Annotated in this window: 59 protein-coding genes (1 of these 59 only partly in view); 23 read left to right on the top strand and 36 right to left on the bottom strand. The window is 68.2% G+C overall.

Going from position 1 to position 55,323, the window contains the following annotated elements:
* The 8 genes from ACFVVI_RS34800 to ACFVVI_RS34765 all read right to left on the bottom strand — a co-directional run.
* Positions 1 to 547: the 5' portion of an MlaD family protein gene (locus ACFVVI_RS34800; protein WP_387449133.1), read on the bottom strand. The gene continues 506 nt to the left of window position 1, outside the view; only the first 547 of its 1,053 coding nucleotides appear in the window; it begins with the start codon at positions 545 to 547; the stop codon falls past the left edge of the window.
* The gene (locus ACFVVI_RS34795; RefSeq protein WP_387449130.1) at positions 544 to 1,641 is read right to left on the bottom strand and encodes an MlaD family protein; all 1,098 of its coding nucleotides are present in this window, start codon (positions 1,639 to 1,641) and stop codon (positions 544 to 546) included. Before ACFVVI_RS34795 ends, ACFVVI_RS34800 begins: the two co-directional genes overlap by 4 nt.
* Positions 1,641 to 2,660 carry an MlaD family protein gene (locus ACFVVI_RS34790; RefSeq protein WP_379312043.1) on the bottom strand — a complete coding sequence of 340 codons (1,020 nt, stop codon included), beginning with the start codon at positions 2,658 to 2,660 and terminating at the stop codon, positions 1,641 to 1,643. Before ACFVVI_RS34790 ends, ACFVVI_RS34795 begins: the two co-directional genes overlap by 1 nt.
* Positions 2,648 to 3,652 (bottom strand): MlaD family protein, encoded by a 1,005-nt coding sequence (locus ACFVVI_RS34785; protein ID WP_387449127.1) that lies wholly within the window; start codon positions 3,650 to 3,652, stop codon positions 2,648 to 2,650. The genes ACFVVI_RS34790 and ACFVVI_RS34785 overlap by 13 nt, the downstream gene beginning before the upstream one ends.
* On the bottom strand, positions 3,649 to 4,683 hold the full coding sequence (locus tag ACFVVI_RS34780; protein ID WP_378996633.1) for an MlaD family protein: 1,035 nt from the start codon (positions 4,681 to 4,683) through the stop codon (positions 3,649 to 3,651). The genes ACFVVI_RS34785 and ACFVVI_RS34780 overlap by 4 nt, the downstream gene beginning before the upstream one ends.
* A 5-nt stretch (positions 4,684 to 4,688) precedes the next feature.
* On the bottom strand, positions 4,689 to 5,555 hold the full coding sequence (locus tag ACFVVI_RS34775) for an ABC transporter permease (RefSeq protein ID WP_328659724.1): 867 nt from the start codon (positions 5,553 to 5,555) through the stop codon (positions 4,689 to 4,691).
* Entirely contained in the window at positions 5,555 to 6,400 is an 846-nt protein-coding gene (locus ACFVVI_RS34770; RefSeq protein ID WP_378996636.1) for an MlaE family ABC transporter permease, read from the bottom strand. Before ACFVVI_RS34770 ends, ACFVVI_RS34775 begins: the two co-directional genes overlap by 1 nt.
* Before the next feature lie 198 nt (positions 6,401 to 6,598).
* The gene (locus ACFVVI_RS34765; RefSeq protein ID WP_378996637.1) at positions 6,599 to 7,690 is read right to left on the bottom strand and encodes a calcium:proton antiporter; all 1,092 of its coding nucleotides are present in this window, start codon (positions 7,688 to 7,690) and stop codon (positions 6,599 to 6,601) included.
* Positions 7,691 to 7,794: 104 nt separating this feature from the next.
* Between ACFVVI_RS34765 and ACFVVI_RS34760 the strand changes: the two genes are divergently transcribed.
* From ACFVVI_RS34760 to ACFVVI_RS34745, 4 genes are all read left to right on the top strand, one after another.
* Positions 7,795 to 8,445, top strand: coding sequence for a phosphate uptake regulator PhoU (locus ACFVVI_RS34760; RefSeq protein WP_387449121.1), 651 nt, complete (start codon positions 7,795 to 7,797; stop codon positions 8,443 to 8,445).
* Between the two features lie 198 nt (positions 8,446 to 8,643).
* The gene (locus ACFVVI_RS34755; protein ID WP_378996641.1) at positions 8,644 to 9,429 is read left to right on the top strand and encodes an HNH endonuclease family protein; all 786 of its coding nucleotides are present in this window, start codon (positions 8,644 to 8,646) and stop codon (positions 9,427 to 9,429) included.
* Positions 9,430 to 9,464: 35 nt separating this feature from the next.
* Positions 9,465 to 9,689, top strand: a complete 225-nt coding sequence (locus ACFVVI_RS34750) for a hypothetical protein (RefSeq protein WP_378996643.1) — start codon at positions 9,465 to 9,467, stop codon at positions 9,687 to 9,689.
* Between the two features lie 25 nt (positions 9,690 to 9,714).
* A complete protein-coding gene (locus ACFVVI_RS34745) occupies positions 9,715 to 10,437 on the top strand; it encodes a phosphatase PAP2 family protein (protein ID WP_378996645.1) in 723 nt (240 codons plus the stop codon).
* On the opposite strand, the gene ACFVVI_RS34740 is transcribed toward ACFVVI_RS34745, so the two are convergent.
* Positions 10,386 to 11,414, bottom strand: a complete 1,029-nt coding sequence (locus tag ACFVVI_RS34740; RefSeq protein WP_387449118.1) for an NAD(P)-dependent alcohol dehydrogenase — start codon at positions 11,412 to 11,414, stop codon at positions 10,386 to 10,388. The two genes, ACFVVI_RS34745 and ACFVVI_RS34740, sit on opposite strands and share 52 nt — an antisense overlap.
* 164 nt (positions 11,415 to 11,578) lie before the next feature.
* Here ACFVVI_RS34740 and ACFVVI_RS34735 point away from each other — a divergent pair, with 164 nt between their 5' ends.
* Positions 11,579 to 12,370: a helix-turn-helix domain-containing protein gene (locus ACFVVI_RS34735; protein ID WP_387449115.1), complete on the top strand. Its 792-nt coding sequence runs from the start codon at positions 11,579 to 11,581 to the stop codon at positions 12,368 to 12,370.
* A 67-nt stretch (positions 12,371 to 12,437) separates the two neighbouring features.
* Here the strand turns inward: ACFVVI_RS34735 and ACFVVI_RS34730 are convergent, their stop codons facing one another.
* The 4 genes from ACFVVI_RS34730 to ACFVVI_RS34715 all read right to left on the bottom strand — a co-directional run bounded on the left by ACFVVI_RS34730 (position 12,438) and on the right by ACFVVI_RS34715 (position 17,244).
* Positions 12,438 to 13,649, bottom strand: coding sequence for an FAD-dependent oxidoreductase (locus ACFVVI_RS34730; protein ID WP_378996651.1), 1,212 nt, complete (start codon positions 13,647 to 13,649; stop codon positions 12,438 to 12,440).
* Positions 13,650 to 13,796: 147 nt separating this feature from the next.
* The gene (locus ACFVVI_RS34725; RefSeq protein ID WP_378996653.1) at positions 13,797 to 14,432 is read right to left on the bottom strand and encodes a PadR family transcriptional regulator; all 636 of its coding nucleotides are present in this window, start codon (positions 14,430 to 14,432) and stop codon (positions 13,797 to 13,799) included.
* Positions 14,433 to 14,513: 81 nt separating this feature from the next.
* Complete coding sequence (locus tag ACFVVI_RS34720; RefSeq protein ID WP_387449154.1) at positions 14,514 to 16,505, bottom strand: MDR family MFS transporter; 1,992 nt, start codon at positions 16,503 to 16,505, stop codon at positions 14,514 to 14,516.
* A 106-nt stretch (positions 16,506 to 16,611) separates the two neighbouring features.
* Positions 16,612 to 17,244: a TetR/AcrR family transcriptional regulator gene (locus ACFVVI_RS34715; protein WP_378996655.1), complete on the bottom strand. Its 633-nt coding sequence runs from the start codon at positions 17,242 to 17,244 to the stop codon at positions 16,612 to 16,614.
* A 107-nt stretch (positions 17,245 to 17,351) separates the two neighbouring features.
* On the opposite strand from ACFVVI_RS34715, the gene ACFVVI_RS34710 reads away from it, so the two are divergent.
* The 3 genes from ACFVVI_RS34710 to ACFVVI_RS34700 all read left to right on the top strand — a co-directional run bounded on the left by ACFVVI_RS34710 (position 17,352) and on the right by ACFVVI_RS34700 (position 19,551).
* On the top strand, positions 17,352 to 17,639 hold the full coding sequence (locus tag ACFVVI_RS34710) for a hypothetical protein (RefSeq protein WP_387449111.1): 288 nt from the start codon (positions 17,352 to 17,354) through the stop codon (positions 17,637 to 17,639).
* Between the two features lie 81 nt (positions 17,640 to 17,720).
* Positions 17,721 to 18,638 (top strand): RNA polymerase sigma factor RpoD/SigA, encoded by a 918-nt coding sequence (locus tag ACFVVI_RS34705; protein ID WP_387449109.1) that lies wholly within the window; start codon positions 17,721 to 17,723, stop codon positions 18,636 to 18,638.
* A gap of 37 nt (positions 18,639 to 18,675) precedes the next feature.
* Positions 18,676 to 19,551 carry an oxidoreductase gene (locus ACFVVI_RS34700; protein WP_387449107.1) on the top strand — a complete coding sequence of 292 codons (876 nt, stop codon included), beginning with the start codon at positions 18,676 to 18,678 and terminating at the stop codon, positions 19,549 to 19,551.
* On the opposite strand, the gene ACFVVI_RS34695 is transcribed toward ACFVVI_RS34700, so the two are convergent.
* Complete coding sequence (locus tag ACFVVI_RS34695) at positions 19,552 to 20,490, bottom strand: NADP-dependent oxidoreductase (RefSeq protein WP_378996665.1); 939 nt, start codon at positions 20,488 to 20,490, stop codon at positions 19,552 to 19,554.
* A 121-nt stretch (positions 20,491 to 20,611) separates the two neighbouring features.
* Here ACFVVI_RS34695 and ACFVVI_RS34690 point away from each other — a divergent pair, with 121 nt between their 5' ends.
* The 3 genes from ACFVVI_RS34690 to ACFVVI_RS34680 all read left to right on the top strand — a co-directional run bounded on the left by ACFVVI_RS34690 (position 20,612) and on the right by ACFVVI_RS34680 (position 22,481).
* Positions 20,612 to 21,604, top strand: coding sequence for a GlxA family transcriptional regulator (locus tag ACFVVI_RS34690; RefSeq protein WP_387449105.1), 993 nt, complete (start codon positions 20,612 to 20,614; stop codon positions 21,602 to 21,604).
* Between the two features lie 74 nt (positions 21,605 to 21,678).
* On the top strand, positions 21,679 to 22,107 hold the full coding sequence (locus ACFVVI_RS34685) for a transcriptional regulator (RefSeq protein WP_378996669.1): 429 nt from the start codon (positions 21,679 to 21,681) through the stop codon (positions 22,105 to 22,107).
* A 38-nt stretch (positions 22,108 to 22,145) separates the two neighbouring features.
* On the top strand, positions 22,146 to 22,481 hold the full coding sequence (locus ACFVVI_RS34680) for a DUF3817 domain-containing protein (protein WP_387449151.1): 336 nt from the start codon (positions 22,146 to 22,148) through the stop codon (positions 22,479 to 22,481).
* Positions 22,482 to 22,544: 63 nt separating this feature from the next.
* Here ACFVVI_RS34680 and rdgB read toward each other — a convergent pair whose 3' ends face one another.
* The 10 genes from rdgB to clpS all read right to left on the bottom strand — a co-directional run bounded on the left by rdgB (position 22,545) and on the right by clpS (position 30,030).
* Positions 22,545 to 23,150, bottom strand: a complete 606-nt coding sequence (gene rdgB, locus ACFVVI_RS34675) for an RdgB/HAM1 family non-canonical purine NTP pyrophosphatase (RefSeq protein WP_378996673.1) — start codon at positions 23,148 to 23,150, stop codon at positions 22,545 to 22,547.
* Between the two features lie 2 nt (positions 23,151 to 23,152).
* Positions 23,153 to 23,917: a ribonuclease PH gene (gene rph / locus ACFVVI_RS34670; RefSeq protein ID WP_378638916.1), complete on the bottom strand. Its 765-nt coding sequence runs from the start codon at positions 23,915 to 23,917 to the stop codon at positions 23,153 to 23,155.
* 552 nt (positions 23,918 to 24,469) lie between these two features.
* Complete coding sequence (locus ACFVVI_RS34665; RefSeq protein ID WP_378996732.1) at positions 24,470 to 25,234, bottom strand: cyclic nucleotide-degrading phosphodiesterase; 765 nt, start codon at positions 25,232 to 25,234, stop codon at positions 24,470 to 24,472.
* A gap of 69 nt (positions 25,235 to 25,303) precedes the next feature.
* Entirely contained in the window at positions 25,304 to 26,017 is a 714-nt protein-coding gene (locus ACFVVI_RS34660) for a rhomboid family intramembrane serine protease (RefSeq protein WP_378996729.1), read from the bottom strand.
* Between the two features lie 71 nt (positions 26,018 to 26,088).
* Positions 26,089 to 27,051 (bottom strand): PLP-dependent cysteine synthase family protein, encoded by a 963-nt coding sequence (locus ACFVVI_RS34655; RefSeq protein WP_378996727.1) that lies wholly within the window; start codon positions 27,049 to 27,051, stop codon positions 26,089 to 26,091.
* 4 nt (positions 27,052 to 27,055) lie between these two features.
* A complete protein-coding gene (locus tag ACFVVI_RS34650; RefSeq protein ID WP_101464168.1) occupies positions 27,056 to 27,331 on the bottom strand; it encodes a MoaD/ThiS family protein in 276 nt (91 codons plus the stop codon).
* Between the two features lie 37 nt (positions 27,332 to 27,368).
* A complete protein-coding gene (locus ACFVVI_RS34645; protein ID WP_358071628.1) occupies positions 27,369 to 27,782 on the bottom strand; it encodes a M67 family metallopeptidase in 414 nt (137 codons plus the stop codon).
* Between the two features lie 214 nt (positions 27,783 to 27,996).
* Positions 27,997 to 29,058 (bottom strand): P1 family peptidase, encoded by a 1,062-nt coding sequence (locus ACFVVI_RS34640; RefSeq protein ID WP_387449099.1) that lies wholly within the window; start codon positions 29,056 to 29,058, stop codon positions 27,997 to 27,999.
* Between the two features lie 33 nt (positions 29,059 to 29,091).
* Positions 29,092 to 29,661: a DUF2017 domain-containing protein gene (locus ACFVVI_RS34635; RefSeq protein ID WP_378996723.1), complete on the bottom strand. Its 570-nt coding sequence runs from the start codon at positions 29,659 to 29,661 to the stop codon at positions 29,092 to 29,094.
* Positions 29,662 to 29,682: 21 nt separating this feature from the next.
* On the bottom strand, positions 29,683 to 30,030 hold the full coding sequence (gene clpS / locus ACFVVI_RS34630) for an ATP-dependent Clp protease adapter ClpS (RefSeq protein WP_101464172.1): 348 nt from the start codon (positions 30,028 to 30,030) through the stop codon (positions 29,683 to 29,685).
* Between the two features lie 61 nt (positions 30,031 to 30,091).
* On the opposite strand from clpS, the gene ACFVVI_RS34625 reads away from it, so the two are divergent.
* From ACFVVI_RS34625 to ACFVVI_RS34600, 6 genes are all read left to right on the top strand, one after another.
* Positions 30,092 to 31,405, top strand: a complete 1,314-nt coding sequence (locus tag ACFVVI_RS34625) for a nicotinate phosphoribosyltransferase (protein WP_387449096.1) — start codon at positions 30,092 to 30,094, stop codon at positions 31,403 to 31,405.
* A 126-nt stretch (positions 31,406 to 31,531) separates the two neighbouring features.
* Positions 31,532 to 32,086: an isochorismatase family protein gene (locus tag ACFVVI_RS34620; RefSeq protein WP_378996718.1), complete on the top strand. Its 555-nt coding sequence runs from the start codon at positions 31,532 to 31,534 to the stop codon at positions 32,084 to 32,086.
* A gap of 11 nt (positions 32,087 to 32,097) precedes the next feature.
* Positions 32,098 to 32,634 (top strand): DUF4375 domain-containing protein, encoded by a 537-nt coding sequence (locus tag ACFVVI_RS34615; RefSeq protein WP_379314616.1) that lies wholly within the window; start codon positions 32,098 to 32,100, stop codon positions 32,632 to 32,634.
* A 55-nt stretch (positions 32,635 to 32,689) separates the two neighbouring features.
* Positions 32,690 to 34,735 (top strand): ATP-dependent DNA helicase, encoded by a 2,046-nt coding sequence (locus ACFVVI_RS34610; RefSeq protein ID WP_379314615.1) that lies wholly within the window; start codon positions 32,690 to 32,692, stop codon positions 34,733 to 34,735.
* A 95-nt stretch (positions 34,736 to 34,830) separates the two neighbouring features.
* A complete protein-coding gene (locus tag ACFVVI_RS34605; protein WP_378996712.1) occupies positions 34,831 to 35,535 on the top strand; it encodes a hypothetical protein in 705 nt (234 codons plus the stop codon).
* Positions 35,536 to 35,735: 200 nt separating this feature from the next.
* Complete coding sequence (locus tag ACFVVI_RS34600; protein WP_387449094.1) at positions 35,736 to 37,037, top strand: glycosyltransferase 87 family protein; 1,302 nt, start codon at positions 35,736 to 35,738, stop codon at positions 37,035 to 37,037.
* A gap of 1 nt (position 37,038) precedes the next feature.
* On the opposite strand, the gene ACFVVI_RS34595 is transcribed toward ACFVVI_RS34600, so the two are convergent.
* The 6 genes from ACFVVI_RS34595 to ACFVVI_RS34570 form a co-directional block, all read right to left on the bottom strand.
* Positions 37,039 to 37,848 carry a hypothetical protein gene (locus tag ACFVVI_RS34595; protein ID WP_378996708.1) on the bottom strand — a complete coding sequence of 270 codons (810 nt, stop codon included), beginning with the start codon at positions 37,846 to 37,848 and terminating at the stop codon, positions 37,039 to 37,041.
* 218 nt (positions 37,849 to 38,066) lie between these two features.
* The gene (locus tag ACFVVI_RS34590) at positions 38,067 to 38,615 is read right to left on the bottom strand and encodes a DoxX family protein (protein ID WP_387449092.1); all 549 of its coding nucleotides are present in this window, start codon (positions 38,613 to 38,615) and stop codon (positions 38,067 to 38,069) included.
* A 183-nt stretch (positions 38,616 to 38,798) separates the two neighbouring features.
* Positions 38,799 to 39,212, bottom strand: a complete 414-nt coding sequence (locus ACFVVI_RS34585; RefSeq protein ID WP_378638878.1) for a hypothetical protein — start codon at positions 39,210 to 39,212, stop codon at positions 38,799 to 38,801.
* Positions 39,213 to 39,280: 68 nt separating this feature from the next.
* The gene (locus ACFVVI_RS34580) at positions 39,281 to 40,642 is read right to left on the bottom strand and encodes an NCS2 family permease (RefSeq protein WP_378996704.1); all 1,362 of its coding nucleotides are present in this window, start codon (positions 40,640 to 40,642) and stop codon (positions 39,281 to 39,283) included.
* A gap of 83 nt (positions 40,643 to 40,725) precedes the next feature.
* Positions 40,726 to 43,296 (bottom strand): alpha-glucan family phosphorylase, encoded by a 2,571-nt coding sequence (glgP, locus tag ACFVVI_RS34575; protein ID WP_387449089.1) that lies wholly within the window; start codon positions 43,294 to 43,296, stop codon positions 40,726 to 40,728.
* 36 nt (positions 43,297 to 43,332) lie between these two features.
* Positions 43,333 to 43,752 (bottom strand): VOC family protein, encoded by a 420-nt coding sequence (locus ACFVVI_RS34570; protein ID WP_378996700.1) that lies wholly within the window; start codon positions 43,750 to 43,752, stop codon positions 43,333 to 43,335.
* A gap of 79 nt (positions 43,753 to 43,831) precedes the next feature.
* On the opposite strand from ACFVVI_RS34570, the gene ACFVVI_RS34565 reads away from it, so the two are divergent.
* The 4 genes from ACFVVI_RS34565 to glgB all read left to right on the top strand — a co-directional run bounded on the left by ACFVVI_RS34565 (position 43,832) and on the right by glgB (position 49,337).
* On the top strand, positions 43,832 to 44,422 hold the full coding sequence (locus ACFVVI_RS34565; RefSeq protein ID WP_387449086.1) for a TetR/AcrR family transcriptional regulator: 591 nt from the start codon (positions 43,832 to 43,834) through the stop codon (positions 44,420 to 44,422).
* Positions 44,423 to 44,472: 50 nt separating this feature from the next.
* Positions 44,473 to 45,117, top strand: coding sequence for a LysE family translocator (locus tag ACFVVI_RS34560; RefSeq protein ID WP_387449083.1), 645 nt, complete (start codon positions 44,473 to 44,475; stop codon positions 45,115 to 45,117).
* A gap of 63 nt (positions 45,118 to 45,180) precedes the next feature.
* The gene (locus ACFVVI_RS34555) at positions 45,181 to 47,181 is read left to right on the top strand and encodes a maltotransferase domain-containing protein (protein WP_387449080.1); all 2,001 of its coding nucleotides are present in this window, start codon (positions 45,181 to 45,183) and stop codon (positions 47,179 to 47,181) included.
* Positions 47,181 to 49,337 (top strand): 1,4-alpha-glucan branching protein GlgB, encoded by a 2,157-nt coding sequence (glgB, locus tag ACFVVI_RS34550; RefSeq protein ID WP_387449077.1) that lies wholly within the window; start codon positions 47,181 to 47,183, stop codon positions 49,335 to 49,337. Before ACFVVI_RS34555 ends, glgB begins: the two co-directional genes overlap by 1 nt.
* Here the strand turns inward: glgB and ACFVVI_RS34545 are convergent.
* From ACFVVI_RS34545 to ACFVVI_RS34530, 4 genes are all read right to left on the bottom strand, one after another.
* Complete coding sequence (locus ACFVVI_RS34545; protein ID WP_378996688.1) at positions 49,334 to 49,726, bottom strand: nitroreductase/quinone reductase family protein; 393 nt, start codon at positions 49,724 to 49,726, stop codon at positions 49,334 to 49,336. The genes glgB and ACFVVI_RS34545 overlap by 4 nt on opposite strands.
* A 73-nt stretch (positions 49,727 to 49,799) precedes the next feature.
* Positions 49,800 to 50,672, bottom strand: coding sequence for a tetratricopeptide repeat protein (locus ACFVVI_RS34540; protein WP_387449147.1), 873 nt, complete (start codon positions 50,670 to 50,672; stop codon positions 49,800 to 49,802).
* A 61-nt stretch (positions 50,673 to 50,733) separates the two neighbouring features.
* Positions 50,734 to 51,111 carry a DUF3817 domain-containing protein gene (locus ACFVVI_RS34535; RefSeq protein ID WP_378996685.1) on the bottom strand — a complete coding sequence of 126 codons (378 nt, stop codon included), beginning with the start codon at positions 51,109 to 51,111 and terminating at the stop codon, positions 50,734 to 50,736.
* 96 nt (positions 51,112 to 51,207) lie between these two features.
* A complete protein-coding gene (locus tag ACFVVI_RS34530; protein WP_378996683.1) occupies positions 51,208 to 52,392 on the bottom strand; it encodes an acetyl-CoA C-acetyltransferase in 1,185 nt (394 codons plus the stop codon).
* A 130-nt stretch (positions 52,393 to 52,522) separates the two neighbouring features.
* On the opposite strand from ACFVVI_RS34530, the gene mce reads away from it, so the two are divergent.
* Both mce and ACFVVI_RS34520 read left to right on the top strand, forming a co-directional pair.
* The gene (gene mce, locus ACFVVI_RS34525) at positions 52,523 to 52,984 is read left to right on the top strand and encodes a methylmalonyl-CoA epimerase (protein WP_378996681.1); all 462 of its coding nucleotides are present in this window, start codon (positions 52,523 to 52,525) and stop codon (positions 52,982 to 52,984) included.
* Between the two features lie 86 nt (positions 52,985 to 53,070).
* On the top strand, positions 53,071 to 54,066 hold the full coding sequence (locus ACFVVI_RS34520; protein ID WP_084473310.1) for a hypothetical protein: 996 nt from the start codon (positions 53,071 to 53,073) through the stop codon (positions 54,064 to 54,066).
* Between the two features lie 89 nt (positions 54,067 to 54,155).
* On the opposite strand, the gene ACFVVI_RS34515 is transcribed toward ACFVVI_RS34520, so the two are convergent.
* Together ACFVVI_RS34515 and nucS are read right to left on the bottom strand one after the other, a co-directional pair.
* Positions 54,156 to 54,446: an ATP/GTP-binding protein gene (locus tag ACFVVI_RS34515; RefSeq protein ID WP_378996679.1), complete on the bottom strand. Its 291-nt coding sequence runs from the start codon at positions 54,444 to 54,446 to the stop codon at positions 54,156 to 54,158.
* Between the two features lie 11 nt (positions 54,447 to 54,457).
* Positions 54,458 to 55,201 carry an endonuclease NucS gene (gene nucS, locus ACFVVI_RS34510; RefSeq protein WP_387449071.1) on the bottom strand — a complete coding sequence of 248 codons (744 nt, stop codon included), beginning with the start codon at positions 55,199 to 55,201 and terminating at the stop codon, positions 54,458 to 54,460.
* Positions 55,202 to 55,323: the final 122 nt, after the last annotated feature.

Below are 55,323 nucleotides of genomic sequence, written 5' to 3'. Positions count from 1 at the left end.
GCATCACCGAGTTGATCCGGCCGAGCATCTCCTGCAGCTGACCGATCGCACCGCCCTGCACGAACAGAGCCATGGTGGCCATCGTGTCTTCCAGTTGCACAGGCGGTTTCGTGCGCTCGATCGGGATGGTGCCGCCGTCGCGCAGCAGGTCGCCGAAGCCGTCCTTCGGAGTGGTGAGCGAGAGATGGATGTCGCCGAGGATGGTGTCCTGGCGCAGTTCGGCGATGGACTTCGCCGGCAACTGCACGGTGTCGAGGATGTCGGCCTCGACGATGACGTAACCGCCACGGCCCGCGGGCGCGTCGGCGGGCTGGACCACCCGCACACCGTCGACGATGCCGATCTCGGCGCCGTTGGCGATCACCTTCGACTTCGCGGGCAGGTTCAGCGCGCTGCTGAACTCGATCTGCACACGGTAGGTCGAACCGCTGACGGTCGAGCCGGGGACGGGCACTTCGGCGGGGTCGAAACCACAGCCACCCACCGCGAGTCCGGCCGCGACGACGAGTGCGACCACACTGCGGCGCAACATCTTTCGGGTGTTCATCGAGCACCTGCCATTCCCAGCACAACCTGCACGAGATTCACATCGGCCAGTCCCTGCGCCGGGTCGGGGCACTGCCCCGGAATCAGCTCGTTCACCGCGCCGCACACCTGGTCTGCGTCACCGACGGGCAAGGCGACCTTCGGCGGCGCGTAGGTGATCGCGGTGCCGCCCGCGGGATCGGTAGCGCTGCGGAAGGCGGAGGCGAGCGCGGGCATCTTCGCCACGATCTCGCTGAGCGATCCGACGTTGGCGCGCAACAACTTCACCAGCGGGACCACGTCGTCGAGCGCGCCGATCAACGGATCACCGAGAATGACGGCGACATCGTTGAGTATCGGCAACAGCTCGCCGAGACCGTCGAACAGCGAGGTGGCCGGGCCGAGCAGGTCGTCGGAGGCCATGTTGAGCAGCGGGGCCAGCCGGACCAGCATCGTCTGCAGGTCGCCCCAGTTCGCGGAGACCCGGTTCGAGACCGAGGCGAACGCGTCGAAAAGACTGGCGAGATGGCCGATGTCGGCGTCGGGCTTGTTCATCGCCGAACCGAGCTTGTGGATGAGTTCGTTGACCGTCGGGCCGGTGCCCTCGGTGGCGCGGTTGAGCGAGGACAGGCCGTCCGACAGCGCACTCGGCGCACCCGCGGCACCGCCGGAGAGTTCGTCGGACAGGCTGGCCAGCGCCGTGAGCGTTTCGGTGATGCTCTTGGGTGTCAGCGTTTTGGTGATGCAGCCGCCCGCGAGCGGCGGCGCGGTCTTGCCGGTGGTGAGCACCGCCAGATTGCGGTCCGCCGCCACCGAATACGCGACGGTGGTGGCGGAAGCGTCGGAGTTGACATCGAATTCGGCGTCGACCTCGAACTCGACACGGACCTTGGCGCCCTCGTTGCGCACCGCGGTCACCTGGCCGACATCCATGCCGCGCATGGTGACGTGGTTACCCGGGTAGAGGCCGATCGCGTCGGGCATGAGCGCGCAATAGGATTCGGTCTTCTTCAGCGGATCGAAGGCGACGAAGTAGCCGCCCGCGACCAGCGCCACGAGCACCGCGACGCCGGCGATCGACATGAACGCCTGGGATCCGAGTAGTCGTTTCAGCATCAGCACGCCTTCCCGGGCAGCGGTACGCACACGCGGGCGCTCGACTGGTCGACGACCACACCGGCCTCGGGGGTCGTCAGCTGCGACAACCTGGTCTGCAGCGCACCGACTGTGCCGATGACGGGCTCGAGCTGACTGCTGAGTTCCCCGAGCCGCGGCAACGCGTCGGCCAGCGCCTGCACCTGCGGCTTCAGGGTGGAGTCCCAGGTCGGGGCCAGTCCCGCGAGGCGATTCACCACCGAGGTGAGCAACCGAACCGCTTCGGCCATTTCGGCCCGCTTGCTCAGCAGCACGTCTTCGAGCATGTTGACGTTGTCCATCAGCCTGCCCAGATCCGCCTTGGCGCCGTCGTACATGGTGATGTACTCGTCGACGACCGCGATCGACTTCGACACCTGACTGCGCTGACGGTCGAGCATGTCGACGTACTTGCCGACGGTGTCGAGCGTGGTGCGCAACGCTTCCGGCGAGGTCGCGATCGCGGAGTTCGCGGCGGCCAGGTTGTTGCGCACGGTGTCGCCGTCGACGGCGGCCAGCGGCGCGGTCGCGTCCTGGAAGGTTTCGATCAGGCTGTAGGGCAGGCGGATTCGATCAGTGGGAATCGCCTTGTCCCCCAGCGGCTTCGAACCCGCGGGGTAAAGCGCCACGTAGTGACCGCCGACCACGGTGAGCATGCGAACATCCAGGGACGTCTGATCACCCACGAAGACATCGTTTTTCACGGTGAACCGCATGAGCACTTTGTCGGGCTTCAGTTCCAGCGAGGTGACGCTGCCCACCGAGATGCCGGCCAGGCGCACGTCGTCGCCCTCGCGCACCGACTGCGCTTCGCTGAGCTCGGCGGTGTAGGTGTGCTTGCCCAGCGGCACCACGTACACCACGCCCGCGGCGATGATGAACAGCACGACCAGGCTCAGGCCGATGATCCCCATCCGCAGTTCCCGTGCGAGTTTGCCCGCTTCATCGGGGATCGGGCGATCGCCGCCGAACAGCGCGGCGAGCTTCTTCAGCGGTTGCATACGGTGACCTTCTGTCCGGCGATCAGCACCTGCAGCGGCGCGGGCACCTCGGCGGCGCCGTTGCTGCAGTGCGGCGTGAAGTCGGCGAAACCGCGCGCGAGCGAGGCGTCGACCGTGGCCAGCAGACCGGGGAGCTTGCCGAACACCTCGACGGCTTCCTGTGGATTCGGGAACAGCGCGCGGATCATCGCGTCGACATCGGCGCCGCCGCCCTCGACCAGGCCCAGCGAGGCGAGCAACCGGTCCACCGGCGCCAGCACCGAGGGCGCGGTCATCGCGAACTGCGCGACACCGCCGATATTGCGCTGCATCGCCTCGAAGATGTCGGTGAGCCGGGCCAGCAGCGGCACCAGGTGCCCGACCTTGCCGCCGTGACGCTCGGACAGCTCCGACAGGTTGTGGATCAGGGTGCTGATCACCTGCTGACGGTCATCGGCATAGCTCGCGAGCTGATCGATCGCGGTGAGCGCGGGTCCGAGGCCGGTGCCGTCGCCCTCGATCACGGCGAGCATGCTCGCGGTGAACTGGTTGATCGCTTCGGGCGACAGCGTGGCGAGCACCGGCTTGAGGCCGCTGAACAGACTCGTCACATCGAACGACGGGACGGTCATGTTGGCGCCGATCCGTGCCCCTGCCGCGATGGTCCTGCCCGGGTTCGGCGCCTGCTGCAGGTCGATATAGCGCTGGCCGGTGAGGTTCTGGTAGCGGATCGCCAGCTTGGAGTTGTCGTAGATCGGAGTGTCGGTCTTGACCGTGATCGCGACCTTGGCCTTGTCGCCTTCGAGGCTGATCTTCTCGATCTTGCCCACCTGCACGCCGAACATCCGCACGTCGTTGCCGACCTTGAGGCCGTTGGCGTCGGTGAACAGTGCGTCATGGGCGTTGGTGTCGCCGTCGACCGGGCGCTTGATCAGGGTGAACACCATGCCGAGGATGGCGATCATCACCAGGCTGAAGACGCCGAGGCGCAGTGCGGTTCCGCGAATCTTCATCGCCCACCGGCCTTTCCGAACAGCGGCACCGCGATGCCGGGGACACCGCTGAGCTCGACGTCGAGATTCAGGACAGGGCCGTTCGGGCCGTCGGGCATCGCGCCGCGCAGGTTCTGCAGCAGCGCGGTGAGATCGGCACCGGTCCGGCGCGGGTTCGGCGACATCTGCGCCAGCGCGAGCAGCATCGGTGCGAGCATGTCCGTGGTCTCGGCGAAGTGCCCGCCCGCGGTGCTCAGGGTGGTGCTCAGCGCGGGCAGGATGCCGCCGCCGATCACCCCGACGCCGATGTCGTAGCGCTCCTTGTCGACCTGGGTCACTCGGATGTCGCTGAGCTGGTCGATCACCTTCATAGTGGCGCCCGCGAACTCACCGCCGCCGTCGAAGGCGGGGCCGAGCTTGCCGAACAGCTCCGACGGCATCACGTCCTGGTTGTCGGCGAGGGTCTTGGAGACCGTGATCAGCGCCTGGACCAGCGGAGTGAAGGCCTTGAAGTCGGCGGCCAGCTGGGAGATGACGGTGGCCATCTGCGGGCTGGTCACGGTCATGCCGACCTGCGAGAGGCTGCGCAGGATGGCGCTCATCGTCGCGTCGTAGACCCGGTCGTTGTTCGTGCCGGTGAGGTCGAGGACCGCACCTTCGCGCAGCGGCGAACCGCCCGCGCCACGGCGCAATTCGATCTCGGCGATGCCGAACAGGTTGGTCGGGGCGTAGTCGATCGCGAGGCTGTCGTCTATGCCGACCAGTCGCTCGGTGTCGAGCAGCAGCGCGATCTGCTGGGTGCCACGCGCGCCGGGGGTCACCTCGGCGACCTCGCCGACCGTCACGCCGTCGACGCGGACCTGGCTGCCCGCGCTGATGCCGTCACCGAGGTGTTCGGTGTGCAACGCGATGCGCAGACCGTCTTCGGTCCGCAGATTCGAGTAGGTGACGTAGGCCAGTGCGATCGCCGCGATCACCGACAGGATGATCACGCCGGTCAGCCGCGACGTGCGCCGATCGGCCGCGACGCCGGGCATTCCATAGTTAGGCATCTAGTTCACCCCGTAAAACTGATCGCCGAGTTGAAGCCCCAGAGCATGATCGTGAGGACCATGTCGATGGCGATGATGGCCACCGAGCTGGCGCGCACCGCGCGACCGGAGGCGATGCCGACCCCCTCGGGGCCGCCGGTGGCGAAGAACCCGAAGTAGGCGTGCACCAGGATCACCACCGTGCCGAACACGGCCACCTTGATCACCGCGGCGATCATGTCGAAGCCGGAGATGAACTGGAAGAAGTAGTGGTCGTACACACCGGCCGACTGCCCGTAGACCATCGTGAGCAGCCCACGGCAGGCGCCGTAGGCCAGGATCAGCGCGATCAGGAAGGTCGGCACGATGGCGATGGCGCCGGCGATCACCCGGGTGGTGACGACGTAGGGCACCGAACGCAGGCCGAGCGCCTCGATCGCATCGATCTCCTCGGAGATGCGCATCGCGCCGATCTCGGCGGTGATCCGGCAACCGGCCTGGGCGGCAAAGCCGATGGCCGCCGCGATCGGGGCCAGCTCACGGGTGGTCGCGTAGGCCGAGATCACGCCGGTGACCGGACCCATGCCGAGCATGTCGAGTGAGGCGAACGATTCGACGCCCACCGAGGCGCCCATCACCAGGCCGAGCACGATCATCATCGGAACGGTGCCGCCGCCGACGATGATCGACCCGCGTCCCCAGGTCATATCGGTGACCGCGCGCAGCGTCTCGTCCCGGTAGCGGCGCAGCGTCAGCGGCACCGAGGACAGCACCTGCCAGACGAACACCGCGACGAAGCCGAGCGATTCACCGGCGGTGACGATCCGCTTGCCGATGCGGGCGGGCTTGCGCAGCCAGTGCAGCGAGGTGGGGATGTACGACGAGGCAGCCATCACGCCAACTTCGTCGGCAGGAACATGGCACTGATCTGGCTTGCGAGGAGGTTCACGATCGCGATCGAGACCACCGAGAGCACCACCGCCGCGTTCACCGCGTCGGCCACACCGCGCGGTCCGCCCTTGGCCTCCAGTCCGCGCTGGCAGGAGATGATCACGACCAGGAAGCCGAAGATCAGCGCCTTGAGCAGCGAGACCCACACGTCACCGGCGGTCGCGAACGAACCGAACGTCGACCAGTAACTACCCGGGGTCACGCCCTGACCGCCGACGGCGACCGCGTACCCGGCCAGCACGCCGACGAAGATGATCAGCACATTGAGCATCGGGGCGACGAGCAGCATGGCCGCCAGGCGCGGGATGACGAGCCGGTGCACCGGGTTGATGCCCATGGTGTTGAGCGCGTCGATCTCCTCGCGGATGGTGCGCGCGCCGAGGTCGGCCGCGATCGCCGCCGCGCCCGCGCCACCGAGTAGGAAGCCGGTGGCGATGGGCGCGCCCTGCTTGATCACGCCGAGGCCGCCGGTGGCGCCGAGCATGGAGTCGGCGCCGAGGCTGTGGATCAGGTTGCCGACCTGGACCGAGACGATCACGCCGAACGGGATCGCCATCAGGATCGCGGGAATGGCGGTGACCGTGATCAGGCGCCAGGCCTGCACGAGGGTCTCCCGCCACTGGAACTGCCTGCGGGCGATGTCGGAGAACGAGCCGCCGACCGATTGCTGTGCGAGATCTACCGCCCGCCCGAAGGTCCGCAGCGACGACACGACGGTGTCGGTGAAGTTCTTGCGGACGATCTGGGTAGCGGAATCCGGCTTCGCGGAGTGCAGATCGGTAGACATCAGAGATGCCTCCGGGCCGCTCGTGAAGCACGGGGCTTGGTGATTTTCATACCGCACTCTCTGGCTTCGGCGTCGGTGCCAACTCCAGCAAGCTAACCGGTACTCTGCGTCACAACAAAATTTCCAGTGGGTGACCCTCGTCGCTTTTCCGCGGTTTCCATGACAGGTCGACCTGCCCTGTGATCCGCAACACCCCAGCTACGGACTTGCGGCCAGGAACACAAACGCCGCGAACAACCCCAGGTGAACACCACTGTGCAGCAGGGTCGCGCGGCCGGGGACGATCGTCAGCGTGCTCACCACGACGGTCAGCGCGAGCAGCACCATCTGCGTGGCGCCCAGACCCAGCACCAGCGGCCCGCTCAACCAGATGGTCGCGATCGCGATCACCGGGATGGTCAGACCGATACTGGCCATCGCCGAGCCGAGTGCCAGGTTCAAACCGATCTGCACCTGATTGCGGCGCGCGGAGTTCACCGCGGCGATCGTCTCGGGCAACAGCACCAGCATCGCGATCACCACACCCACCGCCGACTGCGGCAATCCGGCCGAGGCCACCGCCGATTCGAGCGCGGGCGAGACCACCTTGGCCAAGCCGACCACGCACACCAGGGCGAGTACCAGCATCCCGAGACTGATCAACGCGATCTTGTTGGACGGCGCGTGGCTGTGGGTGTCGCTGTCGTCGACCGCGCCGCCGTCCTCCACCGGCAGGAAGTCGTCGGGGTGACGCACCGTCTGCACCATCACGAACAGCCCATAGAGCGCCAGCGAGGCGACCGCGGCGAAGGCGAGCTGCGCGGGCGAGAACTCCGGACCCGGCGCGCTGGTGGTGAAGGTCGGCAACACCAGACTCAGCGTGGCCAGGGTCGCGACGGTGGCCAGGGCGGCACCGGTACCTTCCGCGTTGAACACCGCCACCCGTCTGCGCAGTGCGCCGACCAGCAGCACCAGGCCGAAGATGCCGTTGCAGGTGATCATCACCGCGGCGAACACGGTGTCGCGAGCGAGCGAGGCCGCCTTGTCGCCGCCGGAGATCATCATCGTGACGATCAGCGCCACCTCGATCACGGTCACCGCCACCGCGAGGACCAGCGAGCCATAGGGTTCGCCCACCCGGTGGGCCACGATCTCCGCGTGATAGACCGCCGAGAGCACCGCGCCGACCAGCGCGACACTCACCAGCGCGACGATCAATCCCGGTACGGAACGCCCCCAGCTGAGTACGAGCACGAGCGCGGCGAGGATGGGCACGTACAGGGTCCATTTAGTCGTCAACGCGGCAATCATGACCCCCATCCTTCCAGCTACGGCCGGGCACACCCGGAATCGTCACCGCACGGATCTCGGCGATGGATTCACTCACACCCCCTCGATGGGGAACAATTCAGCGCGTGCGGACCCAGTTCACCCTCGAGCTCGTCGCTTTGGCCAACGACCTCACCCTGATGTCGCGCGTCGCCCATGACGCGACCGAGCGGGTTACCCAGGCGCTGGCCGGCGCCGACCTCGCGGCCACCTACGAGGTGTTCGCGCTCGACGAGCAGCTACAGCTGATGTTCGCCGCCTGCGAATCCCGCACCATGGCGCTGCTCGCGCTGCAGGCGCCGGTGGCGCGCGATCTGCGTCATGTGGTGACCGCGATTCAGGTGGCCGGTGAGCTGTCGCGGATCGGTCGGCGCACCGAAACCGCTGGGCAGTACGTCTATCGGGCCCATCCGGCCGCGGTCGCGCCCGCACCGGTGATCGCCGAACTCGTGTCGATGGGCACGCTCGCGGCCGGGTGCGTGGCGCGGGTGAGCGCGTCGGTGGCGAGCGGGCGGTTCGCCGCCGGGGGCAGCGCCGATGTCGAGGCGATGGATACGCTGTGCAAGCAATTGCGCACCGCCCTCACCGAAGCCGACGTGAGCACCGAAGCCGCGATCGATATGGCGTTGCTCGGCAGCCAATTCCAGCGCTGCGTCGACCATGCCGCGCGCATCGCACGCCTGATCCGGTTCCTGGACACCGGCATTCCGCCCGAAACGGGATCACTGCCCGACTGATCGATTGTGATCTCCATCACTATGGGTTTGCACTTCGGCGCCGCCGGTCACCTCCGTCGATAGATGAACGCTATTGAGCCGCAATCAGTTCGCGCTGTGCTGTGCGGAACCTCATAGCGGACAATCACTGACGACACCCGGCGCGGCCGTTAGGTTGTGCCGGTTCATTTTTCGACGGAGCATCTGGGTGGTACGGGCATGAAGTGGTCTTCGATCAGCGGTTCTCCCCTGGGTCGAGCCCTGCTCGCCCTCGCCGCGGCGGCGGTTATCGCCGTGGTGGTCACCCTCGCGAACACGTTCCTGGACAAGGTGAGTCCGACCGCGCCCGGTCCGGGTTCCGCGGGCGCGGCGACGGTGTCGGGCAAGGAAGTCGGCGATCTGGTCGCCACTCTCGTCGTCGCGAAGGAAGGCCCGATGACGGGCTACACGCGCGAGAAGTTCCCGCACTGGGACACCAACAAGCCCGAGCACGGTTTCACCGGCGACCTGGCGCAGTACACGAAATGCACCAGCCGCGAAGTGATGATGCTGCGCGACGCCAACGGCAAGGTCACCCTCGACGCCAAGACCTGCGACCTGAAGGTGGCGGCCGGTGGCGGCTGGCAGGACCACTACGGCTTCATCGACAAGAAGACCGGTGAACTCGGGCCGTACAAGTTCATCACCGATCCGTCCAAGGTCGACGCCGAACACATTGTGGCCCTTGCCGAAGCATGGCGATCGGGCGCGGCCGACCGCGACGAGGACACCCGTCGCCGCATCGCCAACGACTCGATGAACCTGGTCGCCGCCGACCCGTCGGCGAATCGTTCCAAGGGCGATCAGGACCCCGCGAACTACTTGCCGCCCGGCAACTTCCGGTGTGCCTATGTCGAGCACTACGTCAAGGTGAAGGTAAAATACGCCTTGACCGTTGATACCGCCGAGCACACCGCGTTGCGCACCGCAGTCGATGACTGCCTCCGCCGAGGAGAGTTCAAATAAGCGAGCCCATCGAGATCACCGCCGAGAGCGCCGTCATGACCGAAGAGGAAGGGACGGTGTCCGGCGAGCTCGATGTCATGCTCGACGACGCGGGCAAGGGCCTCGTCCGCTATCGCGGCACCGATACCTGGTACACGATCGGCAATATCGAGTGCGAGCCGCCGCGCACCTGGGACTGCGTCGCCGACCTGGTGAAGGCGATCAAGAAGGACGCGGGCACCCGCGACGTCGCGGGAAACACGGTGGTCTTCGAAGCCTGAGGCGCGAGCTGGCAATCTGGTAGCTATGCCGACTGCCTATCGACAACCACCGCCCACCGAGGTCGCCTGGTCCGCGCTGTGCCGCCGGACGCCGCGCGTGGTCGCGCTCATCGCGACCGCGGCGGTGCTGATCACCGCCCTCACCTGGGAGGTCACCAGCGGCATCAGCCGGATGGACACCGCGGTGCTCGACTGGATGATCGCGCACCGCGGCGAGCCGCTCACCAGCATCGCCACGGTGATCACCGACCTCGGCGACACGCTGTCGATGACGATTCTGGCGTCGCTCACCGTCGGGATCTTCCTCCTGCGGCGCAACCTGCCGGTCGCCGCCCTGGTCGCCGTCACCTCGCTGGGTGCGGGCGTGCTGGTGTGGGTGATCAAACGGCTGGTCGGCCGCCAGCGGCCGCCCGAGGCGTCGCGGCTGGTCTTCGAGCCCAGCCTGTCCTATCCGTCGGGGCACACGCTCGGCTCCACGGTGGTCGTCGGCATCGTGGCGCTCGTGGTGATCCCGCGGCTGCGCAGGCACTGGGTTCGGGTGATCGCCACGGTGTTCGCTGTCGCCTTTCCCGCCGCCGTCGGGTTGTCGCGCATCTATCTGGGCGTCCACTGGACCACCGATGTGCTCGCGGGCTGGATCATCGGGTTGCTGTGGCTGGTCCTGTGCGTCACCGCGTTCACCCGCGTGCGGCGCGCTCAACCCACCGCGATCACCACCTTGCCGAACGAGGCGCCCGAGCGCAGGTAGTCGTAGGCCTCGGCGGCGGCGTCGAAATCGAATGCGCGGTCGATCACCGGGCGCAGACGATGCTTCGTGATCGCGCGGTTCATCGCTTCGAAACCGGCTCGGCTGCCGACGGCGATGCGCCGGATGGCCAGGTAGGAGGAGCCGAACGGATTGTCCGGCAGCGTTGCTCCCGGCGTGGGCGCCATCGCGCCGATCATCGTCACCGTCGAGTTGTACGCGCCCGCACGCACCGATTGTTCGAGCGTGGGCAGGCCGACCGCGTCGACGATGTGCTCGGCACCGGTCCCGGTCATCTCCATCACCGCGTCACCCCAGTTCCCGGTCACGGTGCGGTCGATCACCGTGTCGGCGCCCAGCGCGCGCAACCGGTCTGCCTTCGCCCGGCTGGAGGTGATCGAGATGACCTCGGCGCCGAGGATTTTCGCGAACTGGATGGCGTACAGCGCCACCGCGCCGCTACCGACGGTGAGCACGCGCGCACCCGGAGCGGGCGGGCCCGGTGTGGTGAGCGCCGACCAGGCGACCAGGCCCGCGCAACTCAGGGTCGCCGCCTCCGCGTCGGTGAGATGGGCGGGCACGTGCACGATCGAATCCTCTTCGACGAGCGCGTAGGTGGCGAGAAATCCGTCGTAGTTCGCGCCGTACTGTTCGGCGGCGGTGGCGAGGGTTTGCGGACCGTCGACCCAATGGACGAAGTAACTCGCGGTGATCCGGTCGCCGATTCCCGCGCGGGTCACTCCGGGGCCGAGCGCGATCACCTCGCCGACACCATCGGAGAGCGGGATGATGCCCGCGGTAGCGGGCAGCGGGTAGGTGCCGTCCATCAGCATCAGATCGCGGCGGTTCACCGACGCGGCGCGGACCCGGATCAGGACCTGGTGCGGGCCCGGTTCCGGCCGCTGCTGCGCGGACCGGGTGAGACCACCGCCGAGGTGGTAGGCGACGGCGTGATCAGGGTGGATGTCGTTGTCAGGCATGGGACAACTCTGTCGGTGATGGCGTCACCGCGCGATTCCCCGGAGGGTATGGGCAGGTGCCGGTCGGGATCGGTGCCGCATCGACCGATCGGTTCTGCGAGGTGGCGCCGGAGGATGATTCCCGGCGGGAATGGTGGCGGCCGTCGACGCGGTTCACTCCATTCATGACCGCTGCTCCGCCATCGACCGGATTCGGCCCCCAACTGCGTCACTGGCGCACCCGGCGCCGGGTCAGCCAGCTCGACCTGGCGATCCGGGCCGAGACCAGCCAGCGCTATCTGAGCTTCCTCGAGCAGGGCAGATCGCAACCGGGACGCACGATGGTGGTGCGGCTGGCCGAATCGCTCGAGCTGTCCCTGCGCGACCGCAACACCTTGCTACTGGCCGCGGGGTTCGCACCCGTCTTCCCCGAAAGTGATCTGGCGGCTCCGGAATTGGCGCCCGTTCGTGCGGCGATCACCGCCGTGCTGGACGGGCATCTACCGTATCCGGCGCTGGTCGCTCGCCCGCGCGGCGAACTCGTCACGGCCAATGCCGCCTTCGACCTGTTCACCGAGGACGTGTCCCCGGAACTGCTGGTCGCGCCGATCAACATCCTGCGGTTGGCCCTGCACCCCGACGGCGTCGCCCCGCGCGTACGCAACCTGCCGGACTGGGGCAGGCACATCATGGATTCGTTGCGAAACCGCGCCGCCCACACGCCCGATCCAGCCCTCGACCAACTCATCGCCGAACTGGCGGGCTACCTCCCCGCGCCGCGCCCAGGGCCCGACCACGTCGGCTTCGCCGTCCCCCTGCACCTGCGTACCCCAGACGGCGACCTCCGTCTGATCACCACTCTCACCTCGTTCGCGACCGCCACCGATGTCACCCTCGCCGAACTTCACCTCGAGGCGTTCCTGCCCGCCGACGCGGAGACCGCGCGCATTCTCGCGCTGCGCTCGACCCGTCGCTGATCGCGCCGTCGGGCGAGTACCCGGTGCGCCCTCGATCGCCGCAGTGCGACAACCGAGGGCGGCCGGATCAGCCTGCGGCAGTGGCGAGTTCATCCCGGACCGGCGCGTCCCAGTCGATGCGGTATCGACGTTCGGTACCCATCGTCTTCTCCGGGTTCATCACCGTTTTGACCATGAGCGGCATCACCGCGTTCATCACCTTGCGGGCGATCGGGCCCGGCGTCTTGCTGTGGTTGATCTTCGCCGCGCGCGCCGCGATCCCCTCCACCCGGGCCCGGCGCAGCTGCTCGTAGACAGCGAAAGCCTCGGTGGGCGAGGCGATATCGCGCAGGCACCGCGCCAGCTGCACGCCGCTCTCGATCGCCAGTGACGCGCCCTGTCCGGAGCTGTTCGACGGAGCGTGCACCGAGTCGCCCACCAGCACCATGCGATCGCGATACCAGTGCGGCACCGGCGGCATGATGTGCAGGGCACCGGTGACCTCGAGGTTCTGCGCCGTGGTGCGGCGGGCGAATTCGGCACCGGGCGAGTCGGCTGCGTAGGTCTCGCGTAGCACCTCGAGCCAGTGTTCGGGAGCGACAGCGCGGGCTTCGGTGAGCGAAAGGTACTGCTTGCTGGGAAGATTCGCGCCCCACGTCACGCGGCCGTCGGCATGCTTCCAGTACAGGTAGTAGGCCCTGGCGCCGAAGGCGAACACCATGGTGTCGTCGGGCAGGTCGAGGTCGCAGTCGACCATGGCGCCGAAGCCGAGCATGCCGGTGTAGTCGGGTCCCGGTGCGGCCGGATCGATCAGACCCCGCACGGTGGACCGGATTCCGTCCGCGCCGACGAGCACATCGGCGGTGGCGGTGGATCCGTCGGTGAAGTGCGCGGTGACGCCGTCGGGGTGTTCGTCGACGTGGGTCAATCGCTTGTCGTAGCTGAACGGCACGCCCGCGGCGACCGCGTGATCGTGCAGGGTGCGGTGCAATTCGCCGCGGTCGACGGCCTGCAGCGGGGGCTGGTCGGCCAGCACCGGCATGACGTGTTCGCGGCCGCTGACGCGCAGTCGCATCTGCGCGACCGGCAGGGCGATCTCGCGCACCGCGTCACCGGCGCCGATGATGTCGAGTGCCGCGACACCGTTGGGCGCCAGCGCGAGCCCGGAGCCGATGCCCTCGGAGGGACCGGAGTAGGCCTCGTACACGTGGGCCTGGATGCCTGCCTTGTGCAGGGCGGTGGCGGCGACGGGTCCGGCGATGCCGCCGCCGATGACCAATGCGGAACGGGTGGTGGACATGGGTGATCTCCAGATCTGATGTCGGCGTCACCCAGCTATCCTGTGGTTGCCTCACCTCGTGGCCGGGTGCGCCTGGTTGCGGGACGGTATCTCGGGCTCGGTGGGGTGTTGCCGCACGCCACCGGGTCCGGGGTCTTCGGGGTCGAGCTAGTTGTTCCCCCTCTCACCGAGTTCGGGGATCTGTTCGGTGGGCATGCCGTCGACATGCCACTGCCGCCAGAGTTCGAGGCCTTCGAAGGTGCCCGCGGCCAGCTCGTCACGCAGGGAACGCGCCCAGTTCGCCTCGGCTTCCAGCATCGCCAGGCCGAATTCGGATTCGACGAGGAACAACCGGGGCAGCGTCAGCTCGCCGAGTTCGGCCCTGGTGGTCTCGATGATTCGCTCCAGCGTCGCGATGCGCGTACCGAGCAGGACGATCACCTCATCCGGCGGCAGCACCGCCAGAATCGACAGACCCGCGGTGAAGCGGTGGTGTTCGGGCTCGGGTGCGGCGAGCAGTTCGCGGGTCCAGTCCGCCATCTCGGCACGACCGGCGTCGGTGATCCGATAGATCACCCGCTCGGGGCGCGCGCCGTCGCGTTCGCTGCCGATGACCTCGAGGAATCCGGCCTTCTCCATGTTCTGCACGACGGTGTAGAGCGAGCCCCATTTGATGTCCATGTCGCGGTCTTTGCCGTGGGCGCGCAGGGTGGCGGCGATCTCGTAGCGGTGCATCGGGCGCTGCACGATCACCGAGAGCACGGCGAGCGCCAGCAGGTTGTTCACTTTGCGCTTGGTCGCCATGACCGCCTCCTTACTCGTCTACGAATATACGTCCACGAGTATTTGGCGGCAAGGTTCGTTCAGTGGAGTGGACAACCGACATCAGACTTTCGATACCTCCCTGCTATCAGCGCCCTGGTCGAGCAGCTTGGCCGCGATCTTCGACAGCGCCTCGTCGAGCAGCGCGCGGTCGACCGGATCCTCGGAATTCCAGTCGTCGAGGCGGTCACCGAGCCAGCGGCGCCAGCCGGCGCGCAGCTTGTCGACCTCGGTGCCGCCGTCGGCGGTCAGCGACAGGGTGCCCCCGTCGTCGTGCAGCAGACCCGCGTCGACGGCCTGGCGAAAAACCGGCGACAGCACCTCCACCGGCAGCCGGTGCCGGTAGGCGATGGCATACACCGTGGCGGGCACCTCCTCCTTGGAGTACAGGTACACCTGTCCCAGCGCCCACGCCGAGTCCGGGCTCAGCGTGCTGCCCGAAGCGGCGATGAGCTCGGGGATGAGCGGTTTCTCCGCCCTGGCCTTGCGCACCGTCGTGGCGACCGAGCGCTCCAGCTGCACCACCCGGTCGTGCGAATCGGGTACCGAGAAGCCCTCGCCGACGTCGCCCGCGCCGTGGCGAGCGCTGTCGCGCAACCGCACCTGCGGCAGGAACCAGGCGACGACGAAACCGACCAGCGCCACCGGAACGACCCAGCGGAACACGTAGTCGATCGAACTCGCGTACGCGTCGATGATCGGCTCCGATTGCGCGAGCGGTAACTCGCGCAACAGTTTCGGATTCGCCGCCACCTCCGGTGAGATACCGGGGGCCTGCTGCAATGCCTGCGCCAGCGCGGACTCGATCTTGCTGTTGTACAGCGTGCCGAAGACCGCGGTGCCGAACGCGCTGCCCAGGGTGCGGAAGAAGGTGACCCCCGAGGTGGCGGTGCCCAGATCGGCGTAGGGCACGGTGTTCTGCACGACGATGGTGAGTACCTGCATCGACAGGCCGAGCCCGGCACCCAGGATCAGCATGTACAGCGATTCCAGCCACACGCTGGTGCCACGGCCCATCGTCGACATCAGGGCGAGGCCGACCGCCATCACCGCCATGCCGACGACCGGGAAGTACCGGTACTGCCCGGTCTTGCCGACGACCTGACCGGAGAAAACCGACGTGACGAACAGTCCGACCACCAGCGGCAGGGTGCGGACGCCGGAGATCGTCGCCGTCGCCCCGTCGACATATTGCAGATAGGCGGGCAGATAGGTCATCGAACCGAGCATCGCGAAACCGACGATGAAACTGAGCACCGACGACACGGTGAACACGCGGCTGCTGAACAACCGCATCGGCAGCATCGGCTCCTTCGCGCGGTTCTCCACCAGCACGAACCCGGTGATCAGCACGGCGGCGAGCACGAACAAACCGATGATCTGCCAAGAGCCCCACGGATATTCGCTACCACCGAACTCGAGCCCGAGGATCAGCGACGACACACCGAGCGCGATCAGACCGATGCCGAGGTAGTCGATCACCGGCCGGGTGACCGCGCGCAGGTGCGGCAGCGTGCGCGCCGCCATCACCACCATGATGATCGCGATCGGCACATTCACGTAGAAACACCAGCGCCAGCTCGCGTGGTCGGTGAACAACCCGCCCAGAGTTGGCCCGACGACGGTGGTCACGCCGAACACCGCGCCGAGGGCGCCCTGATACTTGCCGCGTTCGCGCAGCGGAATGGTGTCGGCGATCAGGGCCATCGAGGTGACCATCAGCCCGCCCGCGCCGACGCCCTGGATTCCGCGCGCCACGATCAGCACACCCATGCCGCCCGCGACGCCGGCCAGCGCCGAGCCTGCGATGAAGATGATGCCGCTGATCTGGAACAGCAGTTTGCGGCCGAACAGGTCGCCGAGCTTGCCCGCGAGCGCGGTCGCGACGGCCTCGGCGAGCAGATACGCGGTCACCACCCAGGCCATGTGCCCGGCGCTGCCGAGGTCGGCGACGATCGAGGGCAGCGCCGCCGACACGATGGTCTGGTCGAGGGCGGCCATGAGCATGCCGAGCACCACCGTCGCGAAGACAATGTTGATCTTCGCCTTACTCATCGGCTCGACGGGCTTGTCCACAGCAACACCATCCGGCATGCCTCAGTATGGGCTTTCAGGTCCCGCACGGGAGCTCAGTGACACGGCAGCAATCGCCACCGATCGCTCAGCGGACGGCGTAGTTTCCCAAGCCGGGTTCGAGCGTGTCGAACGCGATCTCGGCATCACGGGTCAGCGCGGCGGCGATCTCGGCGTTGGATTCGCCTTCCAGGGTGCGGCGCATGATCTCGTTGAACAGCACCCGTTGCACGCCGGCGATCTGGGCCGCGGCGACGCGCGGGGTGATGTCCTCGGGCGCGGCACCTGTCTCGGCGGCGAGTACGTCGGCCAGTGCCAGTTGACGGGCGTCGTGCAAATCGCGCCCGCGCGCAGTCAGCGCGGGACTGTCGGCGATCATCCTGGCGAACGGCTCGCCGCTGAAGCCGATGAGCTGGTCTTGCGCCGCGATGGCCGCCAGGCAAGCGTGACGCAGCGCGGCCAGTGCCGACTGGCCGGGCGCGCGTTCCCGAACGATCGACGCGAGTTGATCGATGTAGATCTCGCCGAGGTCGAGTGCCAGGTCTTCCTTGCGGGGGAAGTAGTTGGTGACCGTCATCTTCGATACATCGGCGGCCGCGGCCACCTCGGCGATGGTCACCTGGTCGAATCCGCGAGCCAGGAACAGCTCGGTCGCCCGGTCCGAGATCTGCTCCCTGGTCTGCTGCTTCTTCCTGGCCCTGAGGCCCTGCTGCGTCGTCATGCCACCAGCATATCTGAACTCGTCCTAAATTTGTTCTTGACATATTTTTAGGTTCGTTCTAAGTTTATGCCCGTCGCCGCAAGCGACACGATCGAAGGAGACAGCGCATGCCGCACGGACCCGATATCGCCGCCGAGCCCCTCGACACCCGTTCCACCACCGAAGGAGCAGCCGATATGGCCCGATTCACGACGATGCGAAGTTCACTCGACGACGCGGTCCGCGAGATCACGACCACGCCGCAACCCCTCCCCCTGCCCGGCCGGCCCCGGGCGGCACGCCGCGCCGAAGCGCCTTTCCCGACCCCACGACGACGTGGAACGGGCTCGGCCATTCGCGGCGCGCAGACCCGGTCGACGGCCGTGCGCCGCCCGATCCGGATTCCCGGCAAGTAGTCACTGTGTTCCCCGCGTAACCCGACCGGTGGGGCTGCCTCACCCCACCGGTCACCAGCCCCACATCGAACGGGAGTTCTCTTGACCACCACCGTCACCGCCGATCCCATTCGCGACTACCTGACCGCCATCGGACGCACTCCCCTGCTGACCGCCGAACAGGAATACGCCCTCGGTGCGCGGATCGCCGCGGGCGCGACCGCGCGGGCCGAGATCGATGCGGCCGGTGCCGAACTCACCGCCGCACGACGAGAACTGTTGCGCCGCACCGAACTCGACGGACTGCGCGCGAAAGATCACATGGTGCGGGCGAATCTGCGCCTGGTCGTCTCCATCGCGCGCCGGTTCCCGACCAACACCGGGATGTCGCTGCTCGATCTGATCCAGGAGGGCACGCTGGGGCTGATGCGCGCGGTGGAGAAATTCGACCACGAGCGCGGCCTCAAGCTCTCCACCTACGCGACGTTCTGGATCCGGCAGTCGATCGGGCGCGCGCTCACCGATCAGGGGCGCACGATCCGGCTGCCCTCGAATGTGGCCGATGTCCTGCATCGGGTGATCCGGGTGCGGCGCGAGCTGGCGCATCAACTGGGGCGCGCGGCCACCACCGAGGAACTGGCCGCGAGCGCCGACCTCACCGTCGCGCAGGTAGCGGCGGTGCTGCGGCACGAAGCCGAGCCGGTGTCGCTGCACGCGCCCGTCGGCGAGGACACCGATCTGGGCTCACTGTTGCCCGACACCACGCCCACACCGGCGGATGTGGTCGCGGCTCGGATGCTCGGGGGCTATGTGGAGGCGGCCCTGGCGGGGCTCACCGAGCGCGAATCCGCCGTCATCCGACTGCGTTTCGGCCTCGACCGCGGCGAGGGCCGCACGCTGGAGGAGGTGGGTTCGGCGCTCGGCTTCTCCCGCGAACGGGCGCGCCAAATCGAGGCGAAAGCCATGATCAAGCTGCGCAAACCCGCCTGCACCCGTACGCTGACCGGATTGCTGGCCTGACCTTCCCTCCTATCTTACTCCAGAGTAAGATAGGCGCATGGCATGGAAACCAACTGACATCGCGGACCAGTCCGGGCGCACGTTCGTGATCACCGGGGCCAACGGCGGCCTCGGTGCCGAGACCACCAAGGTGCTCGCAGGCAAGGGCGCCACGGTGATCATGGCCTGCCGCAACGCGAGCAAAGCGCAACCGATCGCCGACGCCATCCCCGGTGACGTGCGGGTGGCCGCGCTCGACCTGGCAGATCTGGCCTCTGTGCGCGAATTCGCCGCGCAGCAGGGCGAATTCGATGTGCTGATCAACAACGCGGGCCTGATGAACATCCCGTTCTCGCGCACCGCCGACGGGTTCGAGACGCAGTTCGGCGTCAACCACCTGGGCCACTTCGCCCTCACCGGACTGCTGCTCGACCGCGTGCGCGACCGGGTGATCTCGCTCGCCAGCATCGCCCACAAGCAGACCCCGAAGCTGTGGATCGACGACCTCAACTACGAGAACCGCCGCTACCAGCGCAATCTCGCCTACGCCCAGGCCAAGCTCGCCAACCTGATGTTCGGTCGTGAACTGCAGCACAGGCTCACCGAGGCCGGGTCGGCGAAGAAGTCCTACGCCGTGCACCCCGGGGTCTCGGCCACGGACCTGTTCGCCCGCACCGAGACCCCCCTCGACAAGGTCAGCAAGCCGTTCATCAAGCTCATCGGCCACCCGCCGCACAAGGCCGCCCACTCCACCTTGTTCGCGGCCACCGAGCCGGACGCCGACCCCACCGTGTATTGGGGTCCCAACCGGCTGATGCAGTCGCAGGGACCGGTCGAGGCGTGCCCGTCGAGCAAGATCTCGCGCAATCCCGAGCTGCTGCGCAGGTTGTGGGAGGAATCCGAGCGGATGACCGGGATCAGCTACAAGTTCTGATCATCCGCACTGCGTGACCGTGAGCACGATCTTGCCGCGGGTCCGCTGATTGTCGCTGATCTCGTGGGCCTTGCCCACGAGTTCCAGTGGCAGGACCGTTTCCACGTGCGGTCGCAGCGCACCGCTTTCGACCAGGTCCGCGAGAGCGCGCAGACCCGCGCCGTCGGCTTCGACGATCATGAACCCGGCCCGCAGGCCGAGCGGGCGGGCGACCTCCACCAGGGCCGCTTCCGCCGGGGAGGCCAGCGACACGATGATGCCGCCGGGCCGGAGGGTTCGCAGCGAGCGCGGGCCGTATTCGCCGCCGATGGTGTCGACGACGATGTCGATGCCATCGGCCGCGTCGACGAAATCTGTTGCGGTGTAATCGATCACCTCATCGGCGCCGAGGTCGCGAACGAAGTCGTGATTGTCGGCCCGCGCCGTGGCGACGACGTACGCACCGCGCGCCTTGGCGATCTGCACCGCGACATGCCCGACCCCGCCCGCGGCGGCATGAATCAGGACCCGGTGGCCGGGCCGCACGTCGGCGGTGTCGACCAGCGCCTGCCAGGCGGTGAGCGCGACGAGCGGCAGCGCGGCGGCTTCGACGTGGGTGAGATTCGACGGCTTGCGCGCGAGGTGGCGGGCCGGTGCGGTGACGTACTCGGCGTAGGCGCCCGCGGCGCGCGGCTGCCGCGGCATGCCGAAGACCTCGTCGCCCGGCGCGAACAGGGTGACACCGACGCCGACGGCCTCGACCACACCGGACACATCCCAGCCCAGCGGTGCGATCGCGCCGAGCAGTCCACCGGTGGCGCGGTGCCAGGAATCGGTCGGGTTCACCCCGGCCGCGTGCACGCGGATCAGCACTTCGGCCGGTCCGGGGCTCGGCTTGTCGACCTCGATCACCCGCAGGACCTCGGGTCCGCCGAAGGTGTCCTGACCGATTGCCCGCATGGCGCTTCTCCCTGTGTCTCCCAGGCCGTTTCGCTGCGAACCGGCCGTGTGCAGTCCACGATGCCGGGTGCGCGAATCATCGACGAGTGGCAAGAAAGCCAATATGTGCAATAATCTTGCCATGCATCGCGTGGTGGTTCTGGCGCTGAACGGGGTCTATCCGTTCGAATTGGGAATTCCCGCCCGGATCTTCGGCACGGCGACCGATCCCGACGGCGCCGCGCTCTACGACGTGCGCACCTGCAGCCTCGACGGAGCCCCGGTCTCGACCAACGCCGACTTCACCATCGCCGTCGAATACGACAGCAGCGCGCTCGCCGAGGCCGACACCGTGGTGATCCCGCCCTTCTCCGCGTGTGACGCCCCCGAGGAGGAGTGGATGCCCGCCGACCTGGCCGATGCGCTGGGTCGACTCCGGCCGGATACCCGCATCGTGTCGATCTGCACCGCGGCGTTCGTCCTGGCCGCCCTCGGCTTGCTCGACGACCGCCCCGCGACCACGCACTGGCGACAAGCCGATCGGTTTCGCGCTCTGTTCCCGCAAGTCAGGATGGATGCCGACGTGCTGTTCGTCGACGAAGGACGCATCCTCACCGCGGCGGGCAGCGCCGCCGGCATCGACGCCTGCCTGCACCTGCTGCGCCGCGATCACGGCAGCGCGGTCGCCAATCAGGTCGCCCGCCTGTGCATCGTGCCGCCGTGGCGCGAAGGCGGACAGGCCCAGTTCATCGACCGGCCGATCCCCGAACCCAGCACCGCGACGACCGCCGCCACCCGCGCCTGGGCCATGACCCACCTGGATCGCCCGCTCCCGCTCACCGAACTCGCCGCCCACGCTCGCATGAGCGTGCGCACCTTCTGCCGCCGATTCCGCGAGGAAAACGGCCTCCCACCCGGCCAATGGCTGACGCAGCAACGCGTCGACCACGCCCGCCACCTCCTCGAAGCCACCGACCTCCCCATCGACCGCGTCGCCGCCGACGCGGGCCTCGGCACCGCCGCCTCCCTGCGCCAGCACCTGTCCGCCGCCATCGGCGTCTCCCCCACCGCCTACCGCCAGACCTTCCAGGCCGGGACCTCGCGCCCGCGCGCCACCCGGACCACTGTGCTGTGACGCCTGACTCCGCGGTTGACTCCGGCCGCGACCTGCTCCTACGTGCTCTGTAGTAGGCGGGTACCGTGGAGCGCGTGTCCGTTCCACCTCCTCGCCCGGCGCACAATCGACCGGCCCTGATCGCGCTGGTCTGCGTCGTCGCGCTGGGCTGCCTGGCGCTGGCCTGGTGGCAGTGGGAACGGTTCGAATCGTCGTCGGGAACCGGCCAGAATCTCGGTTACGCACTGCAGTGGCCGCTGTTCGCCGGGTTCGCGGTGTTCGCCTATGTGCGGTTCGTGCGGCTGGAACGCGAGGCCGAGGAGCCCGCGTCGCCGCGGCCGGGCAAGGCCGAGGCGCCGCGCGAGATCCCCGCGGGCATCCTGCCCGAACGCCCCAAGGCCGCGAAGTCCGACGACCCGGAAACGGCCGCCTACAACCAGTACCTGGCGCAACTGCACGCCAGCGACATCGATGCGCAGGTCCGCACCGCCGGCTTGCATTCCCCCGAGAGGAACGCCGGGTGACCGACAACACCACCACCACACCGTCGCCGGACGAAGCCATCGCCGCCCCCGCGGGCAGCGCCCCCACCGCCAAGATCACCTCGGCCCTGCAGCGCTACCGCGTACTCGCCTGGGTCACCGGCCTGTGGCTGCTGCTGCTCACCGTCGAGATGATCGCCAAGTACGGCTTCGGCGTCGACACCCCCAGCTGGATCGCGGTCGTGCACGGCTGGGTGTACTTCGCCTATCTGCTGGTCACCGCCGACCTCGCCGTGAAGGTCCGCTGGCCCATCGGCCGCACCATCGGCACCCTCGTCGCCGGCACCATCCCGCTGCTGTCGTTCTTCGTCGAGCACCGCAACGCCAAAGACGTGAAGCAGCAGTACAGCCTCTGACTTGCACGAAAAGCGCCGCCGCCCCGGCAATCCGGAGCGGCGGCGCTCGTGTTGTGTGGTCGGTCAGGCCAGGGCGGCCAGGGCCGGGATGAGCTGAGTGAGCGCGCGGCCCCGGTGGGAGACCGCGTCCTTTTCGGCGGGGGTGAGTTCGGCGGCGCTGCCGGTACCGCCCTCTGGCAGAAACAGCGGGTCGTAGCCGAAACCGCCGTCACCGTGCGGTTCACGGGCGATGGTGCCGGGCCATTCGCCGCGCACCACCGTGGTCGTACCGTCGGGCAGGACCAGCGCGCAGGTGGAGACGAAACGGCCGCCGCGACGGTCGTCGGGGACGTCGCCCAGCTGGGCGAGCAGCAGGGTGTTGTTCGCGGCATCGTCGCCGTGGCCGCCCGCCCACCGCGCCGACAGCACACCCGGCATCCCGTTCAGCGCGTCGACTTCGATGCCGGAATCGTCTGCCACGCAGGGCAATCCGGTGGCGACGGCACCGTCACGCGCCTTCGCGATCGCGTTCTCCTCGAAGGTGGCGCCGGTCTCGGGCGCCTCCTCGTACGGGGGCACCTCGTTCAGGCTCACCAATTCGATTCCGGCCACCCCGGCTTCATCGAGGATCCGGCGAAGCTCCTTCAGCTTCTTGGCATTTCGGCTGGCGACCAGCACACGCACGGCCACGACTACTTCTTCGCGGACGGCTCGGGCAAGGTGCCCGGGTACGGCAGTGCCAGCGCCGCCTTCTGGATCGCGAACAGCTGCTCGGCACCGGCGAAGGCCGAGTCGAGCATCTTGTCCAGGGTCGACCGCGGGAACGTCGCGCCCTCGCCGGTGCCCTGGATCTCGACCAGAGTTCCGGTATCGGTGGCCACCACGTTCATGTCGACCTCGGCGCGCGAGTCTTCCTCGTAGGGCAGGTCGAGGCGAACACGCCCGTCGACCACACCCACGCTCACCGCGGCGATCATGCACGAAATCGGCTGCGGATCAGCCAGTTTGCCCGCGGCGGCCAGGTAGGTCACCGCGTCCGAGAGCGCCACATAGGCGCCGGTGATCGCGGCGGTGCGCGTGCCACCGTCGGCCTGCAGCACATCGCAGTCGAGCGCGATCGTGTTCTCGCCGAGCGCGGCCAGGTCGATGCAGGCCCGCAGCGAGCGCCCGATCAGCCTGCTGATCTCCTGCGTCCGCCCACCGACCTTGCCCTTCACCGACTCCCGCCCACTGCGCGTGTGCGTGGCCGCGGGCAGCATCGCGTACTCCGCGGTGAGCCAGCCCAGCCCCGAATCCCGGCGCCACGGCGGCACCCCCTCGGTGACGCTCGCGGTGCACATCACCCGCGTCTGCCCGAATTCCACCAGCACCGACCCCGCCGGGTGCGTAGTGAATCCCCGAGTGATCTTCACGTCGCGGAGTTCGTCATCCGCCCTACCATCAGCTCGTCTAGACACAGCCGACACACTAGCGCGTGCCCCCCACTCCCCGCCCAGCCACACCGAAGCCTCCGAAGCCCGCACCCACACCGCACTCCCAGCGACACCGCACACCCCAAGGTCCGTAGCTCTACCGCACTCCCCGCGACACCGCGCACCCCGAAGTCCACACCCTTACCGCACTCCCCGCGACTCCACACACCCGAAGCTCACACCCCTACCGCACTCCCCGCGACTCCACACACCCCGAAGTCCACACCCCTACCGCACTCCCAGCGACTCCATACACCCGAAGTCCGCAGCCCTACCGCACTAGCCGGCCCCACCGTTCAACCCCAGATCCGCCATGACCGCACCACCAACCACCGCACTCCCGACCCCTAGGGAGGGACGGCCACGAAGTGGCCGGTCCGCGGCCGGGTCGCCGGTTAGGCGCCGCGGAGATGCGACGAAGGAGCGATTCCGCGGCGCCTAACCGGCGGCCCCTCAGGGCCGCGGACACGCGCGCGCCAGCGCGCCAATAAACACAGCGTCAAACAGTCCCGGGACTACCGAACTCCGAATCCCGCCCTAAAGGTCGAACGTCTCCCCCGGCGACACCGCGTGCACCGGCCCCGAGAAAGCCGCCTTGGCCTCAGCGATCACATCCTCACGCGAAGTCCACGGCGGAATATGGGTCAGCAACAGCTCCTTGGCCCCGGCGCGAGTAGCGATTTCCCCCGCCTCGGTCCCCGAAAGATGAATCCCCGGCGGACGATTCGCCGGATCATGAGTCCACGACGCCTCGGCCATCAGCACATCCGCACCCTGCGCCAAGTCGACCACCGCATCGCACATCGCCGTATCACCGGTGTAGACGAAGACCCGGCCGTCGCCCGCGGTGATCCGCAGCCCATAGGACTCCGGCGGGTGGAACATCCGCCGAGCTTCCACCGTGTGACCGGGCCCGAACGGAATCGGTGTGTTCTCGACCCACGCCTGCGAGTCGATCACATCGGACCAGTCGTCGGTCTCGCCGCCGATCTCCGCAGACGCATTGCCGATCCGCAGCGCGGAATCGGACGGCCCGCGGACCAGTGCCTTCCCGGTCGGCGGATTCGGGTGGTAGCGACGCCACACCAGCAGTGCGGGCAGATCCAAGCAGTGATCCGCGTGCAGGTGGGTGAGGAAGATATCGACATCGGCCGGGTTCATGTGCTTCTGCAGCGCGCCGAAAATACCGGGGCCGAAGTCGATGACAGTCGGCCGCATATCAGGGCCCGTCAGCAGGTAGCCCGACGCTGGGGAGTCCGGGCCGGACACGCTGCCCGAGCACCCGAGGACGGTAAGGCGCATACCCCCATGCTGCCACGACGTGCTGGTGCTCAATGCAGGATCCCCCCAATTTCCAGACCGGATCCCCGGTTACCGCGTTGGTAGTGCGCGGCCGACCGATGCTCCACGGCGGCGTCGACGTTCATCTGACGAGAGTACCCAGCCCGCGAGCACTCCACCCACCGCCCCGAAAAGATGCCCCTGCCAAGAAATTCGAGGGTCGCTCGGCAGCACGCCCCACAGCATCGAGCCGTAGAACACGAGGATCACCAGTCCCACCACGATCTGGCCCACATTGCGCGTGAACCACCCGCGGCAGATCAGGTACGTCAGCCAGCCGAACACGATCGACGACGCTCCCACGTGCACACTTCCCGCCGACCCCGTGAGCCAGGTACCGACGCCCGCGATCACCCAGATGATCGCCGTGGCCGCGATCCCCCGCCCGATCCCGGAGAGCAGCACGAGGAAACCCAGCACGAGCAACGGCAGCGTGTTGGCGAACAGATGGTCCCACCCGCCGTGCAACAGTGGGGCCCACAGAATCCCGTCGAGCCCGGATACCTCGCGCGGCTCGATTCCCGCCGAGTCGAGTTCGCCGACCGATCCGGGTGGCGAATCGTAGGAGAGCACCATGTCGACGCCCTCGATCACGTACAGCGCCCCCACGAAGCCCAGAATCACCACCGCGGCCCGAATCCACGAACCGCCTCGCGACGCGCCGATGCCCGAACTCGCGTTGCCACGCAGCCCCGAGATCCGATCAGGATCGAACGAGGCACCCACCCCACCGCTCACCGACATCGCCTCCACTCCGGCAAGGGACCGTCGAACAGCCCGTTGACCAGAGCGTACCGAAGCCGGGTCACATCGCGTCAGGCCCAGAGTTGCCCGTCCAGCTTCTCCTCGGCTTCGTCCAGCGTGCCGTCGTATGCCCCGGTGGACAGATACTTCCAGCCGCCGTCGGCGACCACGAACGCGATATCGGCCCGTTTCCCGGCCTTCTGCGCCTTCTTGGCGATGCCGAGCGCGGCGTGCAGGATCGCCCCGGTGGAGATCCCGGCGAAGATTCCCTCCTCGCCGACCAGTTCGCGAGTCCGTTTCACCGCGTCGTACGGGCCCACCGAGAACCGGGTGGTGAGCACCTTCTCGTCGTAGAGCTCGGGGATGAATCCCTCGTCGATGTTGCGCAGGCCGTAGACCAGTTCGCCGTAGCGGGGTTCGGCGGCCACGATCTCGATACCGGGCACGTTTTCACGCAGGAACCGGCCGGTGCCCATCAACGTCCCGGTCGTGCCGAGTCCCGCGACGAAATGGGTGATCTCCGGCAGGTCGGCCAGCAGTTCCGGCCCGGTGTTCTCGTAGTGCGCGAGCGCGTTGGCCGGGTTGCCGTACTGGTACAGCATCACCCAATCCGGATTCTCCGCCGCGATCTGCTTGGCCATCGCCACCGCTTGATTGGATCCGCCCGCCGCGGGCGAGTCGATGATCTCGGCGCCGAACATCGTGAGCAGTTGCCGCCGCTCCACCGAGGTGTTCTCCGGCATCACGCACACGATCCGGTAACCCTTGAGCTTGGCCGCCATGGCCAGCGAGATCCCGGTGTTGCCGCTGGTCGGCTCCAGAATCGTGCAGCCGGGGGTGAGCAGCCCGTCGGCCTCGGCCTGTTCGATCATCCGCAGCGCGGGCCGGTCCTTGATCGAGCCCGTGGGATTGCGGTCCTCGAGCTTGGCCCACAGCCGCACATGATCGTCGCCGTCCCACTGGGGCGACAGTGTCTGCAATCCGACGAGCGGCGTATTGCCGAGCGTCGCGATCAGCGATTCGTAGCGGGCCACGGGGTCAGGCGCCGCCGGCCACGGCGGGCAGGATGGTGACCGACGCGCCCGCGGGCACCTCGGCTTCCAGCCCACCCGAGAAGCGCACGTCCTCGTCGTCGACGTAGATGTTGACGTAGCGGTTCAGCTTGCCGTCCGACAGCAGCTTCTCGGCCAGCCCGGGGTGGTTCGCGTCGAGATCGGCGATGAGCGCGGACAGCGTCGAGCCCTCGCCCTGCACCCGCTTCTCACCTCCGGTGATACCACGCATGATGGTCGGAATGGACACGGTTACCGGCATGGGGGCTCCTCGGGGATGGTGACTGTTCTCGGACGGTTCAGTAGGAATCGACGATGCGCACCGGTTCTTCGGTGACCTCGCCGTCGACGATGCGGTAGCTGCGCAGTTCGTGCTCCTGCGGGTCGCGCGTGGAGACCAGCACATAGTGCGCGTCCGGTTCGGCGGCGTAGGAGATGTCGGTGCGGCTCGGGTAGGCCTCGGTGGCGGTATGCGAGTGGTAGATCACGACCGGCACTTCGTCGGCGTCGTCCATCGCGCGCCACACGCGCAGCTGTTCACCGGAATCGAACCGGTAGAAGGTGGGCGAGCGTTCGGCGTTGACCATCGCGACGAAGCGTTCCGGCCGGTCGCTGCCCTCGGGGCCGGCGATGATGCCGCAGGCCTCGTCCGGGTGGTCGGCGCGAGCGTGCGCCACCATCGCGTCAACGAGATCGGCCCTGATCACCAGCACTTCATCGACCCTTTCCACATCCTGCGTGCGCGCTGTCGAGCACCTTCCCCGACAACGACCCACCCTATTCGGGTATTCCGCGGGGTATGCACTCCGGTCCCAGCCGGGTCGTCACCGCAGGCGCGGCAAGCCGCCGAAGGGCTGGTCAGCAGGCAGTTGCGGCCACCGGGCAGCCGCACCACCGACAGTGGGCGACCTCGCGCGAGGTCGCCGATCAGCGCGGAAACAGATCGTAGTAGGCGGGGATCCCGGCGATCGAGGTCGCGGCGAGCACCGCGTCGACGACGGCGCGCTCGACGACCACCGCCGCGGCCGTACACAACTGGTCGAGCAGCAGCAGGTCGGTGGGGAAAGCGCGCGGCAGCGCGAGCGGGGTGACCTCGACCGCGCCGGTGGACAGCGCGAACAGGGTGTCGCCGTCGAGCGGGGAATGCACGGGGCGGATCGCCCGGGCGAGTCCGTCGTGCCCGGTCGCGGCCAGCCGTCGACAGCCGGCTGGGTCGAGGGCGGCATCGGTGGCGATCACCCCGATCGTGGTGTTGAGCACCATGCTCTTCGCGGGGAGCGCGGCAAGTGCGGCGATCTCGTCCGCTGTCGCGTGCCGCAACCCGAAGAAGTCGGGTCCGTCGGTGCCGACGCCCCACGGCAACCCGGTGCGCGGATCGACGACCGACCCGACGGGATTGGCCACGATCACCGCGCCGACGGTCACCCCGGCCCCGGGGCCGTCCGCGAGAACCACACTCGCCGAACCGATTCCGCCCTTGATCGCGCCCGCCCGCGCACCGACACCGGCGCCCGCGGTGCCCCGGGCGAACTCGGTCGACGCCGCCGCGGCCGCGCGATAACCGAAGTCCGCGCCGGGCCGGATACCCCAGTCCCCGACCGGCAGATCGAAGATCACCGCGCCGGGCACGATCGGGACCACCCGACTCGGGTCGGCCGGGTCCATCGGAATGCCCTCGCGGTGTTCCTCCGACCAGCGCATCACCCCGTCCGCGGCGGCGAGGCCGTACGCGCTACCTCCGGTGAGGAGCACGGCATTCAGTTGGCGAACGGTGTTGGCCGGGTCGAGTAGGTCGGTTTCCCTGGTGCCGGGTCCGCCGCCGCGGACGTCGACCGAGGCCGTCGCGCCGCCGGGGACCCGCACGACCGTGCAGCCCGTCGCGGCGCCGGTACCGAGGGTGACTTCGGCGTCGAGCGCCTGGTGATGCCCGACCAGCACCCCGGCGACATCAGTGATCGAGTTGCGTACTCCGGGGCCGCTGCGCATCATCTCGTCCTTCGTCGGCGATTCCGGTCGTCGCGCTCACGGCGCGAGCGCTTGCAGTAGTGAATCCTGCATCCAGGTGAGCCAGTGGTAGACGTCCAGATGCGGGGCGCGCGGGTCTTCCGGATCGAAATGGTCGGGCGTGTCGTCGTCGATGTCGAGCAGGGTGCCCAGCGCGAGCCGGACATCGGTGAGCGCGGCCAGCCACGCGTCGGCCTGCTCGGGCGTGAGCGCGATCTTGCCGCCCACTTCCGGGCAGCTGTCGAGGACGGTCTGCCCGGCGGCCAGTTTCGCGTCGATGATCTCCGGCTCGTGCAGGCTGCGCAGCGCGCTGTTGAGATCGGCGCGCGTGGCATCGGGCGAACCGGGCTCGGCGCGGTGGAAATCGGGCAGCAGACGCAGCAGTTGCGGATCGTCGGGCGGGGTGGAGCTGCCCGTGCGCAAGCCGGTGAGCGCGGCGAGTTCGTCTTCGGGAGCGTCGGCTGCGCGGTCACTGAGCAGTCCGGACACCGCGCCGATCAGAGAGCGAAGGACGGTGGCCTCGTGCTCGTCCATTTCGGATCGAAGCTTGAGGCCACTCAGTGAGTTCTTCCTGCTCCACTTACGCACAGGCCCAGGTTACTCAGGTCGTCAGTCGCGCTGCATGGTTGCCCAGAGCCCGGCGGCGTGCAGCCGGCGCACGTCCTGCTCCATCTTGTCGCGCGATCCCGAGGACACCACCGCCTTGCCCTCGTTGTGCACCTGCATCATCAACTCGGTCGCCTTGGCTTTGCTGTAGCCGAACAGCTTCTGGAAGATGTAGGTGACGTAGTGCATGAGGTTCACCGGATCGTCCCAGACCACGGTGACCCAGGGCCGGTCCTCGGCCTCCAGGATCTCGGTGTATTCGGTGGTCTCCGGTGTCGCCTGCGGTGCCGACAGTGCGGCGTTCACAGCGTCGGTGACGGCGCCGGCCCGAACGTTATTGCACACGGCCATAAAAACCAGGGTACGACGAGGCCCGCAGGAAACAACACCCGCGGTGACTAGAGTTTCTGGTGTGCAGATCCGTGACGAGTTCGCCAGCAGCGCGCTGCTGACCGACCAGTACGAGCTGACCATGCTGGCCGCGGCGCTGGCCGACGGTTCGGCTCAGCGACAGTGCACCTTCGAGGTGTTCGCCCGGCGGTTGCCGAACGGGCGCCGCTACGGCGTCGTCGCCGGCACCGGCCGTCTGCTCGACGCGCTGACCCGCTTCCGCTTCGGCCCGCAAGAGCTGGCCGTGGTCGCGAAGTTCCTCGATCCGGCCACCGTCGACTGGTTGCGCGAGTATCGCTTCACCGGCGATATCGACGGCTACGCCGAAGGCGAGCTGTACTTCCCCGGTTCCCCGATCCTGACCGTGCGCGGCAGTTTCGCCGAATGCGTGCTGCTCGAGACCCTCGCGCTGTCGATCTTCAATCACGACAGCGCCATCGCCTCGTCGGCCGCCCGGATGGTGAGCGCGGCCGCGGGCCGCCGGATGATCGAGATGGGATCGCGACGCACCCACGAGCTCGCCGCGCCGTCGAGCTCGCGTGCCGCCTACCTGGCCGGATTCGACGCGACCTCCAATCTCGAGGCCGTGCGCAGCTTCGGCGTGCCCGGCGCGGGCACCAGCGCGCACGCCTTCACGCTGCTGCACAGCGGCGCCGACGGCGAACACGAAGCCGCGGCGTTCCGCAGCCAGATCGACACGCTCGGCATCGGCACCACGCTGCTGGTCGACACCTTCGACATCACCCGGGGTGTCGCCACGGCCATCGAGGTGGCCGGGCCCGAGCTGGGCGGTGTGCGCATCGACTCCGGCGACCTCGGCGTCCTCGCCAGGCAGGTCCGCGACCAGCTCGACGAACTCGGCGCCACCGGCACGCGCATCGTGGTCTCCGGCGACCTGGACGAGTACGCGATCGCGGCGCTGCGTGCCGAACCGGTCGACGTGTACGGCGTCGGCACGTCGGTGGTCGTCGGTTCGGGTGCCCCGACCGCGGGCATGGTCTACAAGTTGGTCGAGGTCGACGGCATCGCGGTGGCCAAGCGGTCCAGTCACAAGCAGTCGCGCGGCGGGACCAAGAAGGCGGTGCGATTGGCCCGCGCCACCGGCACGATCGTCGAGGAGATCGTCTATCCCGAAGGCGGAGAAGCACCGGCCACCAACGGTTTTCAGGTGCGGGAGCTGCAGGTGCAGCTGGTTCGCGAGGGCAAGGTGGTCGACGGTGTGGCGACGCTGGCGCAGAGTCGCGAGCTGGTCGCGCGCGGGTTGGTGAGCCTGCCGTGGGAAGGGCTGAAGCTCTCGGCGGGCGAGCCCGCCGTGCCGACAACGTTCCTCGGCTGAGCGTCGCGGCACGCCGACGTGCCGACGACTCTCGACCGCACCGGCACCCGGTCGGCCACCGCGCCGGGGTGGCCGCGTGGCGTCGCGCGGCGGAGAATGGTGCGGTCGAACGAGCTGGAGGATGACATGGGACGCGGTCTGATCATCGTGGACGTACAGAACGATTTCTGCGAGGGCGGCTCCCTCGCGGTCGCCGGCGGCGCGGCGGTAGCGGCCGCGATCACCGACTTCGTCGCCGGTGAGCAGTACGATGCGGTCGTCGCCACCCGCGACTGGCACATCGACCCCGGCGCCCACTTCTCCACCGAACCCGACTACGTCGACTCCTGGCCGCCGCACTGCCGAGTGGGCACCCCCGGCGCCGATTTCCATCCCGCGCTCGATGTCTCGCCCATCCAGGAAACGTTCTCCAAGGGCGAGTACACCGCCGCCTACTCCGGCTTCGAAGGCGCGGCGGCGGACGGCACCTCTCTCACCGATTGGCTCCGAGCTCGCGGCATCGACGCCGTGGACGTGGTCGGCATCGCCACCGACCACTGTGTTCGGGCCACCGCGCTGGACGCCGCCGAGGCCGGATTCGACACCACCGTCCTGCTCGATCTCACCGCGGGCGTCGCCCCCGAAACCACCGAGACCGCCCTGACCACCCTCCGCGATGCGGGCGTCGGGCTGCGTCCCTGAATACTTCCCCCATGGACTATCGATTCCCGGCGCACACCCGATCCGCCCTGACGAAGGCACTCGCCGAGACCGACAGCATCCACGACGCCGCCGACACCGTGTTCTGGTCGAACCCGGCCACCGACGACCTGCAGCGCCTCGGCATCGCCGCGTTCGGCAAACTCCCCCCGGCCTTCTCCCACCTGCTGGCCCTGTCGAGCCTGCACACGAGCGTTCTCGACGCGGGCTTCTCGAGCTACCTGAAAACCCGCCGCAGCGAACTCCCCTGGGCCACAAGAGGTTTACGTGCAGCAGGCATGCCGCAACTGGCCGCCGCGGCCATCATCGCCGCCCGCGACGCCTCCCTCAGCTCCCCGAACGACGACCTCGACCGCTTCTGGGAAGACGAACACCAGACCCTCGCCACCCCCGACCAGATCCGCCGCCCCACCGGCGACCGCGCCGAAGACCCCGACGAGATCTACGACATCAACGAACCCGAGGATTTCGAGCAGCGAGTCCTCGACTACGTCCGCGATCACATCGACGACTTCGTCCGCGAGTCCTGACCGGGCTCGCCATCGCTCGGGCAAACCTGTCCGAGGGTGCGGATAAGCTGCCAGCGTGCCCGAACTCCCTCCCGTCGCCGACCTGCTCGTCACCGCCGTGCATGCCCTCGGTGGCAAGGAACGCACCGGGCAGACCACCATGGCCACCGCCGTCGACCACGCGATCGACACCAAGGAGCACCTGGCCGTCCAGGCGGGCACCGGCACCGGCAAGTCGCTGGCCTACCTCATCCCGAGCCTGCGGCACGCGGTCCGTACCGGTCGCACGGTGGTGGTCTCCACCGCCACGATCGCGCTGCAACGCCAGCTCGTCGACCGCGATCTGCCGCGCCTGGCCGAGGCACTCACCAAGCCGCTCGGCCGCGCACCCAAGTTCGCGATCCTCAAGGGCCGCAACAACTATCTCTGCCTGAACAAGATCAACAGCGTGATCCCGGAAGACACCGGCGGCGAGGCCGAGCTGTTCGACGCCTTCGCCATCTCCCGCCTCGGCCGCGAAGTCCAGCGCCTCAACGAATGGGCCTCCGACACCGAGACCGGCGACCGTGACGAACTCGCCCCCGGCGTCACCGACCGCGCGTGGCGCCAGGTGAGCGTGGGCTCGCGCGAATGCCTCGGCAAGTCCCGCTGCCAGTTCGGCCAGGACTGTTTCGCCGAGAAGGCCCGTGCGGAATCGGCCCAGGCCGACGTGGTGGTCACCAACCACGCGCTGCTGGCCATCGACGCCATCAGCGGCATCCAGATCCTGCCCGAACACGACGTGGTGGTGATCGACGAGGCGCACGAACTGGTCGATCGTGTCACCGGCGTCGCCACCGCCGAACTGGCCGCGACCGCGATCAGCGCGGCCGCCCGCCGCTGCACCAAGCTGATCGACGAACGCGAGGTAGACCGCCTGGAGGGCGCCGCGGAGGCCTTCCACCAGGCACTGGAGGATCTGCCGCCCGGCCGCTGGGACCAGATGCCCGACGGCATCGCCCCGGTGCTCGCCCTGGTTCGCGATTCCGCCTGGAACGCGCGCACCGCCATCGCACCGCAGGGCACCGTCAAAACCCAGGACGACCCCGACAACGCCGCCGCCCGCACCATGGCCGTGGCCGCCATCGACGACGTGCACGACGCCGCGGTCCGCGCGCTCACCGCGTTCGAGGAAGCCGACCCGGCCGCCCGTCGCGATGTCATCTGGTTGTCGGCCGACGAGATGCGCGGCGTCGCCCGCCGCACCTTGCGGATGGCGCCGCTCTCGGTCGGCGGCCTGCTGCGCAGCAGGCTGTTCGGCACCGCGACAGTCGTGCTCACCTCGGCCACCCTGCAGATCGGCGGCTCGTTCGACGGGCTCGCGATCACCTGGGGCCTGCCGTCGCAGTCGCGCGGCAAGGTCGATGCGGCCATGGCCAACGGCGCCACCGCACCCGCCGACCTGGAATCGGTGCGCTGGAACGCCCTCGACGTGGGTTCACCGTTCGACCACGCCAAGTCCGGCATCCTCTACGTGGCCAAACACCTGCCCGCCCCGGGCCGCGACGGCCTCTCGCCCGCCTATCTCGACGAGATCGAACAGCTCATCACCGCCGCCGGTGGCCGTACACTCGGCCTGTTCTCCTCGATGCGCGCCGCCAAGGCCGCCACCGAGGCGCTGCGCGAGCGGCTCGACACCCCGGTGCTGTGCCAGGGTGACGATTCGATGGGCGCGCTGGTGCGCAAGTTCGCCGACGACCCGGCCACCTCATTGTTCGGCACCCTCACCCTCTGGCAGGGCGTCGACGTGCCCGGACCGTCGCTGAGTCTCGTTATCCTGGACCGCATTCCGTTCCCCCGGCCCGACGATCCGCTGCTCACCGCGCGCCAGCGAGCGGTGGAGTCGCGCGGCGGCAACGGTTTCATGACCGTGGCCGCCAATCACGCCGCCTTGCTGCTGGCCCAGGGCACCGGCAGGTTGCTGCGCAGCGTCGACGACCGCGGCGTGGTCGCGATCCTCGACTCCCGCCTCGCCACCGCCCGCTACGGCAGCTACCTGCGCGCTTCGCTGCCGCCGTACTGGGAGACCAGCGATCCCGAGGTGGTTGCCAAGGCACTGCGCCGGCTCACCGACTCCGCCTGAGCGAAGCCGACGCTTGCAGGTCGAGTCTTGCAATCGAGGTGACCACACTCGTGAATCAGCGAGCGTGCGAACGCAAGACGTGAGAACGTGTGGTGATGATGCACCACGCCGATGGCGAGGTACTCGGCGAATTTCTGGTCAGCGCAAGATCTTTGGCCGAGTACCGCGCGATGTTCCATCTCTCCGACGATGATCTGGCTGGGCGCCGTGTCCTCGATTGCCCCGGTGGCGCAGCAAGTTTCGCGGCCGAGGCAAGCGCCATGGGTGCCGAAGTCACCGCGATCGATCCCATCTACGCCACCCCACCGACCGAACTGGCCGCCCGCGCGACCCCCGAAACCGAACGCGCCGTGGCCTGGGCACACTCCCACGCCGACCGCTACCGCTGGGACTGGTACGGCTCCACGACAGAACACGCCGCGATCCGTCGCGGCGCCGCCGCCCGCTTCGCCGACGACGTGCGCGCCGCGCCCCACCGCTATCTGGCCGGCTCGTTACCCTCACTCCCGTGTCCCGACGACGCGTTCGACCTGGCCCTGAGCTCGCACCTGCTGTTCAGCTACGCCGACCGGCTCGACGCCGACTTCCACCTGGCCGCCCTGCTCGAACTGGCGCGCGTCGCCACCGTCGAAACCCGCGTCTACCCGCTGCTCGACTACACCGGCGCCCCACTCGACGACCTCATCGACCACCTGCGCACCGAACTCCACGACAAGGGCATCGCCACCTCCCTGCAAAAGACCGGGTATGAGTTCCACCACGGCGCCGACACCATGCTGACGTTGCGTCCGGCGGCCTGATGGGCGAGTGCGGGGCGGGCGCGGCGGCCCGCAACGCGCACGCCGAGAACGGTTCGCCGCCAGCCGTACCCGCTTTCATGTCGTTTTCCTACCGAAGTCGGTCCGCCGCCGAGCGCCGTCGACCCGGCGCGGTAGGTTCTTAGTCGTGCATACGATGTGGGCCGGCCGGTAGTACGGCCGTGGCGGAGAGATCTCGAGGCGTGGCACTCCCGCGCACGACCCTGACGCTTCTTCTGCTACTCGGTGCCGCCGCCTTAGGCGTGACGCTGCTGTTCACCACCATGGACCCGTGGATGGACAGCGGCGGGATTCTCGTCGGTGGTCTCGACGTGCACATCTACCGCGACGGCGGCTGGCGGGTCGTGCACGAACGGGCGCTCTACATCGAGCCGACGCACTACGGCCTGCTCTACACCTACACGCCGTTCTCGGCCGTGGTCTTCCTACCGCTACTGCTGGTGCCGTGGGCGCACGTCACCACGACCTGGATGGTGCTCAACCTGCTGGTGCTGTTCGGGGTTGTGCTGCAGAGCTTCCGGATGCTCGGCTACCGCGCCACCCCCGGGCTGGCCGCCGTCAGCGCACTGCTCACCCTGGCCTGCACCTTCGCCGAACCGGTGCGTACCACGCTCTACTACGGGCAGATCAATCTGGTGCTGATGCTGGTGGTGCTGTGGGATTTCTCCCGCGCCGAGAACAGCAGGTTGCGCGGCATCGGCGTCGGTATCGCCGCGGGTATCAAGCTGACTCCGCTGTATTTCATCGCCCAGTATCTGGCACAACGGCAGTGGCGCGCGGCCGCGACCGGCGCTCTCACCTTCCTCGCGTCGATCGGTCTGACCGCGCTGATCCTGCCGAGCGACTCGTATCAATACTGGACGTCGACGTTCTTCCATTCCGGTCGCATCGCCCCGGATGTCCACCCCGCCAACCAGTCCCTGCGCGGCGCCATCGCCCACCTCACCCACGGCCCCGCGCCGGTGTGGTTGTGGCTGTTGATCGCCGTGCCGATCGCGCTGGTCGCGCTGTGGCTGGCCGCCGTCCTGGTCCGCCGGGGCGAACCCCTGCTCTCGGTCACCCTCGGCGGCCTCACCGCCTGCGCGGTCTCCCCGTATTCGTGGGGTCACCACTGGGTGTGGTTCGTTCCGCTGCTGGTCTACCTGATCCACCGCGCTCAGACCCGCGCGCCCTGGTGGCTCGCCGCGGCCGCGCTCTACCTGTCCATCGCCGCCTGGACCTACACCTACACCCCCACCTGGGTGAGCGTCGGCACCTTCCTGCTCCCCCCGTGGTGGCCGCTGCCCCAGGTCCTGATGAACATCTACGTGATCATCTATCTGAGCACCCTCGCGGGCATCGCCCTGCGCATCCGCGCCCGCAAACTTCCCCCGGCCCCCATCGAGCCCGCCATCGATCTCGCTGTCCCCGAACAGCTTTCACCCGAAACCCGGACCGTCGCCGCCCCACACCCCGACGACGACCGCCCGGCGATGATGAACTGAACTACCCGCAGGACCAATCGAAAACGCCCGACTCCAGGTCGAGCTGGGCGTTGCCGCCGCCGAAGTTCATCCCGGAGATCTCCTCGATCTCCAGGTAGTACGGGGTCAACCCCTCGGGCAGCGCCTGCACGGGGAAGGCGGTGCCGCCGAGGTGGGAGCGGCCGAAGAGCGGCTCGGCCCACGTGGTCCAGCCGGAATCCTCGGTGAGCGGGTCCTGGTATTTGGTGTTCGGCTCGTATTCGACCGGGGGAACGCCCACGTTCGGGTCGGCGATGCGCTCGGCGAGCCAGACGCCGACGGTGGGGTGCACGTCGTCCCACGCATTACAGCCCTCATCGCTCGCGGTCGGGGAACCCGGCTTGCGAACATCGGCGGGCGGGGCGACGGGGCCGCCGGCGAATTCCTTGTCGGTGAGCCAGATCAGCGCGAAGGCGCCGCCGATCTCGTCGTGCATGATCTGCAACTTCGGGTGCAGGCGGGTGGACACGAGATCGCGGGCAAGGGGATCGTCCGACGAGGCGTCGGCCTCGACCGCGTCGGTTCCGGCGAACTGCCCCTCGCCCTGGAAGAGCGCGATGGCGGGGAACCCGGGTCCGCGACGCTGGAAATCGGTGGGCAGGCGCAAGGTGAGCGCGTGCATCATCGGCAGGCCGGTGACAGGTCCGCGCGGCCACGTCGCCGGATCGATGGCCGGTCCCTCACTGCCGATCCAGCCGGAGCGCACCGGCGCGTCGAGCACCAGCGGATCACCCTCGGGCGTCTCGGCCAGTTTGTCCGCCGAGTCTCCGAAACCCAGGTCGTAAGCCTTCATCGCAGCTCTCCTCTTCCATCCGCGGACAATGCGTGGCGCCGCTGTGTACAGGCGCCGCCACGAGGTTAATCGCTGCCACCGACTCCCCGCGCGTGCTCCGTGGAACCACGGACGTACGGGCGATGACGAATCAGCTCGAGGCGGCGCGAAAGAGGCGGCGCGGCAACCGAACCCCGGTCACCGCGCCGCCTCTCGACGATCAGCGTTGCTGCGTCGGATCAGAGCACAGCCTTGAAGATCAACGTCACCACCGCGGCCACGACGGCGAGCGCCACTGCCCCACCGCCCCACACCACACCCTTACGCTGCCACGGCCGCCCGGCGTCGAGCGAGAAACGCCCCGGTCCGGTGAACGCCAGCGCCGCGGCGGCCAGCGCGAACAGCAGCGGCGTCGTGAACCCCGGTACCGACGGATCCGCCGGGAAGAGCCCGCCGCTCCACAGCACGTTGATGGCGTTGATCATCGTTCCGAGCACGATGGCGGCGGCCAGCGGCGTGAACAGCCCGAGCACCAGCAGCAGCCCACCGACCAGTTCGGCGAGCCCGGCCAGGGTGCCGAAGAGTTCGCCGGGGTTGTAGCCCATGGCGGTGAAGCCGTCGGCATTGGCACGCCAGCCTGGTCCGTTGAACCAGCCGAACAACTTCTGGGTTCCGTAGGCGGCCATCAGTCCACCGAAGCCGACGCGCAGCACCAGCAGGCCGATGCCTGCGGCGGTGGTTTCGTCGGTGGTGGCGGTAGGAGTCAGGCGGGTAGCGGTGTCGGTCATCGTGTCCTCGTCTGCGAATCGGAAACATCCCCGCAACCGGACCGCGGTCCGATTGCCTTCCTCGATCACAACCCTGGGTCCGGTGCCACTATTTCACGCCGTTCCGAGCAATTCTGTGATGCCGGTCACAATCGATCGAAAAGGGCCGCCCCATCGGGGCGGCCCTGCTCGCAATTCCTCAGATCACCACGCCATGGTGGCGTAGCCGACCAGGGTCTCCTCGGACTCCTGCGACAGCTTCCACATGCCACCGATGTTCTTCCAGGTCACGGGGATCGGGAAGGCGTAATCGCCGAGGCGGCTGTTCAGAGTGGCCGACAGAGTGTCGCCGTCCACGGTGACCGGGCCGGAGACATCCCAGCTGTAGCCCGGGATCCGGTTGACAGTGTCGCGCACGACCGCGAGGCTGCCGCCGTTGCCCGACTCGAGCTCGGCCGACGAACCGTTCATGGCCGCCTGCAGCTTGCCGTACAGCTCGCCGACCGAGGGCGTGGCCGGTGCGGCGATCGCGGCGGGGGCGGTGGCGACAACAGCGGCGGTAACCGGCGCGAAGATGGTGGCAAACGCCATCGACGCGGCAACGAGCGAACGCTTCATGGGTGGATCTCCTCTAGTTAGGCAAGCCTAGGCTAGCCTGAGTATAGACACACCTATGGCCGGAACGTCTACTCGACCAAGAAGAAGAAGTACGCGAGAAACAGCACCATCAGCGCCCACATGGCCGGGTGCACATCCTTGATGCGACCCTTGGCGACCATCACGATCGGGTAGAAGATCATGCCCATGGCCAGACCGTTCGCGATCGAGTACGTCAACGGCATCATGATGACGGTGATGAACGCGGGCACCGAGTACTCGAGGTTCTGCCAGTCGATGTCGCCGAGCGAACGCGCCATCAGGATGCCGACCACGATCAGCGCGGCCGAGGTGATCTCGGCCGATCCGGCGACCACCGAGAAGATCGGATAGCAGAACATCGCGATCAGGAACCAGCCCGCGGTGGTCACCGCCGTGAGACCCGTTCGGCCACCCGCCGACACACCCGCCGTCGATTCGACATACGCGGTGGTGGTGGAGGTACCGATGATCGCGCCCGCGGTGGTACCCACCGAGTCCGCGGCCATCGCGCTCGCCGCGCGCGGCAGGGTGCCGTCCTTGTTCAGCAGACCGGCCTGGTTGGCGACGCCGATCAGGGTGCCCGACGCATCGAAGAAATCGACGAACAGCATGGTGAGCACGACCACGATCATCTGGCCGGTGAACGCGTCGGGCAGATGGATGATCGCCTGACCGAAGGTCTGATCCAGGCCCTTCGGCATCTCGGCGATACCGTCCGGCACGCCGACCAGACCGGTCACCATGCCGAGGACCGTGGTCGCGACGATGCCGTACAGCACCGCGCCGTGCCAGCCGATCACCAGGAAGACCACGGTCACGATCAGCCCGAACAGCGCGAGCAGGGTGGTGCCCTTGGTGAAATCGCCGAGGGTCACCAGCGTCGCGTCACTGTTGACGACGATGCCCGCGTTCTTCAGACCGAGGAACGCCACGAACAAGCCGATACCCGCGCCGACCGCGAACTTCATCTGCAGCGGGATCGCGTTCAGGATCCGTTCCCGGACCTTCGTGACCGCCAGAACGAAGAAGATGATGCCCGAGAGCAAGGTGCCCGAGAGCGCTACCTGCCACGGGATACCCATGCTGAGCACCACGGTGTACGCGAAGAACGCGTTGAGACCCATGCCCGGCGCGAGCGCGATCGGGTACTTCGCCCACAGGCCCATGACCAGCGTGCCGAAGACGGCGGCGACGGCGGTAGCCGTGAAGACCGCCTGCATCGGAATGCCCTTGTCGCCGAGGGCGCCTTCGTCACCGAGGATCGACGGGTTCACCGCCAGCACATACGACATCGCCAGGAACGTGATCGTGCCCGCCATCGCCTCGCGCTTGAAGGTGGACCCACTCGACGAGATACCGAAGTATCCGTCGATGCGCCCTCGGGCACGGGTTAGGACGTCGCTGGCCATGACTCTCCTCAATGATCGACCCAGGAACGGTAGCGGAAAGTTCACTGAATCGAATAACCCGGCGCCTGTGTCACCGTGTACGGTTACGCGCCCGCGACGGCCACCAAGCCCAGTTCGGCGTCGGACGCGAGCAGCGCGTTGTGGGGAAGCACACGGACCGTGTACCCGACAGCACCCGACAGCGGGACCGGAGCCTGGATCGAATACAGCTCGCTGCCCTCGTCGGCGCCGATGTGGCGCATCTCGATCGTGGTCGTATCGGAGAGGTCGTCGGTCGGCGAGACCCGGCCGAGTATCGCCTGCACCACCACATCCGACGGCGCGAGCCCGCCGAGGTCGACGCGCGCGTGCAGTGACAGTTCCGCGCCGATCACCGGGGTGTCGGGCAGGCCCGAGCTGTCGACCTGCGCGATCCGCACCGACGGCCACGCGGCGTCGACGCGCCTGCGGTACTCGGCGACCGCCGCGGCGCCCGCGAACTTGTCGGCGGCGGCCCGGCAGAACGCGGCGGCCGCCGGTCCGTAGTACTGCTCGGCGTAGTCGCGCACCATCCGCGAAGCCAGGACCTTCGGGCTGGTGGTCTGCAGGGTGTGGCGCACCATCTCGGTCCAGCGGACCGGCACATCGCCGGCGTCGCGGTCGTAGAAGCGCGGCGCCACAGTGCGTTCGACGAGTTCGTAGAGCGCCGAGGCCTCGAGATCGTCGCGGCGCGATTCGTCGCGGACACCGTCGGCGGTGGGGATGGCCCAGCCGTTCTCGCCGTCGAACATCTCGTCCCACCAGCCGTCGCGGATGGACAGGTTGAGGCCGCCGTTGAGCGCGGACTTCATCCCCGAAGTACCGCACGCCTCGAGCGGGCGCAGCGGATTGTTCAGCCACACATCGCAACCCCAGTACAGGTAGCGGGCCATCGACATGTCGTAGTCGGGCAGGAAGACGATGCGATGACGCACCTCGGGATCGTCGGCGAACCGCACCACCTGCTGGATCAGGGCCTTGCCACCGTCGTCGGCGGGGTGGCTCTTGCCCGCCACCACCAGCTGCACCGGCCGTTCGGGGTCGAGCAGCAACGCGCGCAGGCGTTCGGGGTCGCGCAGCATGAGGGTGAGCCGCTTGTAGGTGGGGACACGGCGGGCGAAACCGATGGTGAGCACGTTCGGATCGAAGACGTCGTCGATCCAGCCGAGTTCGGCGTCGGCGGCGCCGCGCTGTCGCCAGGAATCGCGCAGCCTGCGCCGCACTTCGTCGATCAGGACGCCGCGCAACGTGTTTCGCGTCGACCACAGCTGACCGAGGTCGACGTCGCTGAGCTTCTCCCAGCCCCGCGCCTCCTCGACCAGTTCGGGCCCGACGAGTTCGCGGGCCTTGTCGATCCATTCGCGCGCGGCCCAGGTCGGGGCGTGCACGCCGTTGGTGACCGAGCCGATCGGCACCTCGGCCGCGTCGAATCCGGGCCACAGCGCCGCGAACATCTCCCGGCTCACCTCGCCGTGCAGTTTCGATACCCCGTTGGCGCGCTGGGCCATGCGCAGACCCATGTGCGCCATGTTGAACACCGAGGGGTCGCCCTCGCGCCCGAACGCGAGGATCCGGTCCACGGAAAGCCCCGGCAGCAGCGCGGATTCGGACTCGCCGTGCGAGCCGCCGAAGTACCTGCGCACCAACGGCATCGGGAAACGGTCGATGCCCGCGGGCACCGGGGTGTGCGTGGTGAAAACGGTTCCCGCCCGCACCGCGGCGAGCGCGGTCTCGAAATCCAGTCCACCCGCGATGAATTCACGCATGCGCTCGACGCCGAGGAAACCCGCGTGGCCCTCGTTCATGTGGAAGACATCGGGATCGGGCAGGCCGTTGGCGCGGGTGTAGGCGCGCACCGCGCGCACGCCGCCGATACCCGCCAGGATCTCCTGCTTGATGCGGTGATCCTGGTCGCCGCCGTAGAGCCGGTCGGTGACGGCCCGCAGTTCGGGGTCGTTCTCGGCGATATCGGAATCGAGCAGCAGCAACGGAATCCGCCCCACCTGCGCGATCCACACCCGTGCCCGCAGTACCCGCCCCTCGGACATGCCGACGTGGATGAGCACCGGCGCACCGTCGCTGGTGAGCAGGCGCAGCGGCAGGCCCTGCGGATCGAGCGCCGGGTAGTGCTCCATCTGCCAGCCGTCGGCCGACAGCGATTGCCGGAAATACCCCGAGCGGTACAGCAGCCCGACGCCGATCAGCGGCAGCCCGAGATCCGAGGCGGCCTTGAGATGATCACCGGCGAGGATGCCGAGGCCGCCGGAGTAGTTCGGCAGCACCTCGGTGACACCGAACTCCATCGAGAAATAGGCGATCCCGGCGATGTCGGTGCCGGTCTGCTCCTGGAACCAGCGCGGCCGTGTCAGGTAGTCCCGCAGACCCGCGGCGGCCGCGTCGACGCGCGCGAGGTAGGCCGGGTCGGCGGCGAGCTCGTCGAGCCGTTCGGCAGGGACCTCACCCAGCATCCGTACCGGGTCCTGACCGACGGTTCGCCACAACTCGGGGTCGAGCTCGGCGAACAGATCCTGCGTCGGGCCGTGCCACGACCACCGCAGGTTGGTCGACAACTCACCCAGCGCGGCGAGCCGCTCCGGCAAATGGGCACGGACAGTGAACCGACGGAGTGCCTTCACCCCGGAAGAATAAACGATCGCGCCCGCACTGGGGGTCTAGGTGAATCGGGCAGCGAACTCGGGGCTCGGCGGGACCTCGGTGATCACGTCGATCAGGACGCCGGCGGGGTCGGCGACGATGAAGTGGCGCTGACCGAAGTCTTCGGTGCGCAGGTCGAGCTCGGCGCGCAGGCCGCCGGTTTTCACGAGTCGGTCCCACTCGGCGTCGACATCGTCGACCTCGAAATTCAGGACAACACCCTGTACGGGTTTTCCGAAGCCTGCCGGGATCGTGGGGTGGGTGGGGTCGAGCAGAGCCAGTTCGTAGGTCGGCTCGTCGTCGCCACCCGGCCGCCGCAGGCTGACGTACCAGTCCGCCTCGAAGACGATCTCGAAGCCGAACCAGGCCGTGTAGAAGTCGCGCGATTGCGCGATTCGGGTGGTGGCGAGAACGGGGTAGTAGCTGCTGAGTTTCATGGGATCACCTTTCACATACCGTCGGTATGTATCGTACGATAGTTCACATACCATCGGTAGGTCAACGGGAGGGCGCTCGATGAGCTCGACGGCACGGACGCGGCAACGCGAGGAGACGCGGCGCATCCTGCTGCACGAGACCAGGGCGCTGTTCGCCGCGAAAGGCTATGCCGCAGTAGGGCTATCGGAGATCGTGACGTCCGCCGGGGTCACCAAGGGCGCGCTGTACCACCACTTCGACAGCAAGGCCGACCTGTTCCGTGCGGTCCTCACGCAGGTGCAGGAGGAGGTGGGCGCGCAGGTGGCCGCCGCCGCGGACACCGAGTCCGACCCCTGGACGCAGCTCACCACCGGCTGCGCCGCGTTCCTGCGAGCCTGCGCTGACCCCCGTGTCCAGCGCATCCTGCTGATCGACGGCCCCGCCGTCCTCGGCTGGCACGAATGGCGGGCCATGGACGAAGCCAACTCGGCCCGCCACCTCGACGAAGCCCTGCGAACCCTCGTCGACGCCGGTGTCCTTGCTCCGCAACCGATCGCCCCGCTGACCCAACTGCTCTCCGGCGCGATGAACGAAGCCGCGCTGTGGCTGGCCACCACCACCGCCCCCGGCGCGCTCACCGACACCATCGCCGCCCTCGACCGCCTCCTCGCGGGCCTGCGCATCGCCTGACCCCACGAAATCCGTTCGCCATACCCGGCCTTACGTGTCACCATGCACCGATGCCGCACTGGGTCGATGTCCTGCCCGAATTCCTGGTCGCCGCCATCATCTTGGCCGCGCTTCCCGGACCCGCGACGGCGCTGTTCCTGCAGCGATCGGTACGCGACGGGCGCTCCGCCGGTCTGGCCGCGGTAGTGGGCAACGAAATCGGCATTCTCGGCTGGACGCTCGCGGGCGGCACCGGGCTGTCGATCCTGCTGGCGGCCAACCGCTGGCTCAACACCACCATGCACGTCGTCGGCGCCGCGGTGCTGATCTGGCTCGGCGTGCAGTCGTGGCGCCACGCCCGCGGCCACCACGACGAGTTCGGCGCCGCGCTCACCGCGAAACTGCCCGGCGGCAACACGCCCACCGCCGCCTTCCGCGCCTCACTGATCTCGATCGCCGCCAACCCGAAGGCCGCCGTCTTCGGCATGACGATCCTGCCCCAGTTCCTCCCGGACGAAGGCCCCGTCATCCCCACCCTCCTCATCCTCGCCACCATCCAGGTCGTCGTCGACGGCGCCTGGTGCGTAGGCGTGGTGCTGGCCGCCGACCGAGCGGGCGCCTGGCTGCGCCGCGCGGCGATCCGCCAACGGATGGAACGAACCCTCGCCGCCATCCTGGTGGCCCTCGGCCTCGGCCTGGCCGCGGACACCCGCTGAACACCGCGTCCTCCCCCGGCCGCCGACGCTCCCCACCCAGCGAAAGTGCAGTAAGTTAGCCGAGTGACCGGCCGGATTGCCATCGATGACATCGCCCCGTCCATTCCCGGCGGCCGCCCGGCCAAAGCCGCAGTCGGCGAGGTGTTCCCTGTCCGCGCCGTCGTCTGGCGCGAGGGTCACGACGCGGTAGCCGCCACCCTGGCGGTCCGCGCCCCCGGCTCCTCCCGGATCACCCGCATCCGGATGACGCCCGACTACCAGCCCGACGTGTTCAACGCCCTCTTCACCCCCCACCTCCCCGGCGTGTGGACCTACCGCATCGAAGGCTGGAGCGACCCCCTCGCCACCTGGCGAAGCGCGGTCGAGGCGAAGTTGTCGGTCGGCCAGTCCGCCGCCGACCTCGCCAACGACCTCGAGATCGGCGCCGTCCTGTTCGAACGCGCCGCCCAAGCCGTCCCGAAGAAGCAGTTCGAACGCCTGCGCGCCGCCGCCACCGCCCTGCGCGGTGACGAACAACTCCCGGCCCGGGTCGCGCCCGCGTTCTCCGAGGAGGTCGCCGAGATCCTGCGCGCCACCCCGCTGCGCGAAATGGTCACCCGCGGCACCCAGTTCTCGGTCCTGGTCGAACGCCGCCGCGCCCTGGTCGGCTCCTGGTACGAGTTCTTCCCGCGCTCCACCGGCGGCCGCGACGCCGACGGCGCCCCGATCCACGGCACCTTCGCCACGGCGGCCCGCGAACTCCCCCGCATCGCCGGCATGGGGTTCGATGTCGTCTACCTCCCGCCGATCCATCCGGTCGGCGAGGTGAATCGCAAGGGCCGCAACAACACTCTCACCACCGAACCCGGCGACGTGGGCTCCCCCTGGGCCATCGGCTCGGCGGACGGCGGACACGATGCCGTGCACCCGCTACTGGGCACCGAGCACGACTTCACCGAATTCGTCTCCGAGGCAACCGCTCTCGGTCTGGACGTCGCCATCGACCTGGCCCTGCAATGCGCCCCCGACCATCCGTGGGTCGCCGCCCACCCGGAGTGGTTCACCACCCTGCCCGACGGCACCATCGCCTATGCCGAGAACCCACCGAAGAAGTACCAGGACATCTACCCGGTCAACTTCGACAACGATCCCGACGGTCTCTACGCCGAGATCCTGCGGGTGGTCCGGCACTGGATCTCGTTGGGCGTCACCATCTTCCGCGTGGACAACCCGCACACCAAGCCCGCCGACTTCTGGGAGTGGCTGATCACCGAGCTGCGCCGCACCGACCCCGACGTGATCTTCCTGTCCGAAGCGTTCACCCGCCCCGCCCGCCTCTACGGCCTGGCCCGCCGTGGCTTCAGCCAGTCGTACACCTATTTCACCTGGCGTGTGCACAAGTGGGAACTCACCGAGTTCGGCTACGCGATCGCCGCCAAGGCCGACGAGGCCAGGCCCAACCTGTTCGTGAACACCCCCGACATCCTGCACGAGAGCCTGCAGTACGGCGGCCCCGGCATGTTCGCCGTCCGCGCCGCCCTCGCCGCCACCCTCTCCCCCACCTGGGGCGTGTACTCCGGTTTCGAGCTGTTCGAACACGAGGCGGTCCGCGAGGGCAGCGAGGAGTACCTCGATTCGGAGAAGTACGAACTGCGTCCCCGCGATTTCGCCGGCGCCCTCGAACGCGGTGAATCGCTGGAACCGTGGCTCACCCGCCTGAACGAGATCCGCCGCAATCACCCGGCGCTGCAGCAGTTGCGCTGCATCCACTTCCATCACGTCGACAACGACGCGCTGATCGCCTACTCCAAGGTCGACCCGGCCACCGGCGACGCGGTGCTGGTCATCGTGAACCTCAACCCCTATGCCGCCGAGCAGGGCCACATTTCACTCGATCTCCCCGCCATCGGCCGCGAATGGCACGACCACCCGGTGGTCTTCGACGAGGTGAGCGGCGAGGAATACCACTGGGGCCAGCAGAATTTCGTGCGCCTCGACCCCACGCGCGCGGTCGCGCACATCCTGTCACTGCCCGCAGTCCCGGCCGCGGCCCGCGCACCGCTGGCCTACCGCGAGACACTGTGATGAAGCGCCGCGATCTCCTGCTGCTGGCCGCGGGCACCCATCCCGACCCGCACACCGTCCTCGGCGCGCACGCCCACGCCGACGGCACCGCGGTCCGTGTCCTTCGCCCCCACGCCGACACTGTGACGGTGCTCGTCGGGGAGTCCGAACATCGGCTGAAATCGTTGGGCCACGGCATCTTCGACGCGATCCTGCCGTATCCGCAGATCGACGACTACCGCATCCGCGCCGAGTACCCCGGCGGCCAGACCGTGATCTCCGCCGACGGCTACCGCTTCCTGCCCACCGTCGGCGAACTCGACCTGCACCTTATCGGCGAAGGCAGGCACACCCGCCTCTGGGAGGTTCTCGGCGCCCACCCGCGCCACTACACCACCCTCGACGGCGACGTCGACGGCACCTCGTTCGCGGTGTGGGCCCCGAATGCCCGCGGCGTCACCGTCTTCGGCGATTTCGACCACTGGAGCGGCACCTCGGCCCCGATGCGCGCGCTGGGCAATTCCGGTGTGTGGGAGGTGTTCGTGCCCGGCGTCGGGCCGGGCACGCGGTACAAGTACCGGATCCACGGCGCCGACGGCCGCGTCGTGGATCACGCGGACCCCCTTGCCTTTTCGACCGAGGTTCCCCCCGCGACCGCCTCGGTGGTGGCCCGCACCGACCACGTGTGGACCGACAGCGCCTGGCTCAGCCGACGCGCGAAAACCGACGCGGTGCGCTCCCCCATGAGCGCCTACGAAATCCACCTCGGTTCCTGGCGACCCGGCCTCGACTACCGCGAATTGGCCCACCAGCTGGCCGATTACGTCCGCGCGACCGGATTCACCCACGTGGAGCTGCTGCCGGTCGCCGAGCACCCCTTCGGCGGCTCGTGGGGGTACCAGGTCACCTCGTACTACGCCCCGACCTCACGTTTCGGCAGTCCCGACGACTTCCGCTACTTCGTCGACCACCTCCACAACGCGGGCATCGGGGTACTGCTCGACTGGGTCCCCGCGCACTTCCCCCGCGACGAATGGGCACTTGCCCGTTTCGACGGCACCCCACTCTACGAACACCCCGACCCGCGCCGCGGCGAGCAACTCGACTGGGGCACCTACGTTTTCGACTTCGGGCGCAACGAGGTCCGCAACTTCCTGGTCGCCAACGCGGCTTTCTGGATCTCCGAATTCCACATCGACGGCCTGCGCGTCGACGCCGTCGCCTCGATGCTGTACCTGGACTACTCCCGCCCCGACGGCGGCTGGGAGCCCAACATCTATGGCGGCCGGGAGAATCTGGAAGCGGTCGACTTCCTGCAGGAACTCAACGACACCGTGCACGGCGCCCATCCCGGCGTGGTCACCATCGCCGAGGAGTCGACCACCTGGCCCGGCGTCACCCGCGGCACCGACGTCGGCGGCCTCGGTTTCACCATGAAGTGGAACATGGGCTGGATGCACGACACTCTGGGCTACCTGGGTCGCGACCCGATCCACCGCTCCTGGCACCACAACGAGATGACGTTCTCGCTGGTCTACGCATGGAGCGAGAACTACGTCCTGCCGATCAGCCACGACGAGGTCGTGCACGGCAAAGGCACCCTGTGGACCCGCATGCCCGGCGACGACTTCGCCAAGGCGAGCGGCGTGCGCGCCCTGCTCGCCTACATGTGGGCCCACCCCGGCAAGCAACTGCTGTTCATGGGTCAGGAATTCGGCCAGTTCCGCGAATGGGACAACGATCGCGGCCTGGACTGGCAGGAACTGGACAACCCACTCCACCAGGGCATTTCAACAATGGTCGCCGATCTCAATCGCACCTATACCGCCCACCCCGCGCTGTGGACCCAGGACACCACCCCCGGCGGCCACTCCTGGATCGAAGCCGACGACAGCACCGCCAACGTCTTCGCCTTCCTCCGCTGGGGCACCGACGGCAGCGCGGTGGCGGCCGTGTTCAACTTCTCCGGTTCCCTCCGCGAGAACTACCGCATCGGCCTGCCCCACCCCGGCCCCTGGCACGAGATCCTCAACACCGACGCCCACGAATACGCGGGTTCCGGCATCGGCAATCTCGGCATCGTCACCGCCGTCGACACCCCCAGCCACGGTCACCCCGCCTCGGCCACCGTCACCATGGCGCCCCACAGCGCCCTCTGGCTGTCCTGGACGGTCTAACGATCCAGGTCGACCCGAATCGTCAGCAGGTCGGTACCGAACGCCCGCACCGCGGTGCTGTTGTAGCGCGGCAACTGCCGCAGTCTGGCCCGCGCGTCGTCCCCGGGCAGCAGCACGGCGGTCCCCGGGTACCAGCGTCCACCTAGACGCACCCTGACCTTGTTGTCGGCTTTGATGTTGCGCACATACTGCGAGCGATCCCCGAACTCGGAGACCAGCCAGAACTCGTCGCCGACGCGCCGACCACCGATCGGGGTGACCCGCGGCTGCCCACTCACCCGCCCGACCGTCTCGAGCAGCTGCTGACCGGGCAGTCTGCCCAGTATCGGATTCAGTCGCCGCTGCAACGCGGTGACGATCCGATGCTGGATATCGTTCTTGGACGCCATATTTCGACCGTAGCACCGCTCACTCGCACGGCGGTCGGTCGAAGGTGACCCGAACGTGGCTGGGCTGTGGGTGTCAGTACAGGGCGGCGGCGAGCTTGCGGCGGGCCGCGATCACGAAGGGCTCGGCGGGGTCGAACAGCTCGAACAGTTCGAGCAGGCGGGTGCGCGCCTTGGTTCGGTCGTCGCCCGCGGTGCGCTTGACGATCGCGATGATCCGTTCGAAGGCCGCCTCGGGGCGCTGTTCGAACATTTCGACGTCGGCGGCGTCGAGGGCGGCGTCCAGGTTCGCCGGGTCGGCGTCGGCGGTGGCCACCACCGCCGGATCGAGCTGCTGGGCCCTGGTCAGGAAGCGCAGCTGACGCAGGGCCGCCTTGGCTTCCTCGTTGCCGGGTTCCTCGGCGATGATCGCCTCGTAGGCCGCCTCGGCACCGGCGAAGTCACCTTCGGACAGCTTGTCCTCGGCGTCGACGAAGCGCGGATCCTCGACCTCGGGTTCGGCGGGGGTCGCGTCGGGGTCGCCCTCGAGCTTGCCCGCGGTCGCGTCCATCACCGCGTCGAGCCACTGGCGGACCTGCGGGTCCGGCTGGGCGCCTTCGAAGTCGGCCAGCGGCTGCCCACCCGCCACCGCGATCACCGTCGGAATGCCCTGCACACGCAGCGCCTGGACGATGTTCATATTGGCTTCGGCCTCGATCGCGGCCAGATCCCAGGCGCCGCGGTCTTCGGCGTTGAACCGTTCGAGCGTGCGAACCAGCTCGACGCTGCCCGCGCTGCGCTGCGAGAACAGCACGACCACCACGGGCACCTGCGTGGAGCGCCGGATCACCTTGGCTTCGAAATCCGCCTCGGTGACCGTGTGGTTCCCCGAGGCCGGAGCAGCAGCAGCGGCACCGCCGGGCGCGGCGGGCGGCTGCTTCAGCGCGGACAGATCCACCGCGCCGGACATGGCGGCGGCAGCGGCGGGCGAAGGACGGCGGGCAGCGGGTCGAGTCACGGTTTCCAGTTTGTCACGAAGCCGTCGGGGCGGCAGCCGCGGAGCCCTTGCTCGCGTCGGCGCTCAGCTCGCCCAGCTGACCGGTGCGCACCGCCCAGACCTCGAAGATCACGGTGAACAGCGGCGGAATGCTCGACGCCAGCGCCAGCACCGTGGTCTTCCAGTTCCAGTTCAGCTCACGCGAGGCCAGCAGCGCGGACAGCACGAACAACACGAAGATCCCACCGTGGACCGGGCCGAAGATCTTCACGCCGATCTCGTTGCCCTCGGCGGGCAGGTACTTGAACGCCATACCGGTCAGCAGACCGATCCAGGACAGCGCCTCGAGCACCGCGAAGAACCGGAACCGGCTGGCCGTTGACCGCAAATCGAAGAAACCCATGCCCACCATTGTGCCGCATGATCTACGACACCACGTAGTTGGACCGGTCACAGCGAAAGCCCTGGTACTCACGAGGAATACCAGGGCTTTCGTGGTCGAACAGGATCAGGCGGGAACGCGGATGATCAGCGCGTCGCCCTGGCCGCCACCGCCACACAGCGCGGCGGCACCGACGCCACCACCGCGACGCTTCAGCTCCAGCGCCAGGTGCAGCAGGATGCGCGCGCCCGACATGCCGAGCGGGTGCCCGATGGCGATGGCGCCACCGTTGACGTTCACCTTCTCCGGGTCGTAGCCCAGCTTGCGGGTCGAGGACACCCCGACGGCCGCGAACGCCTCGTTGATCTCGATCAGGTCCAGATCGGCGGGCGTGATGCCCTCCTTCGCGCACGCGGCGAGGATCGCGTTGGCCGGCTGGTCCTGCAGGGTCGAATCCGGCCCGGCGACCTGGCCCGCGGCGCCGATCTCGGCGATCCACTCCAGGCCCAGCTCTTCGGCCTTGGTCTTGCTCATCACGATCACCGCGGCCGCGCCGTCGGAGATCTGCGAGGCGGTGCCCGCGGTGACGGTGCCGTCCTTGCGGAAGGCCGGACGCAGCTTGCCCAGCGACTCGACGGTGGTGTCGGCGCGAATGCCCTCGTCCTCGGTGACGTAGACCGGGTCACCCTTGCGCTGCGGCACGGCGACCGGAACGACCTCGTCTTCGAACAGCCCGTTCTTCCACGCGGCGGCGGCGCGCTGGTGCGAGGCCGCGGCCAGCGCGTCCTGATCCTCGCGGCTCACCTTGTCCAGGTCGTTGCGATCGTCGGTGAGCAGGCCCATGGCCTGGTCGGTGATCACGTCGTGCAGGCCGTCGTAGGCCATGTGGTCGACGAGGGTGGTGTCGCCGTACTTGAAGCCCTCACGGCTCTTGGGCAGCAGGTGCGGGGTCTGGCTCATCGACTCCATGCCGCCGGCCACCACGATCTCGTGCTCACCCGCGCGGATCAACTGATCGGCCAGCGCGATCGCGTTGATGCCCGACAGACAGACCTTGTTGATCAGGATCGACGGCACATCCATCGGGATGCCCCCGGCGATGGCGGCCTGGCGCGCGGGCAGCTGCCCCGCGCCCGCCTGCAGCACCTGGCCGAGGATCACGTAGTCGACCTGCTCGGGCGCGACGCCGCCCTTCTCGAGCGCGGCCTTGATCGCGACACCGGCCAGATCCGAGGCCTTGAAGCCCTTCAGACCGCCCAGCAGCCGACCGACCGGGGTACGCGCACCGGACACGATGACAGAAGTGGTCACGAAAGCCTCGCATTCATTGAGTCGATCCTCGCGGACGCACACAGCAGCACCGCACGCGTACAGGAGTTGGACTCCACGGTAACCGGTATCGGCCCGCGCCCGGCACGCAGGTCCGCGCTAGCTTCGTGGGGTGACCAATGAGAACTTCATCCCCGCCGACTACGTCATCGCCGTCGACCACGTGGGCATCGCCGTGCCCGACCTGGACACCGCGGTGGCCTGGTACACCGACAACCTCGGCATGGTCGAGACCCACCGCGAGGTGAACGAGGCCCAGGGCGTCGTCGAAGCCATGCTGTCGTGCCCCGCCGCCGCCGACCGCGCCACCGCCCTGCAGTTGCTGGCCCCGCTCACCCCGGAGTCGACCATCGCCAAGTTCATCGACCGCAGCGGCCCCGGACTGCAGCAGCTGGCCTACCGGGTCACCGATATCGACGCGGTTTCGGGTTTCCTGCGCGGGCGCGGAGTGCGTTTGCTGTACGAAGCCCCTCGCCACGGGACCGCCGATTCCCGCATCAATTTCATCCATCCGAAGGATGCTGGCGGTGTGCTGGTCGAGCTCGTGGAGCCGAACCCGGATGTTACGCACTAGTACGCCGGTACTGTCGGTAAATCTCGGCGAGATCACAATCACGGTCGAGTCTCCATACGCTCGCTCGAGGCTGTATTTTGTGTGCCATGTCGTCACCTGAGTCCGATCGCAATCGCTTCGTTGCACTGCCCTTCACCGTTGTGCGCAAGGGTTATGCGCAAGACGAGGTGCGCAACTACTTCGACCGCTTCGACGCTGAGCTCCGCGTCACCGCCACCGACCGGGACGCTGCCGCAGCGCAGGCCCGCAATCTCGCCAGCCAGCTGGAAGATGCACGTGACGAGATCGACGAGCTCCGCAAGGAGGTCGACCGGCTTTCCGTGCCGCCGACCACCGCCGAAGGCATGTCCGACCGCATCTCGCGCATGCTGCGCCTGGCCTCGGACGAAGCGTCCGAGGTCCGCGCGCTGGCGCAGGCCGAAGCCGCCGAGATGGTGTCGATCGCCGAGCAGCAGGCCACCGAGATGCGTGGCAAGTACGAGTCGCTGCTCGCGGAGACCAAGGAGAAGCGCGAGGCGCTCGAGATCGAGTTCGAGCAGACCCTCGCGAACGCGCGCACCGAGTCGGCCAAGATCATCGAAGCCGCCCAAGCCGATGTCGAACGTCTGGGCAAGGAGGCCGAAGCCAAGCGCAAGGCCACCCAGCAGGACTTCGAAGCCACCATGAACGATCGGCGTACCAAGCTGACTCGGGCCATGGAGGAGCTCGAGGCCACCAGTCGCGCCGAAGCCGCCCAGCGGATCAAGGACGCGACCGACGAGTCGAACCGCCTGATCAGCTCCGCCACCCAGACCTCCGAGCGCAAGATCGCGCACGCGAAGGAACTGGCCGAGGAGATGCGCGTGCTGCGCGGCCGGGTGCTCGCCCAGCTGCTCGGTATCCGCGGTCAGCTCGATTCCGTGCCCGCCATGCTCGCCGCGGTCAACCGCGAGAGCGAACTGCTCGACGGCACGCCGGAGCGCAAGTCGATCAGCAACAACGGCAACAAGTCGGTGTCGAGCTCGCGTCAGAACAAGGCCATCCCCGAGGTCGCCGACGAGGACATCGTCGATGAGGACCGCGAGAGCGCCGACGTCAACTAACCAGCTGTCGGACTCGTCACGACATTCACCCGGAAAACCGAAGGCCGCCTCGAATCATCGAGGCGGCCTTCGGTTTTCTGTCTCTCAGGTCACGACCAGCGACGGGTGATGCCGCGAGTGCGCCTGCCGTTCCAGCAACCCTGGTGCCAGTGCCTGCGGTCCTCCTCGCCACCCTCGACGGCCCAGGCCACGATGTGGGCGACACCGATCGCGATCTCGTGGTCGCAGCCGGGGCACCGATAGGGCTTCACCGCCCGAGCGCCGGGAACCGTTCGCACGATATAGGTTTCGTCACCTGGGCCGTCCTCGGTGCGGCCGTACACGTCGCCGATCGGCCTAGGCGCCGCAGAACGTCCGCTGCGCGGTCTACGTCGCGGCATGACACTCCTTCCTAGAACAAGCGGAAAACGTTGCTCTCCGTGCCGCGTAGCTCGTCGTAATCGAGCGTGAGGCACCGGATTCCACGGTACTCGGCCAGTGTCTTCGCCTGCGGCTTGATCTGCTGTGCCGCGAACACCCCGACCACCGGGGCCAGCAGCGGGTCGAGGTTGAGCAGTTCGAGATACCGGGTGAGCTGCTCGACACCGTCGATGTCACCACGCCGCTTGATCTCCACCGCCACGGTGGCGCCGTCGGCATCGCGGCACAGCAGATCCACCGGGCCGATCGCGGTCATGTACTCGCGCCGCACCAGGGTGTACCCCTCCCCGAGCTTCGTCACGTGTTCGGCGAGCAGCTCCTGCAGATGCGCTTCGACGCCGTCCTTCACCAGGCCGGGGTCGACTCCGAGCTCGTGCGAGGAATCGTGCTCGATCTCCTCGATGGTGATCCGCAATTCCTCGCCGGCCTTGTTGGTCACGACCCACAGCGCCTTAGCCGTCACCGGCTCCGGAGTCTGTCCCTCCCGCAACGGCCGTACGCCGTCGGGCAAGGCGGCGGGCATCGCGTCCGGCACTTCCTGCTCCACCAGCCAGCACGGCGGACTCATCCAGTTCAGCGGCTTGTACGAGCCGCCGTCGGAGTGCACGAGCACCGACCCGTCGGCCTTGATCAGCAACAGCCGACGAGCCATCGGAAGGTGGGCGGTCAGTCGACCGACATAGTCGACCTGGCAACGAGCAATGACGAGGCGCACCCAAGCACTGTAGGCGACGACCCGGGGAACGCAAAAAGGCCCTCCAACCGAAGTTGGAGGGCCTTTCGCAAAGATGTTCCGGCAGTGTCCTACTCTCCCACACCCTGTCGAGTGCAGTACCA

This window comes from Nocardia sp. NPDC058114 (genome assembly GCF_042884695.1).
In the GTDB taxonomy this organism is placed as follows: domain Bacteria; phylum Actinomycetota; class Actinomycetes; order Mycobacteriales; family Mycobacteriaceae; genus Nocardia.
This window is presented reverse-complemented; position numbering and strand designations above follow the sequence as displayed.

Excerpts from the sequence above, each read along its gene's own strand:
- ACFVVI_RS34755 (WP_378996641.1), top strand. The coding sequence starts at position 8,644 with ATGAAGTGGTCTTCGATCAGCGGTTCTCCCCTGGGTCGAGCCCTGCTC.
- ACFVVI_RS34515 (WP_378996679.1), bottom strand. The coding sequence starts at position 54,446 with ATGCCGCGACGTAGACCGCGCAGCGGACGTTCTGCGGCGCCTAGGCCG.
- ACFVVI_RS34770 (WP_378996636.1), bottom strand. The coding sequence starts at position 6,400 with ATGTCTACCGATCTGCACTCCGCGAAGCCGGATTCCGCTACCCAGATC.
- ACFVVI_RS34765 (WP_378996637.1), bottom strand. The coding sequence starts at position 7,690 with ATGATTGCCGCGTTGACGACTAAATGGACCCTGTACGTGCCCATCCTC.
- ACFVVI_RS34710 (WP_387449111.1), top strand. The coding sequence starts at position 17,352 with ATGCCGCACGGACCCGATATCGCCGCCGAGCCCCTCGACACCCGTTCC.
- ACFVVI_RS34700 (WP_387449107.1), top strand. The coding sequence starts at position 18,676 with ATGGCATGGAAACCAACTGACATCGCGGACCAGTCCGGGCGCACGTTC.
- ACFVVI_RS34750 (WP_378996643.1), top strand. The coding sequence starts at position 9,465 with ATGACCGAAGAGGAAGGGACGGTGTCCGGCGAGCTCGATGTCATGCTC.
- ACFVVI_RS34660 (WP_378996729.1), bottom strand. The coding sequence starts at position 26,017 with ATGTCGGTGAGCGGTGGGGTGGGTGCCTCGTTCGATCCTGATCGGATC.
- ACFVVI_RS34725 (WP_378996653.1), bottom strand. The coding sequence starts at position 14,432 with ATGGCGACCAAGCGCAAAGTGAACAACCTGCTGGCGCTCGCCGTGCTC.
- ACFVVI_RS34730 (WP_378996651.1), bottom strand. The coding sequence starts at position 13,649 with ATGTCCACCACCCGTTCCGCATTGGTCATCGGCGGCGGCATCGCCGGA.
- ACFVVI_RS34720 (WP_387449154.1), bottom strand. The coding sequence starts at position 16,505 with ATGAGTAAGGCGAAGATCAACATTGTCTTCGCGACGGTGGTGCTCGGC.
- ACFVVI_RS34735 (WP_387449115.1), top strand. The coding sequence starts at position 11,579 with ATGACCGCTGCTCCGCCATCGACCGGATTCGGCCCCCAACTGCGTCAC.
- ACFVVI_RS34520 (WP_084473310.1), top strand. The coding sequence starts at position 53,071 with ATGTCGTCACCTGAGTCCGATCGCAATCGCTTCGTTGCACTGCCCTTC.
- ACFVVI_RS34565 (WP_387449086.1), top strand. The coding sequence starts at position 43,832 with ATGAGCTCGACGGCACGGACGCGGCAACGCGAGGAGACGCGGCGCATC.
- ACFVVI_RS34615 (WP_379314616.1), top strand. The coding sequence starts at position 32,098 with ATGGACTATCGATTCCCGGCGCACACCCGATCCGCCCTGACGAAGGCA.
- ACFVVI_RS34620 (WP_378996718.1), top strand. The coding sequence starts at position 31,532 with ATGGGACGCGGTCTGATCATCGTGGACGTACAGAACGATTTCTGCGAG.
- glgB (WP_387449077.1), top strand. The coding sequence starts at position 47,181 with ATGAAGCGCCGCGATCTCCTGCTGCTGGCCGCGGGCACCCATCCCGAC.
- ACFVVI_RS34745 (WP_378996645.1), top strand. The coding sequence starts at position 9,715 with ATGCCGACTGCCTATCGACAACCACCGCCCACCGAGGTCGCCTGGTCC.
- ACFVVI_RS34590 (WP_387449092.1), bottom strand. The coding sequence starts at position 38,615 with ATGACCGACACCGCTACCCGCCTGACTCCTACCGCCACCACCGACGAA.
- ACFVVI_RS34580 (WP_378996704.1), bottom strand. The coding sequence starts at position 40,642 with ATGGCCAGCGACGTCCTAACCCGTGCCCGAGGGCGCATCGACGGATAC.
- ACFVVI_RS34775 (WP_328659724.1), bottom strand. The coding sequence starts at position 5,555 with ATGGCTGCCTCGTCGTACATCCCCACCTCGCTGCACTGGCTGCGCAAG.
- ACFVVI_RS34785 (WP_387449127.1), bottom strand. The coding sequence starts at position 3,652 with ATGAAGATTCGCGGAACCGCACTGCGCCTCGGCGTCTTCAGCCTGGTG.
- ACFVVI_RS34690 (WP_387449105.1), top strand. The coding sequence starts at position 20,612 with ATGCATCGCGTGGTGGTTCTGGCGCTGAACGGGGTCTATCCGTTCGAA.
- ACFVVI_RS34665 (WP_378996732.1), bottom strand. The coding sequence starts at position 25,234 with ATGCGCCTTACCGTCCTCGGGTGCTCGGGCAGCGTGTCCGGCCCGGAC.
- ACFVVI_RS34540 (WP_387449147.1), bottom strand. The coding sequence starts at position 50,672 with ATGTCCGGCGCGGTGGATCTGTCCGCGCTGAAGCAGCCGCCCGCCGCG.
- ACFVVI_RS34640 (WP_387449099.1), bottom strand. The coding sequence starts at position 29,058 with ATGATGCGCAGCGGCCCCGGAGTACGCAACTCGATCACTGATGTCGCC.
- ACFVVI_RS34585 (WP_378638878.1), bottom strand. The coding sequence starts at position 39,212 with ATGAAGCGTTCGCTCGTTGCCGCGTCGATGGCGTTTGCCACCATCTTC.
- ACFVVI_RS34535 (WP_378996685.1), bottom strand. The coding sequence starts at position 51,111 with ATGGTGGGCATGGGTTTCTTCGATTTGCGGTCAACGGCCAGCCGGTTC.
- ACFVVI_RS34740 (WP_387449118.1), bottom strand. The coding sequence starts at position 11,414 with ATGCCTGACAACGACATCCACCCTGATCACGCCGTCGCCTACCACCTC.
- ACFVVI_RS34650 (WP_101464168.1), bottom strand. The coding sequence starts at position 27,331 with ATGCCGGTAACCGTGTCCATTCCGACCATCATGCGTGGTATCACCGGA.
- ACFVVI_RS34545 (WP_378996688.1), bottom strand. The coding sequence starts at position 49,726 with ATGGCGTCCAAGAACGATATCCAGCATCGGATCGTCACCGCGTTGCAG.
- ACFVVI_RS34790 (WP_379312043.1), bottom strand. The coding sequence starts at position 2,660 with ATGCAACCGCTGAAGAAGCTCGCCGCGCTGTTCGGCGGCGATCGCCCG.
- ACFVVI_RS34795 (WP_387449130.1), bottom strand. The coding sequence starts at position 1,641 with ATGCTGAAACGACTACTCGGATCCCAGGCGTTCATGTCGATCGCCGGC.
- ACFVVI_RS34780 (WP_378996633.1), bottom strand. The coding sequence starts at position 4,683 with ATGCCTAACTATGGAATGCCCGGCGTCGCGGCCGATCGGCGCACGTCG.
- ACFVVI_RS34715 (WP_378996655.1), bottom strand. The coding sequence starts at position 17,244 with ATGACGACGCAGCAGGGCCTCAGGGCCAGGAAGAAGCAGCAGACCAGG.
- ACFVVI_RS34595 (WP_378996708.1), bottom strand. The coding sequence starts at position 37,848 with ATGAAGGCTTACGACCTGGGTTTCGGAGACTCGGCGGACAAACTGGCC.
- ACFVVI_RS34560 (WP_387449083.1), top strand. The coding sequence starts at position 44,473 with ATGCCGCACTGGGTCGATGTCCTGCCCGAATTCCTGGTCGCCGCCATC.
- ACFVVI_RS34570 (WP_378996700.1), bottom strand. The coding sequence starts at position 43,752 with ATGAAACTCAGCAGCTACTACCCCGTTCTCGCCACCACCCGAATCGCG.
- ACFVVI_RS34605 (WP_378996712.1), top strand. The coding sequence starts at position 34,831 with ATGATGCACCACGCCGATGGCGAGGTACTCGGCGAATTTCTGGTCAGC.
- ACFVVI_RS34695 (WP_378996665.1), bottom strand. The coding sequence starts at position 20,490 with ATGCGGGCAATCGGTCAGGACACCTTCGGCGGACCCGAGGTCCTGCGG.
- clpS (WP_101464172.1), bottom strand. The coding sequence starts at position 30,030 with ATGGCCGTGTGCAATAACGTTCGGGCCGGCGCCGTCACCGACGCTGTG.